At 55.6% G+C, this 57,671-nt stretch carries 48 protein-coding genes, 1 tRNA gene and 1 other RNA gene (2 of these 50 cut by a window edge); 30 read left to right on the forward strand and 20 right to left on the reverse strand.

Annotated features, from left to right (window positions below):
• The 8 genes from ACXM2N_RS08130 to ACXM2N_RS08165 form a co-directional block, all read left to right on the forward strand.
• Window positions 1-326, forward strand: the 3' end of a protein-coding gene (locus ACXM2N_RS08130) for a leucyl aminopeptidase (protein ID WP_458487642.1). 1,177 nt of this gene lie to the left of the window's left edge; the window shows 326 of its 1,503 coding nt (coding positions 1,178-1,503); the start codon falls outside the window, past its left edge; its stop codon occupies window positions 324-326.
• A gap of 281 nt (window positions 327-607) precedes the next feature.
• A complete protein-coding gene (gene sucB, locus ACXM2N_RS08135; protein ID WP_458487646.1) occupies window positions 608-2,761 on the forward strand; it encodes a 2-oxoglutarate dehydrogenase, E2 component, dihydrolipoamide succinyltransferase in 2,154 nt (717 codons plus the stop codon).
• A 328-nt stretch (window positions 2,762-3,089) separates the two neighbouring features.
• The gene (gene gcvP / locus ACXM2N_RS08140) at window positions 3,090-5,963 is read left to right on the forward strand and encodes an aminomethyl-transferring glycine dehydrogenase (protein WP_458487648.1); all 2,874 of its coding nucleotides are present in this window, start codon (window positions 3,090-3,092) and stop codon (window positions 5,961-5,963) included.
• A 33-nt stretch (window positions 5,964-5,996) separates the two neighbouring features.
• Window positions 5,997-7,115, forward strand: coding sequence for a glycine cleavage system aminomethyltransferase GcvT (gcvT, locus tag ACXM2N_RS08145; protein ID WP_458487650.1), 1,119 nt, complete (start codon window positions 5,997-5,999; stop codon window positions 7,113-7,115).
• Between the two features lie 56 nt (window positions 7,116-7,171).
• Window positions 7,172-7,561, forward strand: coding sequence for a glycine cleavage system protein GcvH (gcvH, locus tag ACXM2N_RS08150; protein WP_458487652.1), 390 nt, complete (start codon window positions 7,172-7,174; stop codon window positions 7,559-7,561).
• A 243-nt stretch (window positions 7,562-7,804) separates the two neighbouring features.
• Complete coding sequence (gene lipB, locus ACXM2N_RS08155; RefSeq protein ID WP_458487654.1) at window positions 7,805-8,608, forward strand: lipoyl(octanoyl) transferase LipB; 804 nt, start codon at window positions 7,805-7,807, stop codon at window positions 8,606-8,608.
• 267 nt (window positions 8,609-8,875) lie between these two features.
• Window positions 8,876-9,922, forward strand: a complete 1,047-nt coding sequence (lipA, locus tag ACXM2N_RS08160; RefSeq protein WP_458487656.1) for a lipoyl synthase — start codon at window positions 8,876-8,878, stop codon at window positions 9,920-9,922.
• Window positions 9,923-10,060: 138 nt separating this feature from the next.
• A complete protein-coding gene (locus ACXM2N_RS08165; protein ID WP_458487658.1) occupies window positions 10,061-10,837 on the forward strand; it encodes a DUF4191 domain-containing protein in 777 nt (258 codons plus the stop codon).
• A 339-nt stretch (window positions 10,838-11,176) separates the two neighbouring features.
• Here ACXM2N_RS08165 and ACXM2N_RS08170 read toward each other — a convergent pair whose 3' ends face one another.
• A complete protein-coding gene (locus ACXM2N_RS08170) occupies window positions 11,177-11,650 on the reverse strand; it encodes an RDD family protein (RefSeq protein WP_458487660.1) in 474 nt (157 codons plus the stop codon).
• Window positions 11,651-11,905: 255 nt separating this feature from the next.
• Here ACXM2N_RS08170 and glnA point away from each other — a divergent pair, with 255 nt between their 5' ends.
• Complete coding sequence (gene glnA, locus ACXM2N_RS08175) at window positions 11,906-13,342, forward strand: type I glutamate--ammonia ligase (protein ID WP_458487662.1); 1,437 nt, start codon at window positions 11,906-11,908, stop codon at window positions 13,340-13,342.
• A gap of 320 nt (window positions 13,343-13,662) precedes the next feature.
• Here the strand turns inward: glnA and ACXM2N_RS08180 are convergent, their stop codons facing one another.
• A complete protein-coding gene (locus ACXM2N_RS08180; RefSeq protein ID WP_458487664.1) occupies window positions 13,663-13,995 on the reverse strand; it encodes a hypothetical protein in 333 nt (110 codons plus the stop codon).
• A 425-nt stretch (window positions 13,996-14,420) separates the two neighbouring features.
• Here ACXM2N_RS08180 and gltB point away from each other — a divergent pair, with 425 nt between their 5' ends.
• Window positions 14,421-18,989 (forward strand): glutamate synthase large subunit, encoded by a 4,569-nt coding sequence (gltB, locus tag ACXM2N_RS08185; RefSeq protein WP_458487666.1) that lies wholly within the window; start codon window positions 14,421-14,423, stop codon window positions 18,987-18,989.
• Window positions 18,989-20,530: a glutamate synthase subunit beta gene (locus ACXM2N_RS08190; RefSeq protein ID WP_458487668.1), complete on the forward strand. Its 1,542-nt coding sequence runs from the start codon at window positions 18,989-18,991 to the stop codon at window positions 20,528-20,530. Before gltB ends, ACXM2N_RS08190 begins: the two co-directional genes overlap by 1 nt.
• Window positions 20,531-20,590: 60 nt before the next feature.
• Here ACXM2N_RS08190 and ACXM2N_RS08195 read toward each other — a convergent pair whose 3' ends face one another.
• The 4 genes from ACXM2N_RS08195 to ACXM2N_RS08210 form a co-directional block, all read right to left on the reverse strand.
• Window positions 20,591-21,082, reverse strand: coding sequence for a hypothetical protein (locus tag ACXM2N_RS08195; protein ID WP_458487670.1), 492 nt, complete (start codon window positions 21,080-21,082; stop codon window positions 20,591-20,593).
• Window positions 21,083-21,212: 130 nt separating this feature from the next.
• Window positions 21,213-21,503, reverse strand: coding sequence for a putative quinol monooxygenase (locus tag ACXM2N_RS08200; protein ID WP_458487672.1), 291 nt, complete (start codon window positions 21,501-21,503; stop codon window positions 21,213-21,215).
• 127 nt (window positions 21,504-21,630) lie between these two features.
• On the reverse strand, window positions 21,631-22,179 hold the full coding sequence (locus ACXM2N_RS08205) for a GNAT family N-acetyltransferase (RefSeq protein ID WP_458487674.1): 549 nt from the start codon (window positions 22,177-22,179) through the stop codon (window positions 21,631-21,633).
• 85 nt (window positions 22,180-22,264) lie between these two features.
• A complete protein-coding gene (locus ACXM2N_RS08210; protein ID WP_458487676.1) occupies window positions 22,265-23,623 on the reverse strand; it encodes a Na+/H+ antiporter family protein in 1,359 nt (452 codons plus the stop codon).
• A gap of 261 nt (window positions 23,624-23,884) precedes the next feature.
• Here ACXM2N_RS08210 and ACXM2N_RS08215 point away from each other — a divergent pair, with 261 nt between their 5' ends.
• From ACXM2N_RS08215 to ACXM2N_RS08255, 9 genes are all read left to right on the forward strand, one after another.
• Complete coding sequence (locus tag ACXM2N_RS08215; RefSeq protein ID WP_458487678.1) at window positions 23,885-24,829, forward strand: urea transporter; 945 nt, start codon at window positions 23,885-23,887, stop codon at window positions 24,827-24,829.
• Between the two features lie 209 nt (window positions 24,830-25,038).
• A complete protein-coding gene (locus tag ACXM2N_RS08220; protein ID WP_458487680.1) occupies window positions 25,039-25,341 on the forward strand; it encodes an urease subunit gamma in 303 nt (100 codons plus the stop codon).
• A 21-nt stretch (window positions 25,342-25,362) separates the two neighbouring features.
• On the forward strand, window positions 25,363-25,728 hold the full coding sequence (locus ACXM2N_RS08225; RefSeq protein ID WP_458487682.1) for an urease subunit beta: 366 nt from the start codon (window positions 25,363-25,365) through the stop codon (window positions 25,726-25,728).
• Window positions 25,729-25,738: 10 nt separating this feature from the next.
• Window positions 25,739-27,454 (forward strand): urease subunit alpha, encoded by a 1,716-nt coding sequence (gene ureC / locus ACXM2N_RS08230; protein ID WP_458487683.1) that lies wholly within the window; start codon window positions 25,739-25,741, stop codon window positions 27,452-27,454.
• A 125-nt stretch (window positions 27,455-27,579) separates the two neighbouring features.
• Complete coding sequence (ureE, locus tag ACXM2N_RS08235) at window positions 27,580-28,059, forward strand: urease accessory protein UreE (RefSeq protein WP_458487685.1); 480 nt, start codon at window positions 27,580-27,582, stop codon at window positions 28,057-28,059.
• A gap of 15 nt (window positions 28,060-28,074) precedes the next feature.
• On the forward strand, window positions 28,075-28,782 hold the full coding sequence (locus ACXM2N_RS08240) for an urease accessory protein UreF (RefSeq protein ID WP_458487687.1): 708 nt from the start codon (window positions 28,075-28,077) through the stop codon (window positions 28,780-28,782).
• 27 nt (window positions 28,783-28,809) lie between these two features.
• Entirely contained in the window at window positions 28,810-29,436 is a 627-nt protein-coding gene (gene ureG, locus ACXM2N_RS08245; RefSeq protein WP_458487689.1) for an urease accessory protein UreG, read from the forward strand.
• A gap of 19 nt (window positions 29,437-29,455) precedes the next feature.
• Complete coding sequence (locus tag ACXM2N_RS08250) at window positions 29,456-30,343, forward strand: urease accessory protein UreD (protein WP_458487691.1); 888 nt, start codon at window positions 29,456-29,458, stop codon at window positions 30,341-30,343.
• A gap of 28 nt (window positions 30,344-30,371) precedes the next feature.
• Window positions 30,372-31,259: an urea transporter gene (locus ACXM2N_RS08255; RefSeq protein WP_458487693.1), complete on the forward strand. Its 888-nt coding sequence runs from the start codon at window positions 30,372-30,374 to the stop codon at window positions 31,257-31,259.
• 38 nt (window positions 31,260-31,297) lie between these two features.
• On the opposite strand, the gene ACXM2N_RS08260 is transcribed toward ACXM2N_RS08255, so the two are convergent.
• From ACXM2N_RS08260 to thrC, 3 genes are all read right to left on the reverse strand, one after another.
• On the reverse strand, window positions 31,298-31,834 hold the full coding sequence (locus tag ACXM2N_RS08260) for an NUDIX hydrolase (RefSeq protein ID WP_458487695.1): 537 nt from the start codon (window positions 31,832-31,834) through the stop codon (window positions 31,298-31,300).
• A 24-nt stretch (window positions 31,835-31,858) separates the two neighbouring features.
• Window positions 31,859-31,993, reverse strand: coding sequence for a hypothetical protein (locus ACXM2N_RS08265; RefSeq protein WP_458487697.1), 135 nt, complete (start codon window positions 31,991-31,993; stop codon window positions 31,859-31,861).
• 248 nt (window positions 31,994-32,241) lie between these two features.
• Complete coding sequence (gene thrC, locus ACXM2N_RS08270; RefSeq protein WP_458487699.1) at window positions 32,242-33,678, reverse strand: threonine synthase; 1,437 nt, start codon at window positions 33,676-33,678, stop codon at window positions 32,242-32,244.
• A gap of 154 nt (window positions 33,679-33,832) precedes the next feature.
• Between thrC and ACXM2N_RS08275 the strand changes: the two genes are divergently transcribed.
• Complete coding sequence (locus ACXM2N_RS08275) at window positions 33,833-35,251, forward strand: MFS transporter (RefSeq protein WP_458487701.1); 1,419 nt, start codon at window positions 33,833-33,835, stop codon at window positions 35,249-35,251.
• A gap of 139 nt (window positions 35,252-35,390) precedes the next feature.
• Here ACXM2N_RS08275 and ACXM2N_RS08280 read toward each other — a convergent pair whose 3' ends face one another.
• The 3 genes from ACXM2N_RS08280 to ACXM2N_RS08290 all read right to left on the reverse strand — a co-directional run bounded on the left by ACXM2N_RS08280 (window position 35,391) and on the right by ACXM2N_RS08290 (window position 40,419).
• Window positions 35,391-35,675, reverse strand: coding sequence for a hypothetical protein (locus ACXM2N_RS08280; RefSeq protein ID WP_458487703.1), 285 nt, complete (start codon window positions 35,673-35,675; stop codon window positions 35,391-35,393).
• Between the two features lie 191 nt (window positions 35,676-35,866).
• A complete protein-coding gene (locus ACXM2N_RS08285) occupies window positions 35,867-39,028 on the reverse strand; it encodes a bifunctional [glutamine synthetase] adenylyltransferase/[glutamine synthetase]-adenylyl-L-tyrosine phosphorylase (protein ID WP_458487705.1) in 3,162 nt (1,053 codons plus the stop codon).
• Between the two features lie 53 nt (window positions 39,029-39,081).
• Window positions 39,082-40,419, reverse strand: coding sequence for a glutamine synthetase family protein (locus tag ACXM2N_RS08290; RefSeq protein ID WP_458487707.1), 1,338 nt, complete (start codon window positions 40,417-40,419; stop codon window positions 39,082-39,084).
• 209 nt (window positions 40,420-40,628) lie between these two features.
• On the opposite strand from ACXM2N_RS08290, the gene ACXM2N_RS08295 reads away from it, so the two are divergent.
• The gene (locus ACXM2N_RS08295; RefSeq protein ID WP_458487709.1) at window positions 40,629-41,048 is read left to right on the forward strand and encodes a hypothetical protein; all 420 of its coding nucleotides are present in this window, start codon (window positions 40,629-40,631) and stop codon (window positions 41,046-41,048) included.
• Window positions 41,049-41,122: 74 nt separating this feature from the next.
• Window positions 41,123-42,985, forward strand: a complete 1,863-nt coding sequence (locus ACXM2N_RS08300) for a CYTH and CHAD domain-containing protein (RefSeq protein ID WP_458487711.1) — start codon at window positions 41,123-41,125, stop codon at window positions 42,983-42,985.
• A 150-nt stretch (window positions 42,986-43,135) separates the two neighbouring features.
• Here the strand turns inward: ACXM2N_RS08300 and ACXM2N_RS08305 are convergent, their stop codons facing one another.
• Window positions 43,136-43,336, reverse strand: a complete 201-nt coding sequence (locus ACXM2N_RS08305) for a hypothetical protein (RefSeq protein WP_458487713.1) — start codon at window positions 43,334-43,336, stop codon at window positions 43,136-43,138.
• A gap of 265 nt (window positions 43,337-43,601) precedes the next feature.
• Here ACXM2N_RS08305 and ACXM2N_RS08310 point away from each other — a divergent pair, with 265 nt between their 5' ends.
• The 3 genes from ACXM2N_RS08310 to ACXM2N_RS08320 all read left to right on the forward strand — a co-directional run bounded on the left by ACXM2N_RS08310 (window position 43,602) and on the right by ACXM2N_RS08320 (window position 46,139).
• The gene (locus ACXM2N_RS08310) at window positions 43,602-44,843 is read left to right on the forward strand and encodes a galactokinase family protein (protein ID WP_458487715.1); all 1,242 of its coding nucleotides are present in this window, start codon (window positions 43,602-43,604) and stop codon (window positions 44,841-44,843) included.
• A 68-nt stretch (window positions 44,844-44,911) separates the two neighbouring features.
• On the forward strand, window positions 44,912-45,310 hold the full coding sequence (locus ACXM2N_RS08315) for a hypothetical protein (RefSeq protein ID WP_458487717.1): 399 nt from the start codon (window positions 44,912-44,914) through the stop codon (window positions 45,308-45,310).
• Window positions 45,297-46,139 (forward strand): hypothetical protein, encoded by an 843-nt coding sequence (locus ACXM2N_RS08320; RefSeq protein ID WP_458487719.1) that lies wholly within the window; start codon window positions 45,297-45,299, stop codon window positions 46,137-46,139. Before ACXM2N_RS08315 ends, ACXM2N_RS08320 begins: the two co-directional genes overlap by 14 nt.
• A gap of 58 nt (window positions 46,140-46,197) precedes the next feature.
• On the opposite strand, the gene ACXM2N_RS08325 is transcribed toward ACXM2N_RS08320, so the two are convergent.
• From ACXM2N_RS08325 to ACXM2N_RS08345, 5 genes are all read right to left on the reverse strand, one after another.
• The gene (locus ACXM2N_RS08325) at window positions 46,198-47,607 is read right to left on the reverse strand and encodes an RNB domain-containing ribonuclease (RefSeq protein WP_458487721.1); all 1,410 of its coding nucleotides are present in this window, start codon (window positions 47,605-47,607) and stop codon (window positions 46,198-46,200) included.
• Window positions 47,608-47,685: 78 nt separating this feature from the next.
• Window positions 47,686-48,095, reverse strand: an RNA gene (rnpB, locus tag ACXM2N_RS08330) — RNase P RNA component class A.
• Between the two features lie 112 nt (window positions 48,096-48,207).
• Window positions 48,208-49,485: a bifunctional RNase H/acid phosphatase gene (locus ACXM2N_RS08335; RefSeq protein ID WP_458487723.1), complete on the reverse strand. Its 1,278-nt coding sequence runs from the start codon at window positions 49,483-49,485 to the stop codon at window positions 48,208-48,210.
• Between the two features lie 61 nt (window positions 49,486-49,546).
• On the reverse strand, window positions 49,547-50,257 hold the full coding sequence (locus ACXM2N_RS08340; protein ID WP_458487725.1) for a zinc ribbon domain-containing protein: 711 nt from the start codon (window positions 50,255-50,257) through the stop codon (window positions 49,547-49,549).
• A gap of 149 nt (window positions 50,258-50,406) precedes the next feature.
• Window positions 50,407-51,552, reverse strand: coding sequence for a Nif3-like dinuclear metal center hexameric protein (locus ACXM2N_RS08345; RefSeq protein ID WP_458487727.1), 1,146 nt, complete (start codon window positions 51,550-51,552; stop codon window positions 50,407-50,409).
• A 211-nt stretch (window positions 51,553-51,763) separates the two neighbouring features.
• On the opposite strand from ACXM2N_RS08345, the gene ACXM2N_RS08350 reads away from it, so the two are divergent.
• The 3 genes from ACXM2N_RS08350 to ACXM2N_RS08360 all read left to right on the forward strand — a co-directional run bounded on the left by ACXM2N_RS08350 (window position 51,764) and on the right by ACXM2N_RS08360 (window position 54,068).
• Entirely contained in the window at window positions 51,764-52,417 is a 654-nt protein-coding gene (locus ACXM2N_RS08350; protein WP_458487729.1) for an HAD hydrolase-like protein, read from the forward strand.
• Window positions 52,418-52,445: 28 nt separating this feature from the next.
• On the forward strand, window positions 52,446-52,928 hold the full coding sequence (locus ACXM2N_RS08355) for a low molecular weight protein-tyrosine-phosphatase (RefSeq protein ID WP_458487731.1): 483 nt from the start codon (window positions 52,446-52,448) through the stop codon (window positions 52,926-52,928).
• Between the two features lie 129 nt (window positions 52,929-53,057).
• The gene (locus ACXM2N_RS08360) at window positions 53,058-54,068 is read left to right on the forward strand and encodes an SURF1 family cytochrome oxidase biogenesis protein (RefSeq protein WP_458487733.1); all 1,011 of its coding nucleotides are present in this window, start codon (window positions 53,058-53,060) and stop codon (window positions 54,066-54,068) included.
• A gap of 107 nt (window positions 54,069-54,175) precedes the next feature.
• Here ACXM2N_RS08360 and ACXM2N_RS08365 read toward each other — a convergent pair.
• Both ACXM2N_RS08365 and ACXM2N_RS08370 read right to left on the reverse strand, forming a co-directional pair.
• Window positions 54,176-54,248 (reverse strand) — tRNA-Val (locus tag ACXM2N_RS08365).
• 148 nt (window positions 54,249-54,396) lie between these two features.
• Complete coding sequence (locus ACXM2N_RS08370; protein ID WP_458491090.1) at window positions 54,397-54,795, reverse strand: DUF3052 domain-containing protein; 399 nt, start codon at window positions 54,793-54,795, stop codon at window positions 54,397-54,399.
• A gap of 579 nt (window positions 54,796-55,374) precedes the next feature.
• Between ACXM2N_RS08370 and aceE the strand changes: the two genes are divergently transcribed.
• Window positions 55,375-57,671: the 5' portion of a pyruvate dehydrogenase (acetyl-transferring), homodimeric type gene (aceE, locus tag ACXM2N_RS08375; RefSeq protein WP_458487735.1), read on the forward strand. Its footprint extends 439 nt past the window's final position; 2,297 of the gene's 2,736 nt are visible here — the first part of the coding sequence; its start codon is at window positions 55,375-55,377; its stop codon lies beyond the right edge, outside the window.

The following is a 57,671-nucleotide window of genomic DNA, read 5'->3' on the forward strand; positions in this document are numbered from 1 at the left end:
AGTTCCGCGACCGTGTCGCTGCGACCGGCCGTGAGGTTGGCGAGAACGCATGGGCCATGCCGATCCCTGAGGAAGTCGCTGAAGCCGTCAAGTCCCCTGTTGCTGATATCCGCAACGTCACCGGGTCCCGCTCTGCGGGCATGAGCGCCGCGGGCGCCTACCTAGAGTGCTTCGTTGGCGAGGGAATCGAGTGGGCGCATGTCGATATTGCTGGCCCTTCCTACAACACTGGCGCTGCCTACGGTTACACCCCTAAGCGTGCATCCGGCGTACCGGTCCGCACCTTCCTGAAGGTTCTGGCTGATTTAGCAGCTAAGAAGAAGTAGTACTCCGTACAAGGCTCACGGCCATGATGAGGCGAAATCTCATCATGGCCGTTTCTTATGCCCTACGGATCGCGCCTCGGGGCACGCTGACGCCCCTGAGACTCAAGCAGTGTGCACGTTCAACGTGGAGTCTTTTTCTTACGAAGGGACTAAAAACGTCCCACATTCTAGGGGCAAAAGTAGGTAACTGCCCCTTCGGAAATCTACATAAATTCCCGTGAACCGGTACGCTAGGGAGGTATTAACGTATCTACGACAAGTTTCCAAGGAGTCTAATAAACATGGCGCACTCCGTTGTCATGCCTGAGCTGGGCGAATCAGTAACCGAAGGCACTATCACCACATGGCTGAAGTCCATTGGTGACACCGTCTCCGTTGATGAGCCATTGCTTGAGGTTTCCACCGACAAGGTTGATACCGAGGTTCCTTCCCCAGTAGCTGGTGTCTTGCTTGAGATCCGCGCCGAGGAAGACGACACCGTCGATGTCGGCGATGTCATCGCAATCATCGGCGAAGAAGGAGAATCAGCAGGCGACTCCAACGAAGAAGGTGCTTCTGCTGACGATGAGGCTGAGTCGAGCGATGATTCCGCTGATGAGGAGCCAAAGGCTGAGAAGAAGCCTGCATCCTCCGGCAAGGCAACTGACGTTGTCATGCCAGAGCTCGGCGAGTCCGTCACCGAAGGCACCATCACTACCTGGCTGAAGAAGGTCGGCGACACCGTTGAGGTAGACGAGGCTCTACTCGAGGTCTCCACCGACAAGGTCGACACCGAGGTCCCTTCACCAGTAGCTGGCACCATCCTCGAAATCCTCGCAGACGAGGATGACACCGTAGACGTAGGCGACGTCATTGTCCGCATCGGTGACCCTGACGCCGCTGGCTCCGAGGATTCTGAGGCATCCGAGGATGCACCAGAAGAGAAGGAAGCACCAAAGGAAGAGAAGAAGGAGGAGCCAAAGGCTGAGAAGAAGCCTGCATCCTCCGGCAAGGCAACTGACGTTGTCATGCCAGAGCTTGGCGAGTCCGTCACCGAAGGCACCATCACTTCCTGGCTGAAGAAGGTCGGCGACACCGTTGAGGTAGACGAGGCTCTACTCGAGGTCTCCACCGACAAGGTCGACACCGAAGTTCCTTCACCAGTAGCTGGCACCATCCTCGAAATCCTCGCAGACGAGGATGACACCGTAGACGTAGGCGACGTCATTGCTCGCATCGGTGACGCAGACGCTGAGGCTGACACCGATGGCGATGAAGATGAGCAGGCAGCAGCTGACGATTCCAAGGATGATCCTCACACCGATGATCCAATGAACGTTCAGCCAAAGGATGAGGACGATCAAGAACCAACCGAGGAAGAAAAGTCCAAGGCTGGTGTTGAGTCCGCTGCAGAATCCCGTAAGGCTGACGAGGGCACCACCCCATCCGAGGTCAAGGCAAAGGAATCCTCTGAGCCAAAGGTATCTGAGGGCTCCACCAAGGTCGAGGGTGGCTCCGGCAACATGCCATACGTCACCCCACTGGTACGCAAGCTCGCTGACAAGCACGGTGTTGACCTGACCAAGGTTGAAGGCACAGGCGTTGGTGGACGTATCCGTAAGCAAGACGTTCTGGCTGCAGCAGGCGAAGGTGAGGCACCTGAGACCGTATCTTCCGCATCCGGTGACGCACGCGCTAACTGGTCCACCAAGGGTGTTGATCCAGAGAAGGCTGAGCTGATCGGCACCACCGCTAAGGTCAACCGAATCCGCGAGATCACCGCTGCCAAGATGGTTGAGGCGCTTCAGACCTCTGCACAGCTCACCCACCTGCAGGAAGTAGACGTCACCCGCATTGCTGAACTGCGCAAGGCTAACAAGCCTGCATTCCAGGACAAGCACGGAGTTAACCTCACCTACCTGCCATTCTTCGTCAAGGCAACGGTTGAGGCACTGGTCTCCCACCCTAACGTCAACGCGTCCTACAACGCTGAGACCAAGGAAATGACCTACCACGCAGACGTCAACGTCGCTATCGCTGTTGACACCGAGCGAGGCCTGTTGACCCCAGTAATCCACAAGGCACAGGATCTGTCCCTCGTGGAGATTGCTCAGGCAATTGCTGATCTGGCTGACCGAGCACGCAACAACAAGCTGAAGCCAAACGATCTGACCGGTGCTACCTTCACCATTACCAACATTGGTTCCGAGGGTGCACTGTCCGATACCCCAGTTTTGGTTCCACCACAGGCTGGCATCTTGGGCACCGGCGCAATTCAGAAGCGCCCAGTTGTTGTTACCGAGAACGGTGCAGACGCAATCGCCATTCGCCAGATGTGCTACCTGCCATTCACCTACGATCACCAGATCGTAGACGGCGCAGATGCAGGCCGCTTCACCGCGACCATCAAGGATCGTCTGGAGACCGCAGCTTTCGAGGATGAGCTCGAGGTTTAAACATTGAGCACGTGGCATTAATACCACCGCTCTAGACGCAGGGCCCGCTACCACTTGGTAGCGGGCCCTTGTTTATGATGAAACACGCAGGTTAGCGTGTTCGCTAGAGAGTTCAACTGAGCATTTTCCTTACACCCATGGCTCCCCCATAAAGCTATAACCAGTTGGATGATTCGGGGCGTTTCCCAAGGTTGCACATTCAAGTTACTGAGGTTAAATAAATCTGTTAAGAAACAATGAATCGAAGGCGTGATTTTACGTGGCCTAGACCACTAAACTTGGCTGTATTCCGTAATCCATTTTCGGCTGCAAGGAGTACACCACCTCAATGACGCACATCGGATCGCCTGTAGATTACCTCCCACGCCACCTTGGCCCTGATGCGAGTGAAAGCGAGGAAATGCTGGCGAGCGTCGGCTACTCCTCCATCGAGGAACTTGTTGCTGCAGCAGTTCCTGCCGCCATTCGCGCGGATAATACGCCTGCTATCGAGCCATTGAGTGAGGCTGATGCCACAGCTAAGCTGCGTGGCTACGCAAAGAAGAATGTTGTTTTGAAGTCTTTCTACGGCCAAGGCTTCTACGACACCGTGACACCGCCGGTGATTCGTCGCAACGTGGTGGAGGATCCGGGTTGGTACACCGCGTACACCCCATACCAGCCTGAGATCTCCCAAGGTCGTCTTGAGGCCCTGCTGAACTTCCAGACCATGGTGAGTGAGCTCACCGGCCTGCCGGTTGCAAACGCTTCCCTGCTAGATGAGGCTTCCGCCGCTGCTGAGGCTGTCGGACTCATGAGCCGCTCCAACAAGAAGGGCCGTCGCGTTGTTCTCGACGAGCGTCTGCATCCTCAGGTCATCGCCGTTGCCCGTGCACGCGCCACGGCCATTGACCTTGAGGTAGAAGTCACTGACGTCACCGGCGGGCTCGTTGGCGAGGACCTGGTTGGTGTAGTGCTGGCCTACCCTGGCACCGAGGGCGATATCGCCGATATCCGCCAAGCTATTGAGGACATCCACTCCCGTGGCGCTTTGGCCACTGTGGCGTGCGACCTACTGGCTCTGCAGCTTTTGGCGTCGCCTGGATCACTAGGAGCAGACATCGCCATTGGTTCGTCCCAGCGCTTTGGCGTTCCATTGTTCTTCGGCGGACCGCATGCAGCGTTCATGTCTGTGACGGACAAGATCAAGCGCCAGATGCCGGGTCGCATCGTTGGCGTATCCGTGGACGCTGAAGGCCGCCCAGCCTACCGCTTGGCGTTACAGACACGCGAGCAACACATTCGCCGTGAGCGCGCGACGTCCAACATCTGCACCGCCCAAGCTCTGCTGGCAGTGTGCGCTTCCATGTACGCTGTCTGGCACGGCCCTTCTGGGCTGAAGGCTATTGCTCAGCGCATCAACTCCCTGGCCTGCGACTTCGCCTGCGCTATCGAGGCCGCACCTGATGCCCAGCTGCTCCATACTGAGTTCTTTGACACTGTCGCGGTGCAGGTGTCGGGTGCGAAAGACATCGCTGACGGCCTGGCGGACAAGGGTTACTTAGTGCGCACCATCGGTAGTGACAAGGTTGTCGTCTCCTTTGGTGAATCCGCAACCGCAGAAGACGTGAAGGTACTGGCGGAGGCATTTAACGCCACTGTTCCACAGGAATGCACTGCCATGCCACGCATCCCTGAGGCGTTCGTTCGTGAGGAAGCAACGCTGAGCCATGCGATCTTCTCTTCCGTTCACTCCGAGACTCAGATGCTGCGCTACTTGCGCTCCCTGAAGGACAAGGACCTAGCACTAGACCGCACCATGATCCCATTGGGTTCGTGCACCATGAAGCTGAACCCAACCACCGGCATGGAGCCAATTACGTGGCCAGAGTTCGCGGGTATTCACCCATACGCTCCAGAGAAGTTCACCCAAGGTTGGCGCGAGCTGATTGCTGAGTTGGAAGACTGGCTGGCAAAGGTCACCGGTTACGCTAAAGTATCGGTTCAGCCAAACGCCGGTTCCCAGGGCGAGCTCGCCGGACTGCTCGCTATCCGCCACTACCACGAGTCACATGGCGACGATCAGCGTGACATCATCTTGATCCCGCAGTCCGCACACGGAACTAACGCCGCATCCGCTACGCTGGCTAACCTGCGCGTGGTAGTGGTAGCCACCGCTGCTGACGGCTCCATTGACGTGAAGGATTTGGATGCCAAGCTTGAGAAGCACGGTGAGAACATCGCTGGCATCATGATCACCTACCCATCCACACACGGCGTATACGAGGACACCGTCCGTGACGTGTGTGCTAAGGTCCACGCAGCTGGAGGCCAGGTGTACATCGATGGCGCTAACCTGAATGCTCTGGCCGGCATTGCGCAGCCTGGCCAGTTTGGTGGTGACGTATCCCACCTGAACCTGCACAAGACCTTCACCATTCCTCACGGAGGTGGTGGCCCTGGTGTTGGTCCAGTTGCAGTGGCAGAGCATTTGGTGCCATTCCTACCTACTGATCCCAATGCTGCTGTTGACGCGGACAGGGAGGATCAAGCAGGTGGCATCGGTATCCCAATTTCGTCTACCTTGTTCGGTTCCGCGGGTGTGCTTCCCATCTCTTGGGCATACATCCAGATGATGGGTGGCCGAGGTCTGGCAGATGCTACCTCCCACGCCGTATTGAATGCCAACTACTTGGCCAAGGGGCTGAATGATTACTTCCCAGTTTTGTACTCCGGTGAGAATGGTCTTGTTGCTCACGAGTGCATCTTGGATCTGCGCAAGATCACCGATGAGACCGGAGTAACGGCAGCCGATGTAGCTAAGCGTCTGATTGACTACGGCTTCCACGCGCCCACCCTCTCTTTCCCAGTGTCGGGCACCTTGATGGTGGAACCAACCGAGTCCGAGGACAAGGGCGAGCTGGACCGCTTCATTGAGGCAATGCGCGCCATTAAGGCTGAGATCGATGAGATTGCTAGTGGCAACGTCGACTACGCAGAGTCAGTTCTTCACCATGCACCGTTTACCGCTGAGTCTGTCAGCCGCGATGAGTTCGGATACACCTTCTCCCGTGAGAAGGCTGCTTACCCAATCCCAGCGCTGCGTGGTGGATCCAAGTACTTCCCACCGGTGCGCCGTCTGGATGAAGCCTACGGCGACCGTAACTTCGCTTGCTCTTGCCCGCCTCCTGAGGCCTTCGAATTCGACGCTACCGAGCAGTAATCCACCCCACTCACTTGTCAGTAAAGGAAAAATATGACTGAACTACGTAAGTCCCCGCTTCATGCCGAGCATGAAGCACTTGGTGCAAGCTTCACTCCGTTCGGTGAGTGGAACATGCCACTGAAATACGGCAATGAGCTGGATGAGCACCGAGCAGTCCGTGGCACTGCTGGCCTGTTCGACCTCTCACACATGGGCGAGGTCCGCGTCAAGGGTGCACAGGCAGGCGAGTTCCTAGACTACGCACTCATCTCTCACCTCTCTGCGCTGGCCGTAGGCCGCGCTAAATACTCCATGATCGTGGACGAAAACGGTGGCATCATTGATGACCTCATCAGCTACCGCTTAGCTGACGACGAGTACTTGGTGGTTCCAAACGCCGGCAACGCTAAGGTTGTTGCGGACGAGTTGTCCAACCGTTCCGAAAACTTTGACGTGACGGTTACTGACGAATCCGCCGAGACCGCACTCATCGCGGTTCAGGGGCCTAACGCTGAGGCTATTATGCTCAAGCTCACCCCGGAGGATCAGCATGAGGACGTCAAGGGCGTTAGGTACTACGCCTGCACCCCCGCCACCGTGGCTGGCATCGAAGTGCTCTTGGCCCGCACCGGTTACACAGGTGAGGATGGATTCGAAATCTACTCCACCAACGAGGAAGCACCAAAGATCTGGAAGGCTGCCGAGGAAGCTGGAGAAGAGTTTGGACTAAAGCCTGCCGGCCTTGCCGCCCGTGACTCCCTGCGCCTTGAGGCAGGCATGCCCCTCTACGGAAATGAGCTCTCCCGCGAGCTCACCCCAATTGCTGCTGGTTTGGGCGTGCTCATTGGCAAGAAGAAGGAAGGCGACTTTGTAGGCAAGGATGCGCTAGCGCGCATCGCGGAGGAAGGAAAGCCACAACGGGTCCTCGTGGGCTTGGTTTCAGATCAGCGTCGCGCCGCACGCCATGGCAACCTGCTTATCGACGCCGAGGGCAACGAAGTCGGCGAGGTCACCTCCGGCCAGCCAAGCCCAACGCTTGGCCACCCAATCGCTCTTGCCTATGTGGATGCTGCGGTTTCTGATCCGGGTACCGCACTTGAGGCTGATATTCGCGGTCGCCGTTACCCGTTCACGGTTGTAGAAATTCCTTTCTACAAGCGCGAAAAGTAATCGCAATCTATTAAAGTTAAGTCATCACTTTTATCCCAAGAAGAAAGGGAAACTCTATGTCCTTGCCAGAGAACTACTCCTACTCCGAAGAGCATGAATGGATCGATGCTCCTGCCGCTGAGGCTGAGGGCAAGACCGTCAAGGTAGGCATCACCTCCGTTGCCGCTGAGCGTTTGGGCGAGGTTGTTTTTGCGGAACTTCCTGCCGTTGGCGACCAAGTTGAGGCTGGCGAATCCTGCGGTGAGGTTGAATCCACCAAGAGCGTTTCTGACATCTACTCCCCTGTTTCTGGCACCGTTACCGCTATCAACGAGGCCCTCGAAGACGACTACTCCCTCGTTAACACCGATCCTTTCGGTGAAGGATGGCTTTATGAGGTCGAGGTTTCCGGCCTCGGTGAGCTCATGACTGCTGCTGAATACGCCGAGGCAAACGGCGTCGAGTAAGCTTCGCGGTATTTATCAGGGCCCGAAAGTCTTTATGACTTTCGGGCTTTCCGACGCCCCACCGTGCCCGCTGGGGCAGGGCCACAGGTTCCCGTGCCCGCCGTGCGGGCGTCGTAAAGAAGTGCTCTTCAACGCAGAGCCCACTCAACGTGATCTGCAACCACCACGGTGGACTATCAAGGATGAATATTTTGGTCAGCCATTTTTAAGACAACCCCCGTTTACGGAGTAGATTCTTACAATATGAATGCACCACGCGATCCGTTCTTTCCCGCCGACCAATCCATCCGCGCCAGCAAGGACGAGCTAGACATCCGCATGCTGGGTACCATCGATTACCAGGAGGCGTGGGACCTGCAGGCAGATCTAGCGGCACAACGCGCTGCTGACGAGATCCCAGACACCATCTTGGTACTTCAACACCCGAGCGTGTACACCGCCGGTAAGCGCACACAGCCGGAAGATATGCCCACCAACGATCTTCCAGTAATCACGGTTGACCGTGGCGGCCGCATCACCTGGCATGGCGAAGGGCAGTTGGTGGTTTACCCCATCATCAAGTTAGCTGATCCCATTGATGTGGTGGACTACGTCCGTCGGGTAGAGGAAGCACTTATCCACGCAATTCGTGAGGCTGGGTTACCTGGCGCTGGCCGCATCGATGGTCGCTCCGGCGTGTGGATCCCGGGTGAAAACGGCGCTCAGCACCGCAAGGTAGCAGCACTGGGCATCCGCATCACTCATGGGGTAACCATGCATGGGCTGTCCTTGAACTGTAACAACACACTTGACTACTACAACTACATCGTGCCTTGTGGCATCTCAGACGCCGGCGTGACCACCATGAGCCAAGAGCTTGGCAAGGACGTCACCGTTGAGGAAATGATCGACCCTGTTCTTGATGCTTTAAAAGAAGCACTCGAGGGCCGCCTCAAAGTAAGCGACCACAGCTTTGACGTTGCAGAAGATCCCACCAAGATCACCAATCGACTAAAAAAGCTGTCCAAGGGATCCCAGCGAAAGCCAGCAGCCGATAAAAATAGCTAGGGCCAACAGCAGTTAAGCGAAACAAAGGTCCTAAAAAAATCAGTAATCTAGCCCCTTAATCGCCGTAGATGACGGATGGCTACTAACCCATCAAAAGGGGGCAAAAGAGGCGAAATTTATTCGTTGTATTCAACGAGCATGCAACTGATCGCCCCACCCTTTTTGAGCTGGTACAACTGTTAGTCCAGTCACCTTAAGACATATTGGTTAGAAACCCTCACAGCTCTGCTGGCGCATGAGCTGTGAGTTTTAGGTACTGTGCAGTTTGTGACTGTGAAACCTGAGGGAAGAAAGATGCTTCGCATCGAGGCTCGCAACTCCGAGACCCCGATTGAAGTTAAACCACGTTGGATCCGCACTGCCGTCAAAACCGGCCCGCAGTACCAGGACATGAAAAAACGCGTGTCTGGGGCTTCCTTGCACACCGTCTGCCAGGAGGCCGGTTGCCCTAACATCCACGAATGTTGGGAATCCCGCGAGGCAACGTTCTTGATCGGTGGCGCTAACTGCTCCCGCCGCTGTGACTTCTGCCAAATCAACTCCGCAAAGCCGGAGCCCCTAGACCGAGATGAGCCACGCCGTGTTGCTGAGTCCGTCAGGGAGATGGGGTTGAACTACTCCACTATCACCGGCGTTACCCGTGATGACCTTGATGACGAGGGCGCATGGCTCTACGCAGAGGTTGTTCGCCAGATCCATGAGCTCAACCCACACACCGGCGTTGAGAACCTCGTTCCTGACTTCTCCGGCAAGCCAGACCTCCTTGAGGAAGTGTTCGAGGCCCGACCAGAAGTATTCGCTCACAATCTCGAGACAGTCCCACGCATTTTCAAGCGCATCCGCCCAGCGTTCCGCTACGACCGATCCCTTGACGTCATCCGCCAAGCACGTGACTTTGGCCTGATTACTAAGTCCAATCTCATCCTCGGTATGGGCGAAACCATTGAAGAAGTCCACGAAGCCTTGAAGGACCTGTACTCTGCCGGCTGCGACATCATCACCATCACCCAGTACCTTCGCCCTGGCCCTAGGTTCCACCCAATCGACCGCTGGGTAAAGCCGGAGGAATTTGTGGAGCACGCCGAATTTGCCAAGGAACTTGGTTTTGGTGCCGTCATGTCTGGACCACTGGTTCGCTCTTCTTACCGCGCTGGCCGCCTTTACGCCCAGGCGCTAGAGGCTCGTGGCGAATCCCTGCCGGAGAATCTCAAGCACCTCGCGGAGACCACCGAGGGTTCTACCGCTCAGGAAGCCACCACCTTGCTTGACAAGTACGGCGAGTCCCAAGACACCCCTGTTACAGCTAGCCGCTAGAGCTACAGGCACTAACACCGCAATGAGTATCAGACTAACTATTCTCATTGCGGTGTTTTTGTAGTTTCGGTATCTAAACACTGAAAAACGTGCCCCCAGTTTTTAACAATTGACAATGAGGGCGCTAATGTAGTTGCCATGGCAGATGCGAAGAAACAAGCAGCTAAGGCTGCACAGAAGGAACAGCGCGCCGCTAAGCGCGCTCAACGCAAGGAAACCCGCGGCCAGATTTGGCAGGCATTCAACATCCAGCGCAAGCAGGACAAGAAGCTCATTCCAATCATGCTGCTGGCATTCTTGGGTATGGGCGTCTTGTTCTTCCTCATTGGCCTCTTGTGGGGTGGCGAATGGTTCATGCTCGTCATTGGTTTGCTGTTGGGTGCAACCTTGGCCATGTTCCTGTTCTCTCGCCGTCTGCAAGCGAGCGTATATGACCGGGCCTCCGGTGAACGCGGCGCTGCTGGTTGGGCTCTTGAGAACATGAAGTCCAACTTCGCAGTTGCTTGGCGCACCAAGACCGGCGTTGCCATGACCACCAATATGGACCTCGTTCACCGCGTCATCGGCGTGTGTGGTTTCGTACTTGTTGGTGAGGGTGAGCCACGCCGTCTCAAGCCTCTGATGGATCAGCAGCAAAAGCGCCTCAACCGTTTGGCTCCTGGCGTCCCTGTTGAGCGTATCTTTGTGGGCGACGGCGAGGGGCAGGTTCCTCTAAAGAAGCTGCAGACCAGCTTGGTTAAGCTTCCTCGTGTGTACAAGAAGGATGAGGTCTACCAGATCGCTGCACGCGTCGAGGCGATGGATAACGTTGCCAATGCCCAGCAGGGCCTGCCAAAGGGACCACTGCCACGTGGAGGCAAGGTTTCCGGCATGAACCGCCGCGCTCGTCGTAGCGCCGAGCGCAAGGGTAAGTAAGCCCGTTCCCCGCGCTGCTAGAAACTTTATCTAGGCTGCTGATCAAATTGATCAGCAGCCTTTTCTTATCTCCACCCGTGAAGCAATGCACCAACTACTTCGGATGTGTGCGCTCTACGCCGCCTTCTAGCCCTTAGCCTCAACCATATCCAGCGCACTACAACGACAGACGCCACGAAGCGCGCCCCAATGAGCACCTGCTACAGATCCGAATCTCACCCCCACACGCCCATCCATTATTCGAGGAACGGAATAGCGGTTCTGTGCGGATTGGCTAAGAGATATAGGAAAGGAGCTACTTCCTGATGGGAAGTAGCTCCTTTTCTGAGGTGCGGCAGGTTAGCCCATAACCACCGCGGTGCCTGTTGCACGGTCATGCATACCGCGGCCATCAGTATCCACCATTGCGGCTGGCAGCACGAAGATGGTGAAGATAGTGCGGGCGGCTGCGCGAACGAAGCCCACGCGCTCATCGCGTTTATCAATGCGTGCCACGCCCATGCCCAGCAGCGCCTGACCCGGCGTGCGAGCAAACAGAGTAACGCTGACGATTCCAAGCAGAATGAAAAGCATCAGAGTAATAGTGGACGTTCCACCCAACTGCAGGGTGAACATGTGAATGAACGCACCTACGATCCAGCAGATCAGCCAGTCAATGGCGACACCTCCGGAACGGCGTGCGACGGATGCGAGTGAACCTGGTCCGCTCTGTGGAAGACCCATTTTCTCACCAGGCCACTTTGCTGGTGCCTCGCCGTCAAACTCGGCAGGAATCTCTGGACCGTCAATCCAACTTCTCTTTGCGTTTGCCATGTGTTCCAATCTATCCAAAAGTTGTAGATGCACATAACTTTCATGGCGTTTTGCGACGAATTTCTCTCCCCTACACCACCCCAGCCGGTGACAAGAACCACATGTGCATTTAATTTTTGGTCAGTCTATAGAAAATAATGTATCGTCATATCTGCTAGAATTTCTATAGACCAACAGGGTTTACTATTTTCGAGGTCTTGCTAAGGTTCTCAATTAAGTCAGCCCACTGAAATCTTTTACCCACTAGGAGTCATCGTGGCTTTTAAGACTGCCGAAGAAGTAACTAAGTTTATCAAGGATGAAGGCGTTGAGTTCGTTGACGTTCGCTTCACCGACGTCCCAGGTATCGAGCAGCACTTCACCATCCCAGCTTCCATGTTCGATGAGGATGTAGTCAAGGAAGGCCTCGCATTCGACGGCTCCTCCGTTCGCGGCTTCACCACCATCGACGAGTCCGATATGACTCTGATCCCAGACTTGGCCACCGCTAAGCTGGACCCTTTCCGCAAGACCAAGACCCTGAACATCAAGTTCTTCGTCTCTGACCCATTCACCTACGAGCCATTCTCCCGCGACCCACGCACCGTCGCACTGAAGGCTGAGGAGTACCTCGCTTCCACCGGCATCGCAGATACCTGCTTCTTCGGCGCTGAGGCAGAGTTCTACCTCTTTGACAAGGTCCGCTACTCCACCGAAATCAACTCCGGCTTCTACGAAGTCGATTCCGATGAGGGCTGGTGGAACCGCGGCAAGGAAACCAACCTTGATGGCACCCCTAACCTTGGCGCAAAGACCCGCGTCAAGGGCGGTTACTTCCCTGTTGCCCCATACGACCAGACTCAGGAAGTTCGCGATGCGATGACCCTGAACCTGGCACACGCTGGCTTCGAGATCGAGCGTTTCCACCACGAGGTAGGCACCGGCGGCCAGCAGGAGATCAACTACAAGTTCAATACCCTGCTCCACGCTGCAGATGACCTGCAGTCCTTCAAGTACATCATCAAGAACACCGCTCGCCAGTACGGCAAGGCCGTTACCTTCATGCCTAAGCCATTGGCAGGCGACAATGGTTCCGGCATGCACGCTCACCAGTCCCTATGGAAGGACGGCAAGCCACTGTTCCACGATGAGGCTGGTTACGCAGGCCTGTCCGACCTCGCCCGCTACTACATTGGCGGCATCCTGCACCACGCGGGTGCGGTTCTGGCGTTTACCAACCCAACCCTGAACTCCTACCACCGCTTGGTTCCTGGCTTCGAGGCTCCAATCAACCTTGTTTACTCCCAGCGTAACCGCTCCGCTGCGATCCGCATTCCTATCACTGGTTCTAACCCTAAGGCCAAGCGCATTGAGTTCCGCGCTCCGGACCCATCAGGTAACCCATACTTCGGCTTCGCCGCAATGATGCTGGCTGGCCTGGATGGCATTAAGAACCGCATCGAGCCACATGCCCCAGTAGATAAGGACCTCTACGAGCTCCCACCAGAGGAGGCAGCATCCATCCCTCAGGCACCAACCTCCCTTGAGGCATCCCTGAAGGCACTGGAAGAGGACAACGAGTTCCTCTCTGACACCGGTGTATTCTCCGAGGACTTGATTGATACCTACATCAAGCTCAAGTACGACCACGAGATCGCGCCTGTGCGTCTGCGCCCAACTCCTCAGGAGTTTGAAATGTACTTCGACTGTTAGACCCTGAGGGGAGTTCGGAAATCCTCCGCCAACTGTTCGGAAAACCCCGAAATCCTCCCTTAGCAGTAATTTAGCCCCCTTATTCAGGGTGCAAAGAACCCCCGCCACTGGTAGAAATCAGCCAGCCGCGGGGGTCATTTTTGTCTTGGGTGCACCTAATCAGCCACAGTCCGCCACTTGGCCGCCAAAGGCGTCCACGGGGTACGTCAAACCATCCACACGCCCGCCACGGTGCCCGTAACAGTCTCAAGGGGTTCACACCCGCACACCTCACCACACTTGGGGAGTCCTAGCACCACACAAGGGGTGCACATAATCAGTTACGCAGCCAGCGGTGGCGCGTTCACATCTGCAAGCTCACGCAGGGAAAGATCTTCTAGGTTCGTTGGGTCTGGTGGCGGGGTTGGGTCAGTCCAGTCATCGTTGCTGTCGCCCTTGCGTAGCCAACGAGAAATCAGCCCAAAATTCACACCCACAACACCAAGAGCAATGTGGAAAAGTTGAGCAGCCCACCCGCGCATAAGGCGAGCGGTGGAATCACCCAAACCGTTGTTACGCGCGGACTTCAACAGGTCATTACGGGATTCAATCGTGGAACGTGGTGGCTGGTAGACAACTTCCCATTCAGGGGACTTCCACGGCAATCCCTGCACACCGGCGTTCTATGCACCGGCTTCCACAGGGATAGTCAAAGATGACTTGTTGGTGCAGATACAGCCGCGTTCAGCGGGCTTAGCTATAAGCACCTGAGGGATACCCAGCAAGTCCCTACCGCAAGATTTAGGGTTGTTCACCAGCGGGCACCAGAAAGGTCATTTACGGTGATATTAAGAGGCATTCACCAACGGTTCGTGTTTTCGTTCGAGCCCTAAAGATCAGCAATTTGGATACACCCAATCCCACTTTCCTCCTCAGCGAGATCGGAAAAGAAGGCGCAGGTTATCGGCGTTATCTTGACTTCGCAGTCTCCGGACTGGGTGTAGGAATTCTTTAATTAATTTGTTACCTGTTGATTAATAGATAGAATTAACCCGATTAAGGCCTACAACGAAACTAACCGCAGCTTGACGGAGGGGAAATGAAAAGACAGGGACTCTACAATCCCGGCTTTGAACACGACGCTTGTGGTGTCGCATTCGTAGCAGACATGCACGGCCGCGCAACCCGTGACCTCGTCGATAAAGCGCTCAAGGCGTTGGTCAACCTTGACCACCGTGGTGCCGCAGGCGCAGAGAAGAACACGGGTGACGGTGCCGGCATCCTTATGCAGGTGCCAGACGGCTTCTACCGCGAGATCGTTGACTTCGATCTGCCAGAGGCTGGCTCCTACGCCACCGGTATTGCGTTCCTGCCTCGTCAGCGCATGGCAATGTTGGACGCACGTCGAGAGATCGAGGCCATCGCCCAGGAAGAGGGCGCGGAGGTACTCGGCTGGCGCGACGTACCAACTGATCCATCCATGTTGGGGGAGATGGCGAAAGACGCCATGCCTACCTTCGCTCAGATCTTCCTTTCTGCCTCCGGCAAGAAGGACATCGATCTTGACCGCGTCATGTTCTTTATTCGCAAACGCTGCGAGCGCGAACTAGGCACCAAGAACGGCCAGGACACCGTTTATTTCCCATCCCTATCCGCACGCACTGTCGTGTACAAGGGCATGCTCACAACCCCACAGCTCAGCCAGTTCTTTGTTGATCTGCAGGATCCTCGCATGGAGACTGCAATTGCATTGGTACACTCCCGCTTCTCCACCAACACATTCCCAGCATGGCCGCTGGCGCACCCATACCGCCTTGTTGCGCACAACGGTGAGATCAACACCGTGCGTGGCAATGAGAACTGGATGCGTGCGCGCGAATCACTCATCGAGTCCAAGGAGCTGGGCGCACTGGACCGTGTTCTGCCCATTTGTACCCCCACCGGCTCTGACACTGCGCGTTTCGACGAGGCCCTAGAGCTCCTGCACTTGGGTGGCCGTAGCCTGCCACACGCAGTCATGATGACTATCCCGCAGGCATGGGAGCACGCAGACAACATCGATCCAAAGCTGCGCGACTTCTACGAGTACCATTCCTGCCTGATGGAGCCGTGGGACGGCCCGGCGGCCGTCGCATTCACTGACGGCACCCTGGTGGGTGCCACCCTTGACCGTAACGGTCTGCGCCCTGGCCGAATCTGGATCACCGATGACGGCCTCGTCGTGATGGCGTCGGAAGCAGGTGTCCTAGACATTGATCCAGGCAAGGTAGTCAAACGCACCCGCGTTCAGCCAGGCCGCATGTTTTTGGTAGATACCGCCAATGGGCGCATCATTGAGGACGAAGAAATCAAGGAGAAGCTGGCCACCGCTGAGCCTTACGGTGACTGGATTGATGAAAACTTCGTTCACATCGAGAACCTCCCGCAAACTCGCTACGAGTACATGCCCCACAAGCGTGCGGTTCTTCGCCAACGCGTGTTCGGCATCACCGAAGAAGACGTAGACATCATCATCCGCCCCATGGCACTCACCGCCACCGAAGCGATTGGTTCTATGGGTTCCGATACCCCCATCGCGGCACTGTCTAGCCGGCCGCGCATGCTGTTCGACTTCTTCGCACAACGCTTCGCGCAGGTCACCAACCCGCCGCTAGACTCCATCCGCGAGAAGCCGGTCACCAGCATGTTCACCCTCCTGGGCGGGCAGAGCGACGTTCTCAGCCCAACACCAGAGGCTGCGCGCCGCATCCACTTAAACTCCCCCATCATTGACAACCACGAGTTGGCTACTCTGATTCACGCCAACGACGGTGGCGAGTGGGAATCCTTCGGCGCCGCCGTCATCTCTGGCCTGTACCCAGTGGCCCACCACGGCAAGGGAATGCGCGAGGCTATCGACCGTGTTCTGCGTGAGGTTTCTGACGCCGTCCGCGAGGGCAAATCCCTGATTGTCCTTTCTGACCGCGAGTCCAACGAACGCTTTGCGCCCATCCCTACCCTGCTGCTGACCTCAGCGGTTCACCAGCACATGGTTCGCGAGCGCACCCGCACCCGCGCTTCCCTCGTGGTTGAGGCCGGCGACGCCCGCGAGGTCCACCACTTGGCAATGCTGATTGCCTACGGTGCAGACGCGATCAACCCATACATGGCGTTTGAGACCATTGATGAGCTCCGCATGAAGGGGCAGTTGGGCGATCTCACCCTAGACGAGGCCTGCACCAACTACAACAAAGCTGCCACCACCGGCATTCTCAAGGTTATGGCCAAGATGGGCATTGCTACCGTGGCGTCCTACCGCGGCGCTCAACTGGCTGACGTCACCGGCCTACACCAAGATCTATTGGACGAGTACTTCGGTGGAATCCCATCCCCGATCTCCGGCATTGATCTGGAAGACATTGCAGCGGACGTTGAGGCGCGCCACCGTCAGGCGTTCCTTCCACGCCCGGAAGAAAACGCTCACCGCGAGCTGGATTTGGGTGGCGAGTACAAGTGGCGCCGTGAGGGCGAATACCACCTGTTCAACCCAGAGACCATCTTCAAGCTGCAGCACGCTACCCGCACCGGCCAGTACGCGATCTTTAAGGACTACACCCGCAAGGTAGATGACCAGTCGAAGCGCTTGGCAACCATCCGCGGTCTGTTCGAATTTGCTCCAGATCGCGAACCGATTTCCATTGATGAGGTTGAATCCGTTGCGGACATTGTCAAACGTTTCTCTACTGGCGCTATGTCCTACGGATCCATCTCCGCCGAAGCCCACGAGGTTCTGGCAATCGCTATGAATCGCTTGGGCGGCATGTCCAACTCTGGTGAGGGCGGCGAAGACGCCAAGCGTTTTGAAGTAGACAAAAACGGTGACTGGCGCCGCTCCGCGATCAAGCAGGTCGCTTCTGGCCGATTCGGCGTGACCAGCCACTACCTCACTAACTGCACCGACATCCAGATCAAGATGGCTCAGGGCGCAAAGCCTGGTGAAGGTGGCCAGCTGCCACCAAACAAGGTGTACCCATGGGTTGCTGAGGTTCGCATCACCACCCCAGGCGTGGGCCTGATCTCCCCTCCCCCTCACCACGATATTTACTCCATTGAGGACCTGGCCCAGCTGATCCATGACCTGAAAAACGCCAACCCAGACGCTCGCATCCACGTGAAGCTGGTTGCAGAGCAGGGCATCGGTGCCGTTGCCGCCGGTGTATCCAAAGCTCACGCAGACGTTGTGCTCATCTCCGGTCACGACGGTGGTACCGGCGCATCCCCGCTCACTTCGCTCAAACACGCTGGTGGGGCGTGGGAGCTGGGCCTCGCAGAGGCCCAGCAAACCCTTCTGCTCAACGGCCTGCGTGACCGCATCCGCGTTCAGTGTGACGGCCAGCTCAAGACCGGCCGCGACGTCGTCATAGCGGCGCTGCTCGGTGCTGAGGAATTCGGCTTCGCAACCGCACCACTTGTTGTAGAGGGTTGCGTCATGATGCGCGTCTGTCACCTGGACACCTGCCCAGTTGGCATCGCCACCCAGAACCCTGACTTGCGCAAGAAGTTCACTGGCCGTGCAGAGCACGTAGTTAACTTCTTCACCTTCATCGCCCAAGAGGTCCGCGAGTACCTAGCCCAGTTGGGCTTCCGCTCCATTGATGAGGCAGTTGGCCAGTCCCAGGTTCTCAAGATGACCGACGATCCTGCTACTGACCGCGCAGGCAAGTTGGATCTGTCCTCCATCTTCGAGCGCGTCGAGTCTCCATTCTTCAGAAACCAAAACTTGCGATGCACCAAAACCCAGGAGCATTCACTGGAAAACGCTCTGGACAACCAGATCATCCGCGACACCCAGCTCACCATCGATGCTGCGGCGGCAAAGAACTCCGCTAACGCACCAGAGTGGATGACCGCGGGTGAGGACCCACAGGTTCACCTGTCCTACCCCATCAGCAACATCAACCGCTGTGTTGGCACTATGACTGGTTCCCGCGTCACCCGCGCAGCTGGCGGGGCGGGACTGCCATCAGACACCCTGCACCTGACGTTCACCGGTTCTGCGGGTAACTCCTTTGGTGCTTTCGTGCCGGCGGGAATGACTCTGGATCTGGTAGGCGACGCCAACGACTTCGTAGGCAAGGGTCTGTCCGGCGGCCGCATTGTGGTCCGCCCATCCGAGTCCGCACCCAAGCAGCTGAAAAACAACCCAGATATCATCGCCGGTAACGTCACCGCGTACGGCGCCACCTCGGGCGAACTTTACATCGCTGGCTCCGTGGGCGAACGCTTCTGTGTCCGTAACTCCGGCGCCACCGCAATGGTGATGGGTGTGGGCAACCACGGCTGCGAATACATGACCGGCGGCACCGTAGTCATCCTCGGTGAGATCGGTGACAACTTCGGCGCCGGTATGTCCGGCGGCGTGGCTTACATCGCGCCTCAGGATAACTTTGAAAACAAGCTCAACCCAGACGTTGCCAACGGCATTGAAGAGTTGGATGACGCAGACATTGAGAAGCTGACCGAGCTCTTTGCCGAGTTTGAGAAACGCACTGGTCAAAAGGTGGCCTACAAGCCGCAGGAGATGCGCAAGATTCTCCCAGCTCCGTACCGCAAGGTACTTGATGTTATTGATCTCGCGACCGCGGAAGGCCGCGACGTAAACGCAGCAATTATGGAGGCAGTGAACTAATGGCTGATCCACAAGGCTTTATGAAGTATGACCGCGAAGAGCCAGCGCACCGCCCTGTGCCCCTTCGCCTGATGGACTGGAAGGAAGTCTACGAGGATGCGCCTCAGGGCCAGCTCAAGCGGCAAGCATCTCGCTGCATGGACTGCGGTGTTCCCTTCTGCCACGAAGGCTGCCCTCTGGGCAACATCATCCCTGAGTGGAACGACCTAGTCCGCCAAGACCGCTGGAAAGAAGCATGGGATCGTCTCCACGCCACCAACAACTTCCCGGAGTTCACCGGCCGCCTGTGTCCAGCGCCATGTGAGGGCGCTTGTGTCCTCGGCATTAACGACGACGCCGTCACCATCAAGAACGTTGAACTCGCCATCGCCGAGCGCGGCTTCGAAGAGGGGTGGGTCACCCCAGTCAAGCCATCCATGGACACCGGCATGAAAGTTGCGGTTGTGGGCTCCGGCCCTGCAGGCCTGGCCGCTGCGCAACAGCTGACCCGCGCTGGCCACAAGGTCACCGTCTACGAGCGCGATGACCGCATCGGTGGGCTCATGCGCTACGGCGTACCTGAGTACAAAATGGAAAACAAGTGGATCGACCGCCGCCTAGAGCAGATGGAAGCCGAGGGCACCGAGTTTCGAACTGGTGTCTCCCCTACCGCGGCTGACCTGGCCGGCTACGATGCCGTCATTCTTGCCACCGGTACTCCAGTTCCACGCGATCTGCCGGTTGAGGGACGCGAGCTGGACGGAATCTACCCAGCAATGGACTACCTGAACCTGCAGAACCGGGTCTGCGAAGGAGACACTGACGTCCCGGCGATTACCGCGAAAAACAAGAAGGTAGTCATTATCGGTGGCGGTGACACCGGCACCGACTGCTTCGGCACCGCGCTGCGCCAGGGCGCGGCATCTGTCACCCAGTTCGACATTCGCCCGCGTGCTACCAAACACCGTGCGGCGTCCACCCCATGGCCGATGTACCCATTGATCTACCGCACTGCTACTGCCCATGAAGAAGGCGAGTACGTTGTCACTGGTAACGAGTCCGCAGCCGAAATCGAAGCCCTGGGTCTTGCAAAGCGCGCCCCAGGCGACGAGCTCGGTGCCCGCACTTACTCTGTCAACACAGTGTCCTTCCACGGCGAGGACGGCAAGGTGACTTCCCTTCGTGGCAACGAGGTCAAGGTGGTCGACGGCCGCCGCGTCCCTATGGAGGACACCGATTTTGACCTCGAAGCCGATCTCGTTCTGATCGCACTGGGCTTCACAGGCGCTGAACGCGGTGGCGTTGTTCACGAGCTGGGCGTTGCATTCGACGAGCGCAACCGCATGGTGCGCGACTCCGAGTACCGCGCCCAGATCAAGCCACTGTTCCCAGGCTTCAAACCAAAAGTCTACGTAGCAGGCGACAACGGCCGTGGCCAGTCCCTGATCGTGTGGGCAATCGCTGAGGGCCGCGCATGCGCAGCCGCAGTGGACGCTGATCTCATGGGCGAGACCTCCCTACCAATCGCAGTGACTCCTCGCACCAACCCGCTGAGCGTTTAATCGCAGCTTTAAGGCCTTGGCTCCCCTTGTGGAAAGCCAAGGCCTTTTGCTTAGAATCCTTTAACGCGCGTCTAAATACGATTGCTGTTTCGCCCTTACTTTGGTGGCAATTTCCTCAGCATTCTGCAGCGTCGAGGTAACGAACTCAAGATCGCGCAGTTCACTGGCAACTACTTTCCCACCTGCAGGGCCAGTTCCTCGAGCACCTTCCACAATTCGCAGAACCACTTTGGCTTCACCGCCTAGGTTCAAACGAGTGAGGTTCTCTTTCTTATTGGTGGTGACGGGCCAATTAATGGCACCGAAATTGGTTCCATGATCGGGATGGACCTCTACTTCCGCGATATCTCCGAATGGGATTTCCCTACGCCACATAGGAGCACGGACCACAACGGAGCGAGAGCCAATAGCAAACCAAATTTTGGTCCGTAGCAACCATACGATTGCGATGGCCGCTATCAGGATGAAGAACACGGGCGCTGAACTGCTTGATTGAATGCCGATGAGTGCGCAAATGATGATCACCATTACGCCGATGATCAAGGGAGCCATCACCGCTATGCCTTTGGGGGTTTTGATAAAAATATCTTTGTCTCGAGTTACCTCTGCCACGGTGCAGCCATCCCTCTTTCAGTGCGGAAATACGATCTAAAACAGAACGCTTAACCCTCCAGCAAAAAGGTTAGCGGCCAACCTTCACCATACTGATGTTGTACTTGCGCTTGATTCCCTTGGTGGCTTCCGCCCACTCTGTGGACTCTGTGCGAGCGCGGTGTGCTTGAAAATCGCCTTCGCTGGCAAACATCTCATTGACTTGAAAAACCAAAGGATCCTTGGTTTCTTCAATTGAGAATTCAAGGCAGCCGGATTCCGAACGAGTGAGTTTCACATGCTCATCAAGGTGTTTCAACACTGCCTCGCGCTGCTCGGGCGTCTGGCACACCATCTGGCCATTAAGCTTCAACTTCGGCATTCTGTCCCCTAGTACTACTGCGAGCGTGGTAAATCTGCGGCCACTGCCAACTGTTTTTATTTAGAAAAGGTTATTGTACTGCGCACCAAGACAATGTGTAAGGGCGAAGACGCAACTAAATGTCGAATTAATCGGAGACTTTATCCGTGGCTAACAGCGCGTACACTGCCAGATCATTCGCCTTACCACGGAGGATCTCACCACCGCGTTGGACGCCTTCGAATATAAACCCCGCAGATTCCGCGACATGGCGCGACGCCACGTTGTTCACCTCTGCTTTAACTTGAAAACGGAAAACGCCGTGGGCAAACGCATAGTCCCGCACTAGGCGCAGTGCCCTCGTCATCAACCCCTTGCCCCGTGCCCACGGGGCTGTTGCATAGCCAACAGAGACGTGCGCAAAGTCAAGGTGGTCAAGGCGCAGCCCAATATTTCCGCAATAACGCCCGTCCTCCACCAAGGCCCATCGCACAGCTTCATCCTCTCCCAGAAAACTTTTCGCCATGGAAGCCGTGTAGCCCTCTGGTACGTGGGTGTAGCGCTGCATGCGCTGATCATTGCTGGCCACAATGAGGTCATCCATAACCTCGGGGATCTCGTTTACCCTGTTCCACGGAAGCAGGGTGAGATCACCGTCGTGTAATTCGCTAAGAGTTATCGGCCAGGCAAATGTCATGCTCACATCGTACACAGGCCATAAAGAAACGCTGATCTCTAATAGATGTTCACATCAGAGATCAGCGTTAACAACTAATGCATGCTTAGAGCACCATCGCAGCAATCCAGCCGGAAATCATGAGAGGAATGTTGTAGTGCAGGAAAGTTGGAATGACCGAGTCGCGAATGTGGTCATGCTGACCATCCGCATTAAGACCTGCAGTTGGGCCCAGTGTGGAATCCGAAGCTGGGGAACCAGCGTCGCCTAGGGCGCCAGCTGCACCGATGATTGCTACGGTTGCTGCTGGGCTGAACCCGAGGGTGGCACACAACGGGACGTAAATGGTGGCGATGATCGGCAGCGTGGAGAAAGAGGAACCAATACCCATGGTGACGACCAGGCCAACGAGCAGCATGACAAACGCAGCGGCAGCTTTGTTCTGGCCAAAGATCTCAGCAGAGCTATTGACCAGACTTTCCACTTCTCCGGAAGCATTCATGACTGCAGCGAAGCCCTGCGCTGTAATCATGATGAAGCCAATCATGGCCATCATCTTCATGCCCTGAGTGAATACGTCATCCGCTTCTTTCCAGTTCACGGCGCCAGTGAGCATGAAGATTGAGAGGCCAACGAGCGCGCCAATCAGCAGAGAGTCCGCTTCCGTACCCAAGGACTGCATAACCACCTGTACGGCAAACGTGGCAACAATGGCTACCAGTGCAACATAAATCTTGAATTTGGAAATCTCTTTTGGCTTATCGTCCTCGATAATGGCGGCCGTCTGGTAATCACGCGGCTTGCGGTAGGTGATAAACACTGCAATCAACAGACCCGCAACCATACCCAACGCCGGAATGGTCATGACACTGATGATGTTGATGCCAGAAGTATCCAAACCCGCAAATTCGATGTTGCCAAGCAGAATCTCATTCAAGAAGATGGAACCAAAGCCCACTGGTAACCACATGTACGTTGTCACCAAACCGAACGTCATGACACAGGCAACCAGACGGCGGTCCAATCGGAGCTTATTCATCACTGCTAAGAGTGGTGGAATGATCAGCGGAATGAAGGCAATATGCACCGGAATCAAGTTCTGCGACATGATAGCCATTGCCAATATGCCAGCAATCATGAACCACTTGGTGGTCGCCACGACTTTGGTAGCAAGCGCAGAATTGTTGTCTGGGTCCTTACCAATCTTGGCCATGATGAATTTAGCCAAAAGGTCAGGAAGGCCAGAGCTTGCGACGGCCATTGCAAAAGCACCCAGCAGCGCGTAGCTCAATGCAATCTTTGCACCACCGGACAGGCCATCCTGGAATGCAACCATCGTTGCATCAAGGCCGATGCCCGATATAAGGCCACCGGCGAGAGCACCAATAAACAATGCAAGAACAACGTGGACACGTAGAACCGCCAGGATCAGCATGATCAGCACGGCTATTAAAACTGCGTTCATATCGCATAATTTACGACCGATTGCATGAAATAGGAAACCGTAACCCCGAATGGACAGCTCGAAATTGCAGCTTAAAGACAGTAGGAACTACCTTAAGCCGAAATCAAAAGTATTAGCCCCATTATTAACGCAGGTAAGCGTTTAGTTGCCGTCGCAGCTGTAATAATCGCCACTTTTTACAAGGATACAGATTCCAGAAACTAATGGGAACATTTGTAAACTATTTGAAGCACATATGAAAAAGATGGCACAATAAAGATCATGAACGCAGTGCGGTACACCTTTCGCGGAATCTCTCAGATTTTCTTCACCAGCCACGCCCTTTTTGGCGCAATACTCACTGCGATCCTCGCGATTTTCGATCCTCGTTTCGCAGCCATTGTCCTGATTGGCTGCGCCTCCAGCACCGTCACAGCCAGGCTCGCCGGCGACCGAGAGATAGTAGCTTCAGGAATCGCAGGCTTTAACGGCGCACTGTTCGCAGCCATCTCAGCCGTTTATTCCGGCTACACCCTGCGGACTGTAGCCTTTGCCATACTCGGCGGCATTGCCTGCGCAATTCTTTTCAAAGCCTTTACACTGCTTTTTGAAAGCCCATGGCTAAAAGGCCTTCATTTGCCAGTAGCCTCTACACCATTCGCCATCATCGCAACTCCAGTCTTCGCCCTAACCGGCACAATGAAAACCGAATGGGAACTCACCACGGCCGAAGGCGCGTTAGGTATCACGTTCACCGCCCTTAATGGCATCGCGGAAGTATTCTTCACCGACGGCTGGCTAATAGGAACCTTGCTGCTCATCGCCGCCGTAGTTTTTAACCGAACCAACGCGCTATTCATTGCCACCGGAGCCCTTGTTGGCGCTGTTGGCACTCCTCTGCTTTACGGAACCATGGAGGCATCAACGGGACTATTTACCTATTGCACGGTTTTGGCTTCCATGGCCGTGGGCGGAGTGTTCTGGGCAGACCGCTCAATGAAAACTCGCTTCGCCGGGGCAATTACGTCCGCAGTTTTGGTCCTTGCAATCCAACCAGTTCTAGCAGCGACCGGACTTCCCGTGACCGCCTGGCCATTCCTCATCGCCCTATGGATCACCGTGGGTGCAGATTCCATCCTCTCCAATAACCGCAGTAACCGCACCCCTCAGCAGAAGCAGGCAGATCAACCAGAGGATTCAGACATGGCCATTTCAACCCTGCAGTAAGCCTCCCCTTTTCTTTACCCCCTGTTCACCAGAACGCCTCAGGATTATTTATTTAAAATCCATAGTTTTAAATGCAGCTTTCTTTCTTTTAAGAAACCTTCTCCCAAAAAGATCGCCTTAAGTTATTGAAAACGGGCGATTTTTTGGCGTACATTTATCTATCGAACAATAGATAGAAAATAATCTCGTCTCACAAAAGGTGAAAACCCATGTACCTTCAACCACGCGAACAGGAAAAGCTCATGGTTGTTGTCGCTGCGGATCTAGCGCGCCGCCGCCAGAACCGAGGCCTCAAACTCAACTACCCGGAAGCTGTCGCCATCATCACCTACGAACTCCTAGAAGGCGCCCGTGATGGAAAAACTGTAGCGGAGCTCATGAGCTACGGCACCACCATTCTCAATAGGGATGACGTCATGGATGGGGTCGCGGACATGATCGACGACGTCCAAGTGGAAGCTACATTCCCTGACGGCACCAAACTTGTCACCGTCCACAGCCCAATACGCTAACGAGAAGAAGGAAAACCCCTCATGTACCCAGGTGAATACGTTTTGAGTGACGCAGAAGTTGAATGCAATGCTGGTCGCGAAGCAATTGAACTTGAAGTAACAAACCGTGGCGACCGCCCAGTACAGGTAGGGAGCCACTACCACTTCGCCGAAACTAACGCGGCACTAGATTTCGATCGTGCAGCAGCGCTTGGCAAGCGCCTCGATATCCCAGCTGGAACCGCCGTGCGCTTGGAACCCGGCGATGCCACCGTCGTTCGCCTCATCGACCTAGGCGGAACCCGTACAGTCCACGGTTTCCGCAACCTCGTTGATGGAAACCTCGATTCCTTTGAACTGACCACTGACAAGCTCGCCAACGCGGGCATGAACTACGAAGTAAGGTAGGGCGACAACAATGAGCTTCACACTAAGTCGTGAGCAGTACGCCTCTTTGTACGGACCAACCACCGGTGACAGCTTTCGTCTGGCCGATTCAGAATTGTTTGCCACCGTGGAAAAGGACCTCACCGTACCGGGCGAAGAAGCAGTGTTCGGTGGTGGCAAAGTCATCCGCGATGGCATGGGACAGGACGGCCAGATTACGCGTGATCAAGATGTACCTGACTTGGTCATCACCAACGTCATCATTATTGACTACACAGGCATTTACAAGGCTGACGTAGCAATTCGTGACGGAAATATCTTCCGAATTGGCAAAGCTGGAAACCCATCCACAATGGACGGTGTAACCATACCCATTGGTGCCGCAACCGACATCATCGCTGGTGAAGGAAAAGTGCTCACCGCCGGTGGCATCGATACACATATTCACTTCATCAGCCCGGATCAGATCAACACCGCTCTTGTTTCCGGTATCACCACCATGATCGGCGGCGGCACTGGCCCATCTGAGTCCACCAAGGCTACTACCATCACTCCGGGTGAATGGAACATCCAGAACATGCTCCGATCCCTTGAGGCGTTCCCTATGAACTTCGGTTTGCTGGGCAAGGGGCACGGATCCAATCCCGAGGTACTTGCGGAGCAAGTACGAGCTGGCGCTATTGGCTTGAAAATTCATGAGGATTGGGGCACCACTCCAGCCACCATTGACACTTCCCTATCAGTGGCCGACGAATACGACATCCAAGTAGCAATTCACACCGATACCCTCAACGAGGCAGGATTCGTTGAATCCACTGAGAAGGCAATCGGAGACCGAGTCATTCACACCTTCCACACTGAAGGAGCAGGTGGTGGCCACGCCCCAGACATCATCAAGTTGGCTGGCCTTCCCAACGTTCTACCGGCTTCCACAAACCCGACCTTGCCGTACACCAAGAACACCATCGAAGAGCACCTCGACATGCTGATGGTGTGCCACCACCTGAATGCCGATATCCCTGAGGATGTTGCATTCGCGGACTCCCGCATCCGCACCGAAACCATCGCCGCTGAGGATGTGCTGCATGACATGGGAGTCTTCTCCATTACCTCCTCTGACTCGCAGGCAATGGGGCGTGTAGGCGAGGTCATCCTCCGCACCTGGCAGGTGGCCGACGCTATGAAGCGGCAGCGTGGCAGTTTGCCTGAGGATGAAAACATATACGGCGATAACTTCCGTATTCGGCGCTACATTTCCAAGTACACCATCAACCCGGCAATCGCTCAGGGAATCGCAGATACCGTCGGCTCCGTGGAGGAAGGCAAGTTCGCGGACTTGGTCCTGTGGCAGCCAAAATTCTTCGGTGTGAAACCTGATCTGATCATCAAGGGCGGCCAAGTAGTATCGGTGGCAATGGGAGACCCCAATGCGTCCATCCCTACCCCACAGCCCTCCATTTACCGTTACTCCTTCGGTGGCTACGGCAAGGCTACCTGCAAATCCTCAATCACGTTTTTGTCCAAAGCAGCGGTTGAGGAAGGCATCCCGCAAAAGCTTGGCTTGGAGAAAGAAATCCGCGTATGCTCCGGCATTCGCGATCTCACCAAAAAAGACCTGAAGCTCAATGACGCGACCCCAGATATCGCGGTCAATCCAGAGACCTACGAAGTCACGATTGATGGGGAATTAATCACTTCGGAGCCTTCGGAAACGCTGCCTATGGCTCAGCGTTACTTCCTCTTTTAAAGGCCACATCAACATAAGCCTGAGGGGCAGATATTGCTGCGAAACGTTTCTGTCCCTCGGCACAAGGGTTCAAAAAAGGTAAAGCTTGATCGCGCCCTTGCCCATTTGAGCACAAAGGTTTTTCAATGATCATTACTGAAGTCAAGGGCAACGCTCACTCATCTCCCGAGCTGGTAGCAGGTTTGCACAAGGAGAAAGTCTGGCTTGACAGCTCGGATTTAGTAAAACGGATCCAGCGTCTGACCACAGACCACGGCAATGAAATAGGCTTGCGCCTTCCGCCCAAATCACCCGATCTACGCGATGGCGATGTATTGGTGATCGACCAAGACAACGGCAACGCTGTCCTCGTGGCAGTCAATCCAACCGATGTTTTGGTCATCACAGCAGATAGCATCACACAAATGGCTTTCGTAGCCCACAGCCTAGGTAACCGTCACCTCCAAGCGCAGTTTTTTGACGCTGATTCAGAGTACGGCTGCGAGTGCATGGTTGTGGCCTACGATCACACGGTGGTGGATTTCCTGACTCACCACAACATCGCATTTGATCGCCAAGATCGGGTCATGCCTGTTCCATTCCGCCACAGCGAACACACGCACTAGTGGATGGAGCACACCATGTTTTCCGAACCTACAGCCACGCCGTCATCCATCGCTGCGCTGCTCATCGGCATGCAGCTAACCGATTCCGCTCTACCCACAGGTGCCTTTAGCCATTCCATGGGCTTTGAATCCTACATGCACACTGAGCATATTTGTGATGAGGCGTCCTTTTCCCAGTGGATGGAGATGTTCGTCCAGACGCAACTAACGTTCACTGATGCGTTAGCAATCCGTCTGGTGTGGAATTGCTCAGATATCCAACAGTTGTTGAACATCGATAACTTGGTGACAGCCCAATCACTACCCCAGCAAGTGAGGCACGCCAGTATCACACAGGCCAAGCGGCTCATCTCCATCGCAGAAGAAAACTATCCGCTTCCAGAAATCCAGGAATACAGCAAAGCGCTCAAGACAGGCACTGCCCACGGCCACCCAGCGTTGGTGTGGTCACTGGTTGCTCGCCAGTCAGGAATCAGCAAAACCGAAGCAATCGCGCAGCACCTGTACGCCACTATCATCTCGCTGACACAGAACGCTGTTCGAGCCATCCCTCTTGGCCAATCCGCTGGCCAGCGCATTATCCGAGCAGCACAATCCTGGGTCACCACAGCTGTCGAGGTTGTCGACGGGCTCGATGAAAGGGATCTCGGCGCCGTCTTCCCCGGCTTGGAAATCGCTCAAATGCGTCATGAACGACAACGTGCCCGATTGTTTATGAGCTAACTCAACGTGAAAAGAGAACTTAGAACAATGACTTTAGAAACTACGCCCATCATCATTGGCATCGGTGGCCCTGTAGGCTCCGGCAAAACTCAGCTCATCGAACGCCTCACGCGAGCCATGAGCGATGAGATCTCCATGGCCGCTATCACCAATGACATTTACACAATCGAAGACGCGAAGATCCTGGCAAAGAACTCCGTGCTACCCACTGATCGAATCATCGGAATTGAGACCGGCGGCTGCCCACACACAGCAATACGCGAAGACACATCCATGAACGAAGCAGCTATTGATGAGCTCAAGGGAAAGTTTCCTGATCTTCAGTTGATCTTTGTCGAATCCGGCGGTGACAACCTGTCTGCAACCTTCAGTCCGGAACTAGTGGATTTCTCCATTTACATCATCGACGTGGCTCAAGGCGAAAAGATTCCGCGCAAGGCAGGCCAGGGAATGATCAAGTCCGATCTATTTGTTATCAACAAAACCGATCTAGCGCCCCATGTCCACGCTGATCTCTCCGTCATGGAAGCCGACTCCAAGGTCTTCCGCAAGGATAAGCCCTTTGCCATGACGAACTTGATGACCGATGAGGGCCTTGACACCGTGATGGACTGGATCCGTCACGACGTGTTGATGCTCGATCTTGCTGAGTAACCCTCCGAAGGACAAAACCATGGGCCACAAAGAAGCTACCGGCGAACTCACGATGCGTATTGCTCGGCGCGATGACGGCGTGAGCTTTGCTCGCGAGCAGTTCCACCGCGGTGCACTGCGGGTGATCCGGCCACATTATTTGGATTCTTCTGGTCAGGTGTCTTACACCGTTATCAATCCCGGTGGAGCGTTTTTTGGTGGTGACAGATACCAGCTAGACCTCCGTGTAGACGACGGCGCTGATCTACTACTGCTCACCCAGTCTGCATCCAAGGTTTACCAAACACCGCAGGGTCCCGCGTTGCAGGAGATGCGCGTCAAAGTGGGGCCACACGCACGTTTTGAGTACTTGCCGGACCCGCTCATTGTCTACCGCGATGGCGAGTACCACCAGAATACTCAAGTCATCGTGCATCCCACGTCTACGGTCGTGTTGTCCGAAGTTGTTACACCTGGGTGGTCTCCTAAGAGCGAGAAGTTTCGTTTCACGGGGTTACGTATGCGCCAAGAAATTGGCATCATCACTGCACAAGGCATCGTCCCTTTTGTTGTGGATCAAATTCGCGTAGTGCCTTCTGAGCTGCCCACAGAATCAATGGGGTTCATGGAGGGATTCTCCCACACTGGGCAGTTGCTCCTTGTTGACCCACGCATCACCGAAGAATTTGTGGACACATTGCACCAGCTCATTACAGAAACTGAGGCTGAGAATTCCACTTACTCCGGAATCACCTTGGCAGGCAGGGAGATTCCAGCATCAGATGTGGATGGCCACTCACCACGGTGCATTGCGGTGAGAACTCTCGGGCATAGCTCCGGCGCCATCACCAAACTACAGCGCATCTTGGTGAATGAGTTCCACTCCACTGTTTTAAATAAACCTGCGCTGAACTTACGCAGCCACTAGTCCATCTGTGAAATTGAGGTGATGAGTAATGAACGCAGTAGTGAATGTCTTGCGGGGTGTGTCCCAGATATTCTTCATTAACAACCCTTTAAGTGGTGCGCTGATCTTGGTTGCACTGGCATTCCTTGACCCCCGTTTTAGTGCTCTGGTTCTGTTTGGCTCAGCTATCCAAACTGCAGGAGCTTGGATCCTAGGCTTTAAAGAGGAAGTCCGCCAAGGCCTTATGGGCTACAACGGGGCATTGGTGGGTGCAGCTTCAGCACTGTATGCAGGATACGGGTGGATGGCAATCCTACTCACCATGGTCGGCTCCTTAACCACCGTGATAGTGCACAAGGCAGTTGCGCGCGTCTTTGACTTATCCGCGTTGAGGTTCGCTGGGTTGCCGGTCTCTACTGCCCCATTCGTGATCGTATCCGGAATGCTATTCGGGCCTATTGGTTCCCAGTGGGAAGCATGGCCCGTCACGGAGACATCCGGTATAGCTGGGTGGGCAGCGGGTATTGCCAATGCGTTCAGTGAGGTCATGCTTGCCGACGGCATCCTCGTAGGCATCATCACCATCGTTGCCCTGGCCGTGGGCGATCGCATGATCGCGGCGTTTGGATTGCTGGGTGCTGCGATCGCGGTCACCGCCACCGCAGCAATTGATTCCCCAGTGGTGGCCTCCACCGGTTTGGCTTCTTATTCCGCGGTACTCGCCGCTATTGCCATCGGAGCCGTGTTCTGGAATGGGCGCTCACTTGTCTGGCGAGTAGGCGGCGCTGTGGTTTCCGCAGCGCTTACGCTTGTGATTCAACCGCTAATCGCCATGACGCCAATCCCAGTGTTCACGTGGCCGTTCCTCATCGCGATGTGGATCGTGCTCTTTGCCGGCGCACAACGCGGGGAGCACAAGACACCAGTGACGAGCTAGCTCCTCGGCTCGCTCTACTATTCCATTGAGTTTGTGCGTTACCGCTGTCGGTCGCGCTTCTGGTAACCCATGCGTGGGCGGAAACCCTCAGGGCGGCGCAGCTGTGCAACCGCGTCAGCAATCACGAGTCGGAAACGTGGTTTCATCGGTGGCATTTGCATGATGGAGAACCACCCCACGTCCACGCTTTCATCATCTCCAATGACAGGCGTGTCATCGCCGACAACGGACAGGCGCATAGCGGTGTCCATGTATGAGGTAACGTCACCATTCGGGTAGGTCACTGGACCGACTTGGCCTACGCCCAGCAGAGCCTCAACCTGGGTGTCGAGACCGGTTTCCTCTTTAACTTCCCGCACCGCTGCCACGTGTGGCTCTTCATCCACTTCAACGATTCCGCAGACCGGCGTCCACTCGTTGTTATCTGCTCGCTTCACAAGAAGGACTTTTGGCACTTCATGAATGGGTGCTCCTGGTGGGACGTCTTTAATGACCACGGCAGTAACGCCTGGCAGCCAAAGGTGGTCGTTGCCAATCTTCTCGCGCAGGTTAACAATAAAATCTGGGGTAGGCACTTAAAACGTGTTCCTTCTTAGTATTTATTCAGAAGCCTCGGTGGAAGGCGCTTCTTCCTTAGCCTTGGTTGATTGAGCCTCTTCCATCATCTTCTTGGCGAAAGCTGCTGGGTCAAAATCAGAGAACTCTTCTGGCTTAGACACTTGCTCTTGTGCCATGGTTGTACCGCCCTTCGTGTGGTTACTACTTCCCACAACCTTAGTGCCAAGACTCCAGAGGGCGCACCTTGCCTCGCTCGCCCCAACCGGGAAGAAAAACGCGGCGCGCCCGTTGGAAGTGGATGAGCCAGAAGGCGGTAACCCGCGTGAGCTTATGACGCAGATGGTTCCACAGCACCGGAAGCCAGAAAAGGCAGAAAGAAACCGTGGCACCTGCACGGTGTTCAGGTGTCACGGTGACTTTGCGCTTAATTGGCCTCAATGTTGGCTTCGATGAAGCCCTTTACAATCTCAGCATCATTTGGAAGCTCAACCACATGGCGGTCCGCCTCCATAATGCCCGCGAAACGCTGTGGCATTGGTGCTTCCTCACCAATCGCCTCCATGATGGTGTCAGCGAACTTCACGGGAAGAGCAGTTTCTAAGCACACAATCTTCGAGCCGATTTCGGCCGTGAGATCGCGGGCAACCTTGACGCCGTCGGCGGTGTGGGGGTCGATAAGCACGCCCAAACGCTGGTGACAATCGCGGATGGTCTCCACACGATCAGCGTGCGTGGATTTGCCAGAGGCAAAGCCGAACTTCTCCTTGGCATCAGCAAACGCCGCATCCTCGGTCAAGGAGAAACCACCCTCCTTAACCTTGGTGCCAAACAAGTCATTGATACGCTCGGCGTCACGGCCCAAGAGGTCAAAGACAAAACGCTCGAAATTCGACGCACGAGAAATGTCCATAGACGGCGAGGACGTCTCATAGGTGTCAGCAGAGCTGCGCACGCGGTAATCGCCGGTGCGGAAGAACTCATCCAGCACGTCATTTTCATTGGTGGCTACAATCAAGCGATCAATAGGAAGACCCATCTGGCGCGCAATATGCCCCGCGCAGATATCGCCAAAGTTGCCGGTTGGGACGCAGAAGGAGATCTTCTCGGTGTTGTCCTCAGTAATACGCAGGTAGGAAGAAATGTAGTAAACAACCTGCGCCATCAGGCGAGCCCAGTTAATGGAGTTAACTGCGCCGATGGAGTACTTAGACTTAAACTCCGCATCCGCGCTGGTGGCCTTCACCACGTCCTGGCAGTCATCAAAAACGCCGTCAAGAGCAATGTTGAAAATGTTCGGATCATCCAGGCCAAACATCTGCGCCTGCTGGAATGGGGTCATGCGCCCCGCCGGGGTCAGCATAAAGACGCGAATGCCCTTCCGGCCGCGCATTGCGTATTCGGCGGACGAGCCCGTATCGCCGGAAGTAGCGCCCAGGATGTTCAGCTCCTGATCACGGCGGGCGAGCTCATACTCAAACAGCTCACCCAGAAGTTGCATTGCCATATCTTTGAAGGCCGCGGTTGGCCCCTCAGAGAGGTGGCCCAAGTACAGGCGATCCTCCAGCTGGGTAACTGGAACAATCTCCTCCGAGGAGAACTTCGGGTAATTGTAGGCACGCTGCGCGATAGCCTTCAGATCCTCTACTGGGATGTCATCCACAAATAATTGAAGGACTTCTCCGGCTAGAGCCGCGTAACCCTCCTCAGCCAGCACGGCGCGCCAAGAGTTGAGGGTGGCATCATCTAGCTGCGGGTATTCCTCAGGCAGGTACAGGCCACCATCCGGCGCCAAGCCTCCCAAGAGGATGTCGGTGAAGGTAGCCTTAGTCTGATTCTTATCGCGAGTTGAAATGTAGTGCACGCTACTACCCTAGCTGGTCACGGCCGAATTATCTGCACCAGAATGAAAAATATTTAGCCACAGCAGAGGTAGCACCGATTACGAATAGCTACAGAGGTACCATGTGCTTCGGAATACGAAAAGATCACACTAGACCCAAGGGACTAAAAACACCATGTCACACGCGCCGGCCCAGTCTCCAAAGATCCGCAAACGCGCGGTAATTGTGTGGGCCGCTGCCGTCGCTATTTATGTGATTGCCGTGACTGGCCGCACGTCCTTCGGCGTGGCTGGCGTCGAAGCTCTCGACCGTTTCCAGATCAATGCCTCCCAGCTGGCTGTTTTCACCGCGGTTCAGGTGGGTGTCTACGCCGCCTCCCAGATCCCAGTCGGTGTGCTCATTGATAAGTTCGGTGCCAGGCGCCTCCTTATTATCGGCGCATGCATTATGGCCGCTGGGCAGATCATTTTGGGCTTTACCGGCAGCTACTACATTGCCATAGGCGCACGAGTGCTCATTGGCGCCGGTGATGCTACCGCATTCTTGTCTGTGCTTCGCCTCATCCCAACGTGGTTCCCCGTCAAGAAAGCACCGCTCTTTGCCCAACTCACCGGTGGTTTTGGGCAAGCCGGCCAATTTCTGTCCGCCGTACCATTCCTCAACGTGCTACACGTGGCTGGGTGGCAGGTGGCGTTTATCTCCTTGGGTGCGGTAGGACTACTGGTGGCTTTATTGGCATCCGTGGTTCTATCCGACACCCCACACCAACCACGCATCCATCGGCCTCATTTGCCGCGCCAGACTGGGCGACTGCGTCGGATGGCAGAAACTACGGACACGGTGCATGGTGGCGTCAATGAGGCAGCGGTAGTCTCCGCTAAGCCCGGCGCGGTGCAGGCCACGCTGCCCATGGTCACTATTTTGAAAACGATCACGCGTGATCCGATTGTGTGGCAAGCGGTGTTCATCCACTGGACAAACATGATGCCGCTCGGGCTGTTCCAACTGTTGTGGGGTGTTCCCCTCATGACGCTGGGAATGGGCTTAAACGCGGCACAAGTGGGCATGGTGCTGACCATCGTCACGATCACCACGGTTGCGTTTGGCCCCTTACACGGTGTGTTGTCGTCGCGCTTTGGTCGCCGTCGCGACACAGTGTCTCTGATACTGGCAGCCGTTCAAATAGCTGTGCTTGCTTTGTTTTTCCTTCAAGCCTCACCACCATCCATGGCGTGGCTCGTAGCGCTGCTAGTATTCCAAACTCTTGTTATTCCAGCAGCCAATTATGGCTTTGATACTGTGCGCGAAGCAGTAGACATCAAGGTCTTGGCATCTGCCACTGGCTTGGCAAACATGGGCGGTTTTGTCTCCACCATGATCGCCGCCCAGCTGCTTGGCATCCTGCTCGACCAGATTGCTCCCTCCGGCAGTTATACGTGGAGTGATTTCCGTGTGGCCTGGATTGCCGTATTTGTAACTTGGGCTGTGGGGTATGTCCTGTTCCTCAGCTTCTTCCTGCACACCCGCAGGCAACGTGTTAGTAAGGACGCTGGTGCGATCACTCGCCGTGTTGACGGCAAGTTAATTGACTAAGCATTTGGGACAAAAAACTAAACTTTGTGGCCTTTTTCAACGACAAAGTGCCCGAAAACCGCTCAGAGTTTAGTTTTTTGTCCGAATTCCCTCCTCACCTGAACGAGAGGGGGCCGTGCGGAATCTGCGCACTCCCAAGTTAGCGGTTGCGCTTGGAGACCAACGCATCAATCAGCGAATTAAGAGCGGCATCACCAAGTTGAACTGGGTCAAATGACGCCCCAGAATGCCCTTGGTACGAGTCTGGCTGGCCTGTATTGCCGGTGCGCTGCCCCGGTTCACCATCAAGGCGAGCTACCAGAGTGTTGTCCTTGAAATTTATTGCGGTACTTGGCCTAGCACCCGCGCTTTCAAGTGCACGAACAAAGGTGTTGAGTTTTTCCACGGTGAGATCTTCAAGATCAAGGGTGAGCTTCAATGACATGGTGTACTTTCTGCGAAAAGCTGTGGCGTAAGTGGGGTCGGGTGAACCTTACCTGAGGGGTCATTCCTCCCCTCGTTTTTTAGGGTGTGCTGCCTAAGATTCGCCCGTATAGGTTGACAGATTCAATTGCTAGCAAGGTCAGTGGCGTTGCGCGCCCATCACGGCAGACATCGGGCGCGCCCCACATAAGACTAGATGGAGAAGTCCGAGTGATCCGAGATGGGCTCACCCCAGAACACTTCATCGACCACTTGGCGTGCACGACGGGTGGACTTCAAATAGTTGTCTAGGAACTCTTGGTAATTGTGCGGATCCCACCCGGCTGCACCCGCCACAGCAGCAAGTTTTGGTCCTGGCTGTGGCAGCTGATCCATGCGTTTACCCGTTACCAACACAATGGCGTTACGCGCCTTGGTAGCGTTAATCCATGCTGTCTGCAGGATATCTACCTGATTCGCAGGCAGAATACTTTTCTCCTTGAGAACCTCTAACACATCCAGTGTGGAGGTGTTGTGCAACTCCTCGTTCTCGTGAGCATGCATAAGAGTCAGAAGCTGCGCGGTCCACTCGATATCCGTCAGCGCACCGCGCCCCAACTTGGTGTGGGTGTTGCGATCAGCGCCACGTGGCAGGCGCTCGTTGTCCACGCGCGCTTTCATGCGTCGGACCTCACGGATAACCTTCTCGCTCGCCCCCTCGGATGGGTAGCGGAATTTATCCACCATATGCAGGAAGCGTTTGCCTAGGTCTTCATCGCCGGCGATTTCCGTTGCACGCAGCAACGCCTGGACCTCCCAGACCTCACCCCAGCGCTCGTAGTATTGCTGATAGGACTCCAAGGTGCGCACGACCGCACCGGATCGCCCCTCAGGGCGCAGGCCAAGGTCCACCTCAAGCGGTGGGTCACCCGATGGTTTGGACAGGCGTTTGCGCATGCGATCACATATGCCAATAGCCCAGCGCACAGCTTCATTTTCTTCCACACCTTCGGCTGGCTCGCAAACGAACATCACGTCCGCGTCAGAGCCGTAGCCTAGCTCCGCTCCTCCAAGGCGGCCCATACCAATCACAGCGATCGTGGCGGGTGCCTTATCCAGCCCCTCTTGCTGAAGCGAATAGCGGATTTCTACACTCAGTGCTGCTTCGAGAACGGCGTCCCAAATGTAGGACAGCCCAAGACACACTTCCTTAATGGTCAGCATCTGCAGCAAGTCAGCTGCGGCAATGCGTGCGAGCTCCACACGGCGCATGGATCGGGCAACTGCGATCGCATCGTCTGGGTTATCGTGCCGGCTGGCGGCACGCACTAGGGACTTGCACCTGGCGGTCACCGGGGTTTCTAAAAGCTTTGGGCCACGCGCGCCGTCGCCCAGCTGCTTGACCACATCCGGTGCGGAGATGATCAGGTCCGCGGTGTACGGTGAGTTGCCGAGGATACGCATGAGTCGTTTGCCTACGATGCCTTCGTCGCGAAGCATGCGTAGGAACCAAATGCGGTCATGTGCGGCCTCTGATAGCTTGCGGTAGTTGAGCAGGCCAGCGTCTGGATCTGCGGTCTTGGACAGCCATTCCATGAGCGTAGGCAGCAGCATGGCTTGGATTTTTGCTTTTCGACCGCTGCCGGCGGCCATGGCGCTGAGGTGCTCGAATGCACGATCCGGGAACTTGTAACCCAGCGCAGCCAGCTGCAGCTTCGCTGCCTCTGGGCTGAGTTTGATCGCGTCCACGCTCATGTTCACCACGGAGTTCAGCAGCGGACGGTAGAACAGCTGGCGATGCAGGTACGAAATCTGGTGGCGAGTCTTTCGTAGCTTCTTATTCAACTCCTCCACCTTGGAGGACCCCTCGCTCGACACAAAGCCAGAAGCACCGGCCAGCCAGTGGTACTGCTTCTGGTCCTTCTCATCCGGCAACGTGTGCGTACGTTTTACCTTTTGCAGCTGGAGACGGTGCTCCAGCAGGCGCAGGAACTCATACGCCTCTATGAGGTCGGATCCGTCCTCACGGCCAATGTACCCGCCGTCTATTAATGCCTGCAGGGCGTCCACAGTTGCCAGCGTGCGCAAGAATTCATCGGAACGGCCATGTACCAATTGCAGGAGCTGGACCGCGAACTCCACGTCGCGGAGACCACCCTCACCCAGTTTGAGCTCTCGCTCCTTCAACGCTTTTGGCACGTTGTCCAGAACGCGCACACGCATCTTCTGCACGTCATCAACAAAGGAGTCACGCTGGGATGCCTCCCACACCATTGGCGAAAGAAGGCGGGAGTATTCCTGTGCCAAGGGCATGTTGCCGGTCATGGGGCGATGCTTCAGAAGCGCTTGGAACTCCCACGTCTCTGCCCACCGCTTGTAGTAGGCAACGTGGGAATCGAGTGTCCTCACTAGGGCGCCAGCCTTGCCCTCGGGGCGCAATGCTGCGTCCACTTCAAAGAAACCGCGGCATCCAGCCTTGATGAACTCACTGGCTACGCGGGTGGCATTGGCGTTTGCTGGCTCAGCGACGAAGATGACGTCAACGTCAGAAATGTAATTTAATTCGCGGGCACCGCACTTTCCCATGGCCAAGATGCCCACATGAGAATCTACCGGGGCGTCGTCATAGACCTTGCGCACAGCAATAGCCAAAGCTGCGGTAAGCGCGGCATCAGCGAGGTCTGACAACGTTGCGGAAATCACCTTGAATGCAACGGCAGGTTGGCCCACACGTCGCGAGTTCTCTGGGTAGGTACCAGCCAAGTCAATTGCCGCAATACGCATTAACAGGTTGCGGTAGGTGCGCTTGAGGGCAGCCTCCGCCTCCGGGGTGGCTTCAGCCGCCTTGTACGTACCCACGGTGGAAAGATCCGCAGACGCAGTGTCCTTACCTTCCCCGGCGCGGTCGCCACGGAAGGTCACATTCTGGGCATCCTCCTGGGAAAGCTGGACCTCCGCTGGGGCAGCGTTAATACACCCCAGAAGCTCGCGCAGCATTTCTTCCTTGGTGGGAATATCCTTCTGCAGCAGTTTCCACTCCGTGGGGTTGGCAACCAAGTGGTCACCCAGCACACTCGAACCACCCAGCATGGCGAAAAGGCGAACACGGAGGGAAACGTCACTGCGCAGCGCTTGGTCTAACTCCGCGTGCGACCCTAGGGCCTCGTCAAGGGCGTTCATCAAGCGAATCAAGTTGTTGAGCGCTAGATCCCTATCGGCCGCACCGGTGAGAGCCCATAGAAGATCTAAGCTTTCCCTATTGTTCCACTCCAGCCATTCCAGATCTCCCTCTGCGGTGGCGCGGTTGAGTCCCAGCGTAGCTGCCGTAGGGATGCTGCTTCGGTGTAACCCTTTGGTGTTATTAGTTCCTGCCATGATGGTGAGAATATTCCTCAAGAAGTGTCCGGACAGTGGTCACAGACTGGTTGCTAGTACACGAGGTTGGTTCGCAGCTCCCACGGAGTGATTTGCTGCTGGTAGTCATGCCACTCACGCCACTTGTTGCGGAGGAAGAACTCGAATACGTGCTCACCGAGGATGTCTGCCACAAACTCAGAGCGCTCCATTTCGCGCAACGCTTGATCCAAGTTGGTGGGGAGATCCTTGTACCCCATTGCACGTCGCTCGCGGCGAGTTAGCTCCCCGATATCGTCCACAGCCTGCTCAGGAATTTCATACCCCTCCTTGATGCCCTTCAATCCGGCGCCCAGCAAAACTGCGTAAGCCAAGTAAGGGTTGCAGGCGCTATCTGGGGATCGAACCTCAACACGGCGTGACTCAGCCTTAGTCATCCGGTAGGTAGGAATACGCACCAGTGCAGAACGGTTGGAGACGCCCCACGTAGCAGCCGTTGGTGCCTCATTGCCGAACAGAATGCGCTTGTAAGAGTTCGTCCATTGGTTCGTAATGGCAGAGAACTCGTTGGCATGATGCAGGATGCCAGCCACAAACTGCTTCGCAGTCTTAGATAGCGCGTACTCGTCATCGGGGTCATGGAACGCGTTGATATCTCCCTCGAAGAGGGACATGTGGGTGTGCATTGCGGAACCAGCGTGATCACGGAACGGCTTTGGCATGAACGTTGCAGCTACACCATTATCAATTGCTACCTGCTTCATCAGGTAACGCAGCGTCATAATATTGTCTGCCATTTGCAGCGCATCAGCATGACGCAGGTCAATCTCCTGCTGGCCCGGCGCAGTCTCATGGTGAGAGAACTCAACCGGAACGCCCATGTCCTCCAGAGCCAACATGGCAGAGCGACGGAAACGAGGCGCGTCATTATGAGATGCCTGGTCAAAATAAGAGCCATTGTCCGTTGGAACCGGCGGCAAACCGTTGGTGTCCAAGCTCTTTACTAGGTAGAACTCCACCTCCGGAGAGATCATGCAGCTAAAGCCTTCATCCGCCGCCAGCTCAACCTGACGGCGCAAAACCTGGCGAGGATCTGAGTAGTTTGGCTGCCCATCTGGATTAGCAATGTCACAGAACAGGCGCGCAGTTTTCAGACGAGAGTCATCATCAAACGGCAGCAACTGGAAAGTGGATGGGTCTGGCAGCGCAATGGTGTCCGCCTCCGACATGCGCGAGAAACCCTCGATAGCAGAACCATCGAAGCCAATGCCCTCCTCAAATGCAGACTCCAGTTCAGCCGGCGCCACTGAAACTGACTTGAGATAGCCGAGGATGTCAGTGAACCAAAGTCGTACGAAGCGGATGTCGCGTTCATCAATCGTGCGCAGCACATATTCCATCTGAGATTCCATGCCATACACGATACTTTTTCCGCCCCGCACAGAAGCGGGGTACGAGCGGTTTTCCAGCTAATTCGCACCTAGGTGCATATATCCTTCCAGCCTCCCACCCCCGACGGGGGTAAGCATGTCTGAGGCTCGTGTTTTAGTTCAATCAATCGAACATCCTTTCTATGTTTCTTGAACCCAGAAAGGCAGCCAAGCTTTCGAAAGGAGCAACAATGACCGCGAGCATAACTGACATCACTCATTACCGTCGCCGCTCGGAAAACCCCACCACACATGCAAACAGCCAACAGGAAGAGGCCTACCTGATCCAGCGCTTGCGCTGCGCTGAGGCAAACCTCGAAGATCTGCTCCTTCACTGCGCCATGGAGGGCCTGACACCCGCATGCATTGAGAAGATGGTGGGAGCACCGCTGAGGCTTCCCATCGATTACTGCATCCCCGAAGTAGTAAAGCTACTGGATTCCGCAGTGAACACGACTGTTGCCCTCTGCCGTACGCAGTGGCGAAGGGCCGTCCCCAAGGCACTATTTGGCAGATTTGAGCCGGAATCTGATGATGATTACTACTACCTCTTGTCACTGCTGGAAGATGCGTATCGGGACTTGAGCCGTGCGGTGAACGCTGTGCGTTAACAGTTTTACTTCTCCGTACCAGTGAATTCACCCTTATGCGAGCACAACCGCGTTCAACCTGCTAAAAACAAGGTATGAGTATCTCACAGCAGTTGGAAGTTGAAGCTAAGTTTGCGCTGACAGATGAGTCCTTGTCTGTACCGGACTTCACCGCTATTGACCATGTCCACGAAGTAGCTGAGTCAAACATATTCCAGCTGTCTGCTGTGTACTACGACACCGAAGATCTGCGTCTTACTCGTTCCAAGATCACCCTGCGCCGCCGGGTAGGTGGAAAGGATGAAGGCTGGCATATCAAGCTTCCTGCACGCGATGGCCGCTTGGAACTCCACCATGATTTAACTGACGGTGACGAGGGCATAGTTCCACCAGATCTTCTTACCAATGTCGCTTCCATTGTCCGCGGCAAGGAGCTAAAGCCCATCGCCCGCGTGGACAATGAGCGTCATGAAACCCTGATGGCGGATAAGAATGGTGTGATCGTCGCGGAATTCTGCGATGACCACGTCTCAACGTGGTCCTACTTGCCGGGAGGAAAAGAGCAGTCATGGCGTGAGTGGGAAATCGAAGCAACTAGGGCTGCTCAGGACCACGGGATCGCAGGCACGATCATCGCCTCAGCCTCGTCACTCCTTATCAAACAAGGCGCCCACACCTCCGATTCTCCATCAAAACTTGTGATGGCATTGGGTGACTCCATCAACAACGCACCCGCCACGTTTACAATGGCCGAACTTGATGAAGACTCCCCTGCTTACGCCGTCCTGTCTGCGCTGAAGCGCAACCGCGACAAGCTCATCGAATTTGACCCGAAGGTCCGCCGCGACGAATGGGATTCCATCCACCAGATGCGCGTTGCAACCCGAGAACTTCGCAGCCACATGCAAACTTTTGAAGGCATTCTCACCGGCGATGAGTACGCCAAGGTTGAAGCCGATCTCAAGGTACTTGCCGGAATCTTGGGACGGGCGCGTGACGCTGAAGTAGTTGCAGATCGTTTTCTAAAGCTGCTTGATAATGAAAAGACTGGTGCTCTCGACGAAGATGCCAAGCAGCACCTGCGCGAGGACATGACCAAGAAATACCGCTTCGAGCATTCGCGCGTGGTCAAGATACTTAACAATCCACGGTACTTCCAGCTCCTGGACAACCTAGATGAAATTTTGAGCAACCCGCCCCTGGCACCTGCAAGCAGCGAACCTAACGCTTCCACGCCGGCCCCTGCCAGCATTCAACCAGAAAGCGGCAAAACTACTGCTGAGACTATTCTGGGCGATCACTTGGACAAGGCGTACCAGCGATTGGTCCGCAGACACGAATATGCGGTTACCAGCTGGGGTGATGAGAACCTCTCTCTTCATGAGCGTGAGGACCGCTTCCACTCAATGCGCAAAGCAGCTAAGAAACTGCGTTACGCTGCAGAAGCCGTGGGCGACGCCACTGATCTGGACACGGGCAAGCTGTACTCCGCCTGCAAAAACATGCAAGAGGTGTTAGGGGATTTCCAAGACGCCGTCACTTCTCGTGACAAGCTCCTTGAGCTCGCACGAAAGGCACACCGCCGCGGCGAGGACACTTTCGGCTACGGCGTCCTCTTCCAACAGGAGAACCAGCTCTCGTTGGACTACTTACAGGACTACCGCGATGCCTTCAAGGCAATTAAAAAGGCCTACAAGAAGCTGCAGGAGAAGATAGCTGAGAACAGCAAGCGCAAGGCCAAGGAGGCTGCAAAGGCTCGTCGGAAGGCTAAGAAGCTAGCAGAAAAAGAAGCCGAGGCCGCGAAGAAACTGCAAAAACTAGCGCGTAAGGAAGAAAAGCGCCGAGCAAAGGAGCAGGCAAGGATCGAACGCGAAAAACTCGCAGCCGTGGAGGAACTTGATCAGGTATCCAGCGTGGAGGACACCGCCGATTCGCTCGAGAAAACCGCCACCGAGTAACAGCGCAACCCCACAGGACACAATTGAGGGATGAGCAGTACATCATGCTGCTCATCCCTCTCAAAGCTTGATGAGAGCACACAACTGCATAGGTTGAAGGACCAAGTGTGCTCTACTCACAAGCCTAGGCAGCTATGGGCTTATGCGGGATTAGTCTTCCTGACCCCAGTCATCATCTTCCTCATCGTAGGCATCTGCGGCTTCATTGCGAGCCTCCGCAATTTTGAGGGCGTTGGCCGCTTCTTCCTGGGTGTCGTACGGCCCCATACGGTGAGCGAAGCTAGAAACCTTGCCCTGCTCTACCTGTCCGGTTTCCTGGTTGAAGTACCACTTGTCATCATTATTAGCCATTGGTTATCTCCTTGCGGTTTACCCGTTCAGTGTGTACAAACGAGCAGCTCGATGGGAAGTGTTGTCGTGGTGCCAATTGTAGAGGGTTATATCGTGCCGTGCGGTGCACCTCAGTAACGAAATGGGCTTTTACGCCATCGAGAGTTACAGGCAAGGATGTTTAAGGGGCGCCGCTACCGCTGGAATTTACTGTTCACTGTTATTCGGTAGTATTGCGGTGTTGTTCTCCCCTCACCCCACCGATTGTCGTATTGGAGCGAATTGCATGACTGATGAAATCCATAGCGCATCTGATCTAGTCCAGCGTGCCTGTGATCTTCACAGCGCAGCCTTTGGTGAGGATCCGGTGGCTACCGCCGCCGCACCGGGGTCGTGGTCACTCATTGGCGAGCACACCGATCCTTACGGCGGCGTGGTTTTGCTCAGTTTGACTGACCTTCGCACTGTTGCAGCAATCAGCCCACGTAATGATCGAGCTGTCGTGGTGGAGATGGAGACATTCGATCACCGTACCGGTGAATTTGATCGCATCTCGGACAAAACCACCTTGGATAAGGTAGCGACCTTCAGTGAGGATAAGGAGAAGACTTCCTTCACCGTGGCCGAACACTTGGGCGGGTTGGTGCAAACTATGATGCACCGGCAAATGCTATCGCGCGATACCGCAGGCTTCTCCATCGCAATCTCGTCCACTATCCCAGAGAAATCCGGTCTTGGCGGCGACGTTGCACTCGACGTCTCCGTTGCACTGGCCGTTGGGCACGGCATCGATGATCTGAACGTCGCTCCTGTGCGCGCCAAGCTCGCCGACGTCTGCTACCAAGCATCGCAACACTTTGCGGATTACCCGAGCGTGCGCGCGCGTTACACTGCTGCCCTGCGCGGCCACGCAAACGCACTTAACGTTGTCGATTACTCCGATGGGTCCATCACTCAAGCGTCTCATCCGGTAGGGCCAAGCACGAGGACGTCCGCACTCCTCATCACTGCAGGTGCACAAGAAAGCTACGGTGAGCTCATCAAGGAGCGCCATAAGTTTATTGAAGACGCAGGCCATGCCTTCGCGGCTTCCTCCTTGCGCCTGCTTCCTGAGGCGCCTACACGCGTTGTTGATTGGCTTGCTGCCATCCACGAGGTCAACGGACCAGAGGGGGTCCCAGAAATTACAGAGGCATCGATGTGGATGAACTTCCTTGAAGCAGAGACCGCTGATGCGGTGTCCACCTCCCAGGCTATTCGTTCCCGTCGCCACGGGGATATCTTCCCGATCTTGAACAGGTCTCAGCAACACATGGACTCCGAGCTTGGCGTCGTCAGTGACGCTGAGCGGGCCCTCGCTCAGCTGTGTCTGAGCCGCGGCGCTTTGAGCGCTCGCTCGAGCGAGTCCGGTGCATCCACGGCGGTCGTTGCGATCGTCGAGTCTGCTCATGCAACGAACTTCACGCACGACTTAGCTGCCGACGGACTCAGCGTGATTGAGCTCCTACCAGGCGAACCAGCGAACTAGGCCCACAGCTCACAAACACCTCCCACCCTGTTGAATCTCTATTTCAACAGGGTGGTAGTGTATACACCATGAACGAGCCGCCTATTGTTGTGACCGAAGATGACACCGCACCGGAGCAATCGCGCACCTTCCGCCAAGGCTGGACTCTAGCGCTACTTGCCGTGGTCATTGTTTTAGTTCCCGCAATCCCCGGCTTCCTAGCACCCCAAGCAGCAGTGCACATATCTTTTGCCTGCCTTTTCCTCGGACCGTTGGTTCTTGGCATTGCCGACGGTTTCCAATTTCGGTTGAGCTGGTCCTTCATCTGTTTAGGTGGCCTGTTCTACTTCATTTCCTTCATACTGTATTACCCGGATGGTGCATGGGTATACATCATCCCCGTGGTTCTACTCGCCTGGCTCGGTTCAGCTATAGGTGCGCGTCTGGGTAACAAGGCAACGGCTGAAAAGGTGAATGATGTCGCTTGAAAGCTGGGATCTTCACCATCCAAAACTTGGCCATCTCAAAGTACAGTTTGGCTATGATGCCGATTTCCACGAGGCTGACCCCCAGTGGCCAGGCGATCCAAAAGAATACGTGCCCGTTGAGGTTGGGGATTCAGTCAAGCACCGCTTGACGGCCCGAATCAAAAACCCACCGTTGCGCACCCAGATCAGCCATGATGGGCGAATTCTACGCCGGCTTGCTGATGTCCCCACCACCCGCGTCCCGCTGGCAGCTCGCCCAAAGGACAAGTTAGGCGAGCTCGAAAGCATGATCGCTCCGCCCCCAAAGGACAAGCCATCCGTCAGCTTTCAGCGCAACATCTTCGGCGAGGTCATCTCAGTCTCATTCCGCCGAGGAAATGAAGTCATTGAGTTCGATCCGCCCGCCGGTTCCCGTGGCGAGGCCTACCTCAAAGCTCTCGAGTCAAGCCAAGTTAAACGGTTTTTCTTCACGTCCGCGGCTGGTTTGGGTAAAGGTGGCTGGGCCTTGTTCGTGGTTCTCTTTGGAGGCTTCTTTGGCAGGATTTTGGATTGGTTGTTGTCATTCTTGCCGGACTGGGACCTGCCAGACATTGAGCTCCCACACATAGCTCTACCTGTACCCCGCTTCCCAGACATTGCGCTTCCCACTCCGCGGTGGCCAGATTGGAACCTGCCCGATCCACCAGGGTGGCTAGTGTTCATCATGGACTACACGAATGTGTGGATCCCTATCCTTGTGGGTGTAGTAGCCGGAGTGTTAGCAATGCGCAACCACAAGAAATCCGAAGACAAAAAGAAACAGTGGCAGTCCGAACCACTGGAAAGCTAACGCGCAAAGCCAAAAGGGTGCAGTTTCTCAACTGCGCCCCTTCATCACTATTGGGTACCTAGTCAGCCGGCCACGCGAACTCTACTTCACGTGCCTCAGGGTCTGCCTTGATCAACGTCACCGTTGTGATGGTGCCCGCTGGTGGCGCACCTACACAGTTTGCGAACACTGGAGGGTGCTCAATGAACAGTCGCGCGGTTTCCCGCTTTTGGTTGGTCTCCAGAACGTACGCCTCATAGTTTGTACCGATCCACGGCTCAAGCACCACTGCCTCAGTAAGATCTAGAGCAGCTCGATCCACGTTGCCTGCAATACTGCCGGTACGCTTCATGGCTTCGATTACCTCATCCGTCTGCTCAGTAACCCAAGCAGGCAGATCACTGCCATTGGCAAGATGCAGACAGTACTCGGTAGCGTACCGGTCAACCAAACGGCGCAGCGGTGCGGTGACGTGGGAGTAATGCCCACCCACACCTGCATGTACTTGGTCTTCAGTTGCTGGAGCGGAAAGTGACTCGTAGCCGGAACCACGCAGCAGTTTTTGTGCTTCGCGCATGACTGCCTGTCCTTTAGGATCTACCGCCTCCACGCTAGCGATGAACGCACCCACGTTCTCTGCAGTGAAGTTATCTACCTCGTACCCCAGCGCACGCACTACCTGAGTGAAGCTATCAATGTCCTCCTGCTCAGCTGGCTTGAGGGTACGAAGAATTCCCTTACCTGCCTTTGCCATCATCTGTCCCGCTGCCTTACCCGTCAGCAGCGAAATCTCTGAGTTGTAGTCCATCATCTTCAGCCGTGGTTCGAGCTCCAAAACCGCGTGGCCGTCGTCATCGCGCCCTACCCGCTGAGATGGTGTGCGCAGATTGATTGCCTTTACGCGCAACGCTGTCTTCTGGCGCAGCTGACCAACCTCTGGCAGCAACTCAATTGCTGGATGCAATGCGCCCGATTCCATGTCAGCTTCAGCAGTTTCGTAGTCAAGCCGGGCAACGGAGTGCACCAGAGCGCGCTCTAACTTCACATCTACAATCTCACCGCTGCTATCTAGGGAGATGCGCCACAGAACCGCCGGGCGGTCCACATCTGGCAGCAAACTTGCCGCCCCCTCGCTCAGCGGGGCGGGGTGCAGGCGCGCAGGCTCGTCTGGAAGGTAGATTGTTTGCCCGCGATTGCGAGATTCTTGAGCCACAAGACTATCCCCACCAACGAATGCTGCCACATCCGCGATGGCGTAGTAGACCACGTAACCGGTCTCAGTCCGTTCAATGCGCACTGCCTGATCCAAGTCCATGGAGCCAACGGGATCAATGGTTACCATTTCCAGATCACGGCGATCAACACGGGAATCAGCGTAAGCGTCAGTGAGCTGCTCCGCTTCCTTTTCAACCTCAGGTGGGAAAGGAACCCGAACGGAGAATTCCTCAGCAATGGAGTCAAAGTTGAGATCGGCTGCATAAAGTTTCATGCCCACCAATTGTTCCAGTTTTTCCACGCGATAGCAGAAACCGCAGGTAATAAAACCTGCGGCGGGAAAGAAAAAGAGCGAATGAGTCACCCTATAAGCCGGATTCTGTGCCGCAGAAAACTGCGGCGGTGACCATCCATCTGGACCAGCCATTGCTGGTGGCCTCAAGCAGCTACCTGTGAACTCGGGCGGGCAGCCCTCAAGCATCCACACACGCACGCGTGGTGTTACCCAGCGCGCGAATCTTGCCTTGCTCCCAGTGGGGTTTACCCAGCCACGCCAGTCGCCTGGTCATGCTGGTGCGCTCTTACCGCACCGTTTCACCCTTACCCAGCTAACTGGGCGGTCTACTTTCTGTTGCACTTGCCCGCGCATTGCTGCGGGTTGCTGTTAGCAACCACCGTGCCCTGTGGAGTCCGGACTTTCCTCGAATCAGTGCCTGCGCACAGATGTGCCGTTGCATTGTTCGCGATCACCCAGGCGGCTCATTCGCAAGCAATCACTTTACCCCCACTCGAACCGGTGACCAACATTGGCATATTCCGCGAGGCTAAATCTCGCATCCCCAAGGCGCGCACGCAAAGCTCAAGGCACGTCGCGCTACGCTGTCACGGGCTGCAGGAATGATGTGTCATTAAAGAGACACAGGCACGATGGACCATCCTCATAGAACTCGACGACGGAAACTGACGCCAGGTCAAGGTGCAGGCGGTGAACAATGTCTGCAGGACCCGCAACAGCTTCACGGATGATGGCCTTGATCGGTGTGACGTGGCTGACTACTAAAACAGTCTTGCCTTGATAACGACGGATTATCTCCTTGAGAGTATTGGTCACGCGCTCGTGGGCGGCATCGAGCGATTCACCGTTTGGGGTAGCAACACTCGTATCCAACAGCCATTTGGAGTGTAGTTCTGGGTCGCTTTCTTGAGCTTGGGCGAAGGTCATTCCGTCCCAGTCACCAAAGCTCATTTCTCTCAGACCATCATCGGTCTCAACGGTCTTGCCTAGGAGATTGGCCACGTACGTCGCGGTTTGCTGACACCTCCCCAATGGAGATGCCACGACGGCCTCAATGTCATCCATTGTGTTGGAGATATGGCTCGCAGCCGCCCGAGCTTGACGCTCACCTAACTCGGTGAGGTCCGGATTGGAACTGCCAGAATACTGCTTGGCCTTAGACATCTCGGTTTGCCCATGGCGCAGAAGCACGATTCGCGTTGGCGTGGTTGTGGCTCCATTCCACGCGGTTGGGCTACTAGCCTGGTGTTGGTCCGAGTCCCCCTCTTGGGACGGCGCCACACTAGGGCTGTCAACTTTGTCAGCTTCCGGATCAAAGGCCGAAGAGTTGGCCGACGCGCTAGCGGGATCACCCAGGTCAAGGATGCCTATCGGCGCACCCTTAGCGAGTGCGTCCATAGCCGTGTTAGCAAGTCCATCCGCCACCGTGTTTTCCTTGCGGGGTACCCAGTTGTAGCTGATGGACGCAAAGTTGCGTGCGATTGCTTGGCACTTAACAGCCAGTTCACGCATGTCGGGGTGCTTAATCTTCCATCGCCCTGACATCTGCTCCACCACAAGCTTGGAGTCCATCAAAACTTCTACTTCGCGAGCGCCCATCTCATACGCGGCACGAAGCCCGTTGAATAGGGCATGGTATTCAGCCACATTGTTAGTGGCGGTACCCACTACGTAGCTGATTTTGCGTAGAACTTGAGAGCGATCCGCGTTGTAGAGAACAGATCCGGAACCAGCGATGCCGGGATTGCCCCGTGAACCGCCATCGGCCTCGATAATCACCTTGCCAATGCTTTCACCGCCTGGGCTACCTGGTGCTGGCTGTCCGGAGGCGGAGAAGAGATCGAATGAATCACTCATGATTTTCTAGACCTTTGGGGTATTTGCGGAAACATTCCTAGGAGACGAAAACTGCGTGAGATTAGTTGCGGATGAGGAAGCTGCCACAATCAGGGCATTCAGGTAGCTCATCCGCTGGCGCGTTGCGGATTGCAGAAATATCGGATGGTGGGAGCACCATGAAACAGCCGTCGCAGCTGCGACCGTTAAACCGAGCTACGCCCACGCCGTTAACCTGACGCTGCGCGTCGTATTCCGCCAACACATCCGCAGGAATGCGTTCCCGCAGTGCTTGTGCGCGCTCCGCATTCTCTTCAGCGGACCTGTCTTCCGGCAGGGATGCCACTTGATCGCGCAATGATTCGATCTTGCGGTCCAGATCCTTAAGATTCTGCTGATGGATGTCATTATTTCGGCGCAGCGCGTGGATCTCATTGTGAGCCTCTGCGAGCTCAGACAAAAGATCACCAATGCGTGACTTTGCCGTGTAGTAGTCCTTGGTGAGGTCCTTGCGCTGTTCCTCGTCGGTGGCGGCGGCTAGCTGGCGCTTGTCGTCGTCGGCACGTCGGCGCAATTTGCGCTCGTCCTCTTGGATACGAAGAATCTCCAGCTCCATGTCGTCTACAGCCAGCTGCGCGGAGCCAGCGGCGTTGTGCATGCGCTCACGCTCTGCGAGGAGCTTGTCCAGTTCCTCCTGCTCAGGGCTCACCTTGGCCGAGGTAGCTGATGCGGCGTTACGTTCGATATTGGCCAGGTCCAGCAGGACGCTTTGCAGATCTTGTGAAAGCTTCATTCGTGCATGTCCTTCATTGAGTTCTCTGAAATTCTTTGGACTTAAAGGTTGCATTCTATCGAAACAACCACGACCGCCCATGATAGTCCTATCAATGGTGGCAAGGTCATTCACCCTACCACCATCACTGCCCTCACCCGTGGCAGGAATTAGTTTCCAGCAGGGTGCGCGGAAATGGTCCACGGATCCGTCCGGTTGTCCAGAACCGATACCTCGAGGCCATCTAAATTCTTAGAAAGGATCTCTTGGCACTGCGCAGTCCACGGGTATTCGCTTGCCCAGTGAGCAGTATCGATCACGAATGGACCGCCCGCCCGCAAGTGCTCATCCACTGGATGGTGGCGAAGATCTGAGGTGACGTATACGTCTACTCCAGCCTTCGTGGCAGCATCGAGGAAGCTATCTCCGGAGCCGGAAGACACAGCAATCTTTTCCACCATTGCGTCCTTGTCGCCGGCGGCGCGGATTCCCCAGACGGTCTCCGGAAGTGCATCTGCTACCTGCTGAACAAAGTCCCCGAAGCTCACCGGCTGTGGGAGCTTGCCCACGCGCCCCAAGCCGTATGCCTCCTCCAGCTTTTGGGTCGATTCCATACGCACGACGTCAAAAGCTGCTTCCTCGTACGGATGGGATTGCCTGAGCGCATCCATAATTGCCCTGCGTTTTCCACTTGGCGCCACGAACTCAATGCGGATTTCATCCACCGTCTCCGCGTTCCCCGCGGTACCAATCGCAGGATTCGCATTGTGGCTGGGGGTGAACTCACCTGTACCAGCAAAGCTAAACGCACATTCGGAATACTCCCCCACATTGCCCGCACCGGCGGCAAAGATCGCTTCTTTAACCTGCGCAGCACTCTCCGCAGGGACTTGCACTCCCCACTTATCCAGGCCAGTGAGCTTGGGAGCTAGGGGCACCGTAGGTCCCTGAATCCCCACCAACTCTGCCAACTTGTCATTGACTCCGGGGCGCGCCGAGTCAGCGTTGGTGTGTGCGCTCAACAGGGCTACACCGCCGGTGATGAGCGTGTGAATGACCTTTCCCTTAGGGGTATCAGCTGCAACAGAAGTAACGCCCCTCATGAGCAAAGGGTGGTGCACTATCAACATGTCAGCCCCCTCAGCCACAGCTCGCTCTGCCACTGCCTGGGTGCAGTCCAGCGCAAGAACCACCTTGCTTACGCTCGCCGACGGGTCACCACACACGAGACCCACCGCATCCCAACTCTCGGCGAGGTGTGGCGGGTAGGCGGTGTCCATGACTTTGCGGACGTCTGCGACTGTGTAAGAAGACATAAATACTGTGATCCTTGGTTTTAAGTAACGATAAGTGACTATAAGTAACGGTAAGTAACGGTAAGTAACGCTGCGTTACTTATAGGCTACTGGAACCCTACTCACCCGGTGCTTGCCCATGACGTGCCGGAGTAGTCTTGCATGCCCCACGGGAAAGAAACCAAGGCCGGCACCTATGCGATTTGGGGGTTTGTTTGCCAGACTAGAGGGCATGAAAGTCTTGCTCATTGACGTTGACGGCACCATCATTAACTCTTTCCCAGGTATTCGCCAGTCCCTGTTTAAGGCGCTCGATGAGTACGGATGGCAGCGCCCCTCGGAGGAAGTGCTGCGCAAGCTTCCTGGTCCGCCGCTGAAGGTGACGCTTCGCTCCTATGGTATGAACGAATCTGAGGTCAATGAGGTCTTTGGCCTGTACCGAACGTTTTACAGCGAGGATGGGTGGTCGAATTCGCGGCTGTTTGACGGCTGGGAGGAATCCCTCAAGCTGTGGAAAGAGCAAGGCTTTACTCTATGCACGGCCACCAGTAAGAACGAGGACACCGCCGCTCAGATGCTTGAACACCTGGGTGTAGCCCACTACTTCGACTTCATCGGCGGTGCTAACAATATCGATCGTGATACAAAGGCGGACGTCATTGCGTGGGTTCTACAGAACCTCGGGATCGAAGATTCAGCCAGCGAAATAGCTCTCATGATCGGTGACCGCTCCCATGACACCGAAGGCGCAGCTAAATTTGGGATCCCCACCGCGCTAGTAGGTTGGGGGCACGGTGACCAAGCAGAGTTTGATCAGGCAGCTTACTTTGCCCATAACATGCGTGAGCTGAGTGCGATCGTCGCCCAGCATTTCTGTACCCAGTAAACACCTCAATCTTTTGTAAGGGACTACTATGACTAACCCACTTCACATTGTTTTTGTCTGCACTGGAAATATTTGTCGCTCCCCCATGGGCGAAATCATCCTCAAGAAAGCTGTTGCCGATGCCGGCCTGGACACCAAAGTCCGCATCACTTCCTGCGGCACCGGCGGATGGCACGTTGGCGATGGCGCTGATTACCGTGCTGTCAACGAGCTGGCACGCGCCGGTTACGACGGCAGCCAGCACCGTGCAACGCAGCTTGGCGACGAGCACCGCGATGCAGATCTCCTCGTGGCCCTGGACCAGGGCCACTACAGAGCACTCATGAGGCAAGGCTACGAGAAGGACCGCGTCAAGCTGCTCCGCAGCTTCGACCCCAGTGCAGGCGATGATCTCGAGGTTAAAGATCCTTACTATGGCACCGAAAAGGACTTCGCCACCACCCGCATCCAAATTGAGGCAGCCGTGGACGGGATGTTGGATTGGATCAACCACCAGCTAGGCACTAAATAGCCCCAAGGAGCGTTAGTCTTGTGTAGTTCTTTAGCTGCGCTATGACTAAAGACTACTGTTAGTTATGTTGGCTTAGTTTTTCCAAGCCGCTTACCTGCTGCTTACTTCGTGAGGAAACCAGAGACTTACATGGCAACTGCGCTGCGATCTCAACGCCAGACCTCAGGGTGGAAAACATTCCTACGCCCAGGTTGGATACTTACGGCCGTCTTGGTCATCGCCTTCTCCTACTTAGCCATTTGGGTACTGTCTCCGTGGCAGTTGGGCAAGGATGACGCTCTCGTGAACCGCAACGAGCACGTGGAGCGCGCATTCGAAGTTGCCCCCGCCCCTTATGAGGAGATCTTTGATGACAACGGTGCCATCAAAGATGACCAGGAGTGGATGCGCATCACCGCCACCGGTGAATTCATTACAGACAAAGAGGTCCTGCTGCGCATGCGCCCAGTGGAATCAACACCGGTATTCCAATCGCTGACCCCATTCCGCCTAGACAGCGGCGAACTACTCCTGGTCAACCGTGGCTGGGAGCCAACCAGCCCAGGCGACGTCCCCAATGTTCCGGCACCACCACGCGGGGAAGTGACCATCACCGGCCACGCGCGCTACAACGAAGTCTTCCCTGCCACCGAGCCCATGTTCGACCATGGTTACGAGCAGGTCTATGGCATCAATACTGACCAGATTTCTGACATCACGGGCCTAGATTTGGGGCAAGACTTCATCCAGCTCACAGACAGCTCCACTGGCGTAGTCAATGCCATGCCCATGCCCAAGATGGACCGTGGAAACCACCTCTCCTATGGCCTCCAGTGGATTGCTTTCGGCATTATGGCGCCACTCGGCTTGGGCTATTTTGTGTACTCAGAAATCCGCGAACGCAAGCGTACGCGGGAAGAAGAAGCAGAGATGGAGCTCGCCAACAACACACAGCCTGTGGCCACGGGCCCAGGAGAAGACGGTGAGAATGATTCAGATGACACCGAGCCAGCTGCATCACCAGTAACCGAACACCCTCAGGAGAGCCCAGAAGCCGCGCAAGAAGATTACGAAAAGGCCCACAGCCAGAGAATGCGCAGCCGATACGGCGATTCCCATAAGAATTACTTTGAAAAGCGCCGCGGTGGAACGTTCACCTAAGGCATACGAAAGTCCGGTCGAGCTCTAAGCTCGACCGGACTTTTTAATAACTGGATTACTCACATAAAAAACCACCTTGCTATTTCTAGCAAGGTGGTTTTTAACTGTGCGCCCTGACGGGCTCGAACCGCCGACCTGCTGGGTGTAAACCAGCTGCTCTCCCAGCTGAGCTAAAGGCGCAGATATTGTTCTAGCTAGGAACTTGGTTCCTGCTGTCCTGAACAACGTGGATAAGATTAACACACAATACAAAAAGAGGAAAAATCGCCAGTACAGGACGCATTTTCGTTATCCTGCATGGCGATTATTAAACGGCTTGTTTGTAGGTTTACAGACTGCGGCTTGGCACGAGCATTGCCGCCTGCCATTGCCCTAGGCGTTCCGCCTTAGTTTGGACCATTCCAGCCAGCTGCGCTGACTCTGAAATGACACCCGGCTCCAGAGCTCCTTGCTTACCGGCTCCAGGACTCAGCAGCCATACGCGACCATCCTCACCCAATGGGCGGACAGCATCCACGAGGCCATCTACCAAGTCACCATCATCGGAGCGCCACCACAGGAGCACTACGTCACAGATTTCATCTGTGTCTTCATCCAACAGCTCATCGTCAATGATGTCCTCGATGGATTCACTGATCTGACTATCACAATCGTCATCCCAGCCAACCTCTTGGACAGTCATGCCGTTTTTGAAACCCATACGGCCGACAAGCTCCGCAATATCCATCGCGGACTTTTTCCCCTTCGATACTGATTCGTTCATCGCAGTAAATTCTACCGCTTTACAGCCCCAACACATCCACATCCGACAAGGAAATTCACCCGCTTCACCCCTCATCAAAATCTGGGCTCACAAATCGAGTCGTCCAATCCTTCTCCTAGCGATACAGCCAAGTGTCACTACCACGATGTAATTCACCACTCACACGGAATCCCTATGCCACATAGGTCACAAAAATCGACATCAGACCTTAACTCCGCTTTTACACCTACCCACATAGGGAAATTGATAAAAGCGCAGGTAGCGCGATCATCGCCGATCCTAAAACATTCACAAAAAGGAAATTCTCAGACAACCACGTATCCTTTATTAACGAACGTCTTTGTAATGACGCACATTGCAAAGACTGGCAAAAGTTAGCTAGGTAACCAGCGCTACACCAAGTGTGGCAATGGTTTGCCCCTTCTCACCCACGTTGGGGCATCGCGGATACGTTCCCCCTTTTTAAGGGGCATAAAGTTCCTCGACACAATCGCTTAAGAACTTTCAAATCTCAATACTTCTAACTATCACCGGAGGTGTGACATGGCTGATCAAAAGTTTGGTAAGCACACCGATGACTCCAACTTCGCACTCATTCGCGATGGCGTCGCTTCTTACCTGAACGATCAAGACCCCGAAGAAACCCGTGAGTGGATCGAATCCTTTGACGGGATGTTGGCGGACTCCAGTCCAGAGCGCGCACGCTACCTGATGCTGCGCATGCTGGAACGCGCTTCTGCAAAGCGCGTAGATCTTCCACCAATGACGTCCACTGACTACGTCAACACCATCCCTACCACCTTGGAGCCAGAGTTCCCTGGTGATGAGGAGATTGAGAAGCGCTACCGCCGCATGATCCGCTGGAACGCAGCAATCATGGTGCACCGCGCTCAGCGACCAGGCATCGGCGTTGGCGGCCACATCTCCACCTACGCAGGTGCTGCCCCACTCTACGAAGTAGGCTTTAACCACTTCTTCCGCGGCAAGGACCATCCAGGCGGCGGTGACCACGTCTTCTTCCAAGGACACGCCTCTCCAGGCATGTACGCTCGCGCGTTCCTAGAGGGTCGACTAAGCGAAGATGACCTCGATGGCTTCCGCCAAGAGGTGTCCCGCCCACAGGGCGGCCTCCCTTCCTACCCGCACCCACACGGCATGAAGGACTTCTGGGAGTTCCCAACTGTGTCCATGGGCTTGGGGCCGATGGACGCTATTTACCAGGCTCGCTTCAACCGCTATCTCCACAACCGCGGCATTAAGGACACGTCCGATCAACACGTGTGGGCATTCCTCGGTGACGGCGAGATGGACGAACCAGAGTCCCGCGGCCTGATCCAAATGGCGGCGCTCAACAACTTGGACAACCTCACCTTCGTCGTGAACTGCAACTTGCAGCGACTCGACGGCCCAGTCCGCGGTAATACCAAGATTATTCAGGAACTCGAGTCCTTCTTCCGCGGCGCGGGTTGGTCTGTGATCAAGGTGGTCTGGGGCCGCGAGTGGGATCGTCTCTTCGAGGCGGACAAGGAAGGTGCTCTTGTTGAGCTCATGAACACCACCCCAGACGGTGACTTCCAAACGTTCAAGGCTAACGACGGCGCATACGTCCGTGAGCACTTCTTTGGCAAGGATCCTCGCACCGCGAAGCTGGTTGAGGACTGGACTGATGAGGAAATCTGGAACCTGCGACGCGGTGGTCACGATTACCGCAAGATTTATGCAGCATACAAGAGGGCTCTCGAAACGAAGGATCGCCCAACGGTCATCCTCGCTCATACCATTAAGGGCTACGGCTTGGGTCACAACTTCGAGGGCCGCAACGCTACCCACCAGATGAAGAAGCTCACTCTGGACGATCTGAAGCTGTTCCGCGACAAGCAGGGCATTCCTATCTCCGATGAGGAACTGGAGAAGGATCCGTACATGCCTCCTTACTACCACCCAGGTGAGGACTCCGAGGAGATTAAGTACCTTCTCGAGCGCCGCAAGGAGCTCGGCGGATTCGTCCCAGAACGCCGGAACAACTACGAACCAATCCAGGTACCTGGTTTGGATAAGCTCAAGGGCCTACGCAAGGGATCCGGCAAGCAGAAAGTTGCCACGACCATGGCTGTCGTCCGTGGTTTTAAGGAGCTTATGCGTGATAAGGATCTAGGCGAGCGCTTCGTTCCAATCATCCCAGATGAGGCTCGTACCTTCGGTATGGACTCTTGGTTCCCTACCCTGAAGATCTACAACCCACACGGCCAAACCTATGTGCCTGTAGATCATGATCTGATGCTGTCTTACCGCGAAGCAACCGACGGTCAGATCATGCATGAGGGCATCAACGAGGCAGGATCCACCGCAGCATTCATCGCAGCCGGTACGTCCTACGCCACCCACGGCAAGGCAATGATCCCGCTCTACATCTTCTACTCCATGTTTGGATTCCAGCGCACCGGTGACTCTTGGTGGGCTGCAGCCGATCAGATGGCACGTGGCTTTGTCCTCGGCGCTACGGCAGGTCGCACCACCCTCACGGGCGAGGGCCTCCAGCACATGGATGGACATTCCCAGATCTTGGCTTCCACCAACCCGTCTGTGGTTTCCTACGATCCGGCGTTTGCATACGAGATTGCCCACCTTATCCATGAAGGTATTGATCGCATGTACGGCCCAAATCGCGGCGAAGATGTGATGTACTACCTGACCATCTACAACGAGCCAATCTCGCAGCCAGCGGAGCCTGAGGATCTGGACGTTGAAGGTCTACACAAGGGCATTTACCTGTACGAGAAGGCCGAAGGTGGCGAGCACGAGGTCTCCCTCCTCGCATCCGGCATTGGCATGCAGCAGGC

The organism is Corynebacterium sp. ZY180755, from assembly GCF_054331495.1.

Bases quoted from the DNA above. Each gene is read 5' to 3' on its own strand.
- sucB (WP_458487646.1), top strand. From the start codon at position 608: ATGGCGCACTCCGTTGTCATGCCTGAGCTGGGCGAATCAGTAACCGAA.
- gcvP (WP_458487648.1), top strand. From the start codon at position 3,090: ATGACGCACATCGGATCGCCTGTAGATTACCTCCCACGCCACCTTGGC.
- gcvT (WP_458487650.1), top strand. From the start codon at position 5,997: ATGACTGAACTACGTAAGTCCCCGCTTCATGCCGAGCATGAAGCACTT.
- gcvH (WP_458487652.1), top strand. From the start codon at position 7,172: ATGTCCTTGCCAGAGAACTACTCCTACTCCGAAGAGCATGAATGGATC.
- lipB (WP_458487654.1), top strand. From the start codon at position 7,805: ATGAATGCACCACGCGATCCGTTCTTTCCCGCCGACCAATCCATCCGC.
- ACXM2N_RS08165 (WP_458487658.1), top strand. From the start codon at position 10,061: ATGGCAGATGCGAAGAAACAAGCAGCTAAGGCTGCACAGAAGGAACAG.
- ACXM2N_RS08170 (WP_458487660.1), bottom strand. From the start codon at position 11,650: ATGGCAAACGCAAAGAGAAGTTGGATTGACGGTCCAGAGATTCCTGCC.
- gltB (WP_458487666.1), top strand. From the start codon at position 14,421: ATGAAAAGACAGGGACTCTACAATCCCGGCTTTGAACACGACGCTTGT.
- ACXM2N_RS08190 (WP_458487668.1), top strand. From the start codon at position 18,989: ATGGCTGATCCACAAGGCTTTATGAAGTATGACCGCGAAGAGCCAGCG.
- ACXM2N_RS08195 (WP_458487670.1), bottom strand. From the start codon at position 21,082: ATGGCTCCCTTGATCATCGGCGTAATGGTGATCATCATTTGCGCACTC.
- ACXM2N_RS08200 (WP_458487672.1), bottom strand. From the start codon at position 21,503: ATGCCGAAGTTGAAGCTTAATGGCCAGATGGTGTGCCAGACGCCCGAG.
- ACXM2N_RS08205 (WP_458487674.1), bottom strand. From the start codon at position 22,179: ATGACATTTGCCTGGCCGATAACTCTTAGCGAATTACACGACGGTGAT.
- ACXM2N_RS08210 (WP_458487676.1), bottom strand. From the start codon at position 23,623: ATGAACGCAGTTTTAATAGCCGTGCTGATCATGCTGATCCTGGCGGTT.
- ACXM2N_RS08215 (WP_458487678.1), top strand. From the start codon at position 23,885: ATGAACGCAGTGCGGTACACCTTTCGCGGAATCTCTCAGATTTTCTTC.
- ACXM2N_RS08220 (WP_458487680.1), top strand. From the start codon at position 25,039: ATGTACCTTCAACCACGCGAACAGGAAAAGCTCATGGTTGTTGTCGCT.
- ACXM2N_RS08225 (WP_458487682.1), top strand. From the start codon at position 25,363: ATGTACCCAGGTGAATACGTTTTGAGTGACGCAGAAGTTGAATGCAAT.
- ureC (WP_458487683.1), top strand. From the start codon at position 25,739: ATGAGCTTCACACTAAGTCGTGAGCAGTACGCCTCTTTGTACGGACCA.
- ureE (WP_458487685.1), top strand. From the start codon at position 27,580: ATGATCATTACTGAAGTCAAGGGCAACGCTCACTCATCTCCCGAGCTG.
- ACXM2N_RS08240 (WP_458487687.1), top strand. From the start codon at position 28,075: ATGTTTTCCGAACCTACAGCCACGCCGTCATCCATCGCTGCGCTGCTC.
- ureG (WP_458487689.1), top strand. From the start codon at position 28,810: ATGACTTTAGAAACTACGCCCATCATCATTGGCATCGGTGGCCCTGTA.
- ACXM2N_RS08250 (WP_458487691.1), top strand. From the start codon at position 29,456: ATGGGCCACAAAGAAGCTACCGGCGAACTCACGATGCGTATTGCTCGG.
- ACXM2N_RS08255 (WP_458487693.1), top strand. From the start codon at position 30,372: ATGAACGCAGTAGTGAATGTCTTGCGGGGTGTGTCCCAGATATTCTTC.
- ACXM2N_RS08265 (WP_458487697.1), bottom strand. From the start codon at position 31,993: ATGGCACAAGAGCAAGTGTCTAAGCCAGAAGAGTTCTCTGATTTTGAC.
- ACXM2N_RS08275 (WP_458487701.1), top strand. From the start codon at position 33,833: ATGTCACACGCGCCGGCCCAGTCTCCAAAGATCCGCAAACGCGCGGTA.
- ACXM2N_RS08280 (WP_458487703.1), bottom strand. From the start codon at position 35,675: ATGTCATTGAAGCTCACCCTTGATCTTGAAGATCTCACCGTGGAAAAA.
- ACXM2N_RS08285 (WP_458487705.1), bottom strand. From the start codon at position 39,028: ATGGCAGGAACTAATAACACCAAAGGGTTACACCGAAGCAGCATCCCT.
- ACXM2N_RS08290 (WP_458487707.1), bottom strand. From the start codon at position 40,419: ATGGAATCTCAGATGGAATATGTGCTGCGCACGATTGATGAACGCGAC.
- ACXM2N_RS08295 (WP_458487709.1), top strand. From the start codon at position 40,629: ATGACCGCGAGCATAACTGACATCACTCATTACCGTCGCCGCTCGGAA.
- ACXM2N_RS08300 (WP_458487711.1), top strand. From the start codon at position 41,123: ATGAGTATCTCACAGCAGTTGGAAGTTGAAGCTAAGTTTGCGCTGACA.
- ACXM2N_RS08305 (WP_458487713.1), bottom strand. From the start codon at position 43,336: ATGGCTAATAATGATGACAAGTGGTACTTCAACCAGGAAACCGGACAG.
- ACXM2N_RS08310 (WP_458487715.1), top strand. From the start codon at position 43,602: ATGACTGATGAAATCCATAGCGCATCTGATCTAGTCCAGCGTGCCTGT.
- ACXM2N_RS08315 (WP_458487717.1), top strand. From the start codon at position 44,912: ATGAACGAGCCGCCTATTGTTGTGACCGAAGATGACACCGCACCGGAG.
- ACXM2N_RS08320 (WP_458487719.1), top strand. From the start codon at position 45,297: ATGATGTCGCTTGAAAGCTGGGATCTTCACCATCCAAAACTTGGCCAT.
- ACXM2N_RS08325 (WP_458487721.1), bottom strand. From the start codon at position 47,607: ATGAAACTTTATGCAGCCGATCTCAACTTTGACTCCATTGCTGAGGAA.
- ACXM2N_RS08335 (WP_458487723.1), bottom strand. From the start codon at position 49,485: ATGAGTGATTCATTCGATCTCTTCTCCGCCTCCGGACAGCCAGCACCA.
- ACXM2N_RS08340 (WP_458487725.1), bottom strand. From the start codon at position 50,257: ATGAAGCTTTCACAAGATCTGCAAAGCGTCCTGCTGGACCTGGCCAAT.
- ACXM2N_RS08345 (WP_458487727.1), bottom strand. From the start codon at position 51,552: ATGTCTTCTTACACAGTCGCAGACGTCCGCAAAGTCATGGACACCGCC.
- ACXM2N_RS08350 (WP_458487729.1), top strand. From the start codon at position 51,764: ATGAAAGTCTTGCTCATTGACGTTGACGGCACCATCATTAACTCTTTC.
- ACXM2N_RS08355 (WP_458487731.1), top strand. From the start codon at position 52,446: ATGACTAACCCACTTCACATTGTTTTTGTCTGCACTGGAAATATTTGT.
- ACXM2N_RS08360 (WP_458487733.1), top strand. From the start codon at position 53,058: ATGGCAACTGCGCTGCGATCTCAACGCCAGACCTCAGGGTGGAAAACA.
- ACXM2N_RS08370 (WP_458491090.1), bottom strand. From the start codon at position 54,795: ATGGATATTGCGGAGCTTGTCGGCCGTATGGGTTTCAAAAACGGCATG.